Annotated in this window: 42 protein-coding genes and 1 CRISPR repeat array (1 of these 43 running past the window's edge); of the genes, 28 read left to right on the top strand and 14 right to left on the bottom strand. The window is 39.6% G+C overall.

Annotated features, from left to right (window positions below; all coding sequences use genetic code 11):
- Window positions 1-264: 264 nt before the first annotated feature.
- Window positions 265-447, top strand: coding sequence for a GIY-YIG nuclease family protein (locus ACK4HU_RS18530; protein ID WP_409809212.1), 183 nt, complete (start codon window positions 265-267; stop codon window positions 445-447).
- Window positions 448-778: 331 nt separating this feature from the next.
- On the opposite strand, the gene ACK4HU_RS18535 is transcribed toward ACK4HU_RS18530, so the two are convergent.
- The 7 genes from ACK4HU_RS18535 to ACK4HU_RS18565 all read right to left on the bottom strand — a co-directional run bounded on the left by ACK4HU_RS18535 (window position 779) and on the right by ACK4HU_RS18565 (window position 9,215).
- Complete coding sequence (locus ACK4HU_RS18535; protein WP_409809213.1) at window positions 779-1,375, bottom strand: hypothetical protein; 597 nt, start codon at window positions 1,373-1,375, stop codon at window positions 779-781.
- Window positions 1,376-1,410: 35 nt separating this feature from the next.
- On the bottom strand, window positions 1,411-3,771 hold the full coding sequence (locus tag ACK4HU_RS18540) for a TonB-dependent receptor (RefSeq protein WP_409809214.1): 2,361 nt from the start codon (window positions 3,769-3,771) through the stop codon (window positions 1,411-1,413).
- Window positions 3,772-4,335: 564 nt separating this feature from the next.
- Entirely contained in the window at window positions 4,336-4,770 is a 435-nt protein-coding gene (locus ACK4HU_RS18545; RefSeq protein ID WP_409809215.1) for a hypothetical protein, read from the bottom strand.
- 99 nt (window positions 4,771-4,869) lie between these two features.
- A complete protein-coding gene (locus tag ACK4HU_RS18550) occupies window positions 4,870-5,013 on the bottom strand; it encodes a hypothetical protein (protein WP_409809216.1) in 144 nt (47 codons plus the stop codon).
- Between the two features lie 5 nt (window positions 5,014-5,018).
- On the bottom strand, window positions 5,019-6,200 hold the full coding sequence (locus tag ACK4HU_RS18555) for a class I SAM-dependent rRNA methyltransferase (RefSeq protein WP_409809217.1): 1,182 nt from the start codon (window positions 6,198-6,200) through the stop codon (window positions 5,019-5,021).
- Window positions 6,187-7,584, bottom strand: a complete 1,398-nt coding sequence (locus ACK4HU_RS18560) for a sodium:solute symporter family protein (protein WP_409809218.1) — start codon at window positions 7,582-7,584, stop codon at window positions 6,187-6,189. Before ACK4HU_RS18560 ends, ACK4HU_RS18555 begins: the two co-directional genes overlap by 14 nt.
- Before the next feature lie 11 nt (window positions 7,585-7,595).
- Entirely contained in the window at window positions 7,596-9,215 is a 1,620-nt protein-coding gene (locus ACK4HU_RS18565; RefSeq protein ID WP_409809262.1) for an ABC-F family ATP-binding cassette domain-containing protein, read from the bottom strand.
- Between the two features lie 162 nt (window positions 9,216-9,377).
- Here ACK4HU_RS18565 and ACK4HU_RS18570 point away from each other — a divergent pair, with 162 nt between their 5' ends.
- The 6 genes from ACK4HU_RS18570 (at window position 9,378) to ACK4HU_RS18595 (ending at window position 20,111) form a co-directional block, all read left to right on the top strand.
- The gene (locus ACK4HU_RS18570; protein WP_409809219.1) at window positions 9,378-12,524 is read left to right on the top strand and encodes a PKD domain-containing protein; all 3,147 of its coding nucleotides are present in this window, start codon (window positions 9,378-9,380) and stop codon (window positions 12,522-12,524) included.
- Between the two features lie 39 nt (window positions 12,525-12,563).
- Window positions 12,564-15,689: a PKD domain-containing protein gene (locus tag ACK4HU_RS18575; protein ID WP_409809220.1), complete on the top strand. Its 3,126-nt coding sequence runs from the start codon at window positions 12,564-12,566 to the stop codon at window positions 15,687-15,689.
- 60 nt (window positions 15,690-15,749) lie between these two features.
- The gene (gene galE, locus ACK4HU_RS18580; protein ID WP_409809221.1) at window positions 15,750-16,757 is read left to right on the top strand and encodes a UDP-glucose 4-epimerase GalE; all 1,008 of its coding nucleotides are present in this window, start codon (window positions 15,750-15,752) and stop codon (window positions 16,755-16,757) included.
- Between the two features lie 260 nt (window positions 16,758-17,017).
- Window positions 17,018-18,667, top strand: a complete 1,650-nt coding sequence (locus ACK4HU_RS18585; RefSeq protein ID WP_409809222.1) for a Na/Pi cotransporter family protein — start codon at window positions 17,018-17,020, stop codon at window positions 18,665-18,667.
- A 296-nt stretch (window positions 18,668-18,963) separates the two neighbouring features.
- Window positions 18,964-19,587: a hypothetical protein gene (locus ACK4HU_RS18590; protein WP_409809223.1), complete on the top strand. Its 624-nt coding sequence runs from the start codon at window positions 18,964-18,966 to the stop codon at window positions 19,585-19,587.
- A 5-nt stretch (window positions 19,588-19,592) separates the two neighbouring features.
- Complete coding sequence (locus ACK4HU_RS18595; RefSeq protein ID WP_409809224.1) at window positions 19,593-20,111, top strand: PRC-barrel domain-containing protein; 519 nt, start codon at window positions 19,593-19,595, stop codon at window positions 20,109-20,111.
- Window positions 20,112-20,223: 112 nt separating this feature from the next.
- Here ACK4HU_RS18595 and ACK4HU_RS18600 read toward each other — a convergent pair whose 3' ends face one another.
- From ACK4HU_RS18600 to ACK4HU_RS18610, 3 genes are all read right to left on the bottom strand, one after another.
- Window positions 20,224-21,435 (bottom strand): ATP-binding protein, encoded by a 1,212-nt coding sequence (locus tag ACK4HU_RS18600; protein ID WP_409809225.1) that lies wholly within the window; start codon window positions 21,433-21,435, stop codon window positions 20,224-20,226.
- A 205-nt stretch (window positions 21,436-21,640) separates the two neighbouring features.
- Window positions 21,641-22,054: a PPC domain-containing DNA-binding protein gene (locus ACK4HU_RS18605; protein ID WP_409809226.1), complete on the bottom strand. Its 414-nt coding sequence runs from the start codon at window positions 22,052-22,054 to the stop codon at window positions 21,641-21,643.
- A 197-nt stretch (window positions 22,055-22,251) separates the two neighbouring features.
- Window positions 22,252-23,235 carry a YihY/virulence factor BrkB family protein gene (locus ACK4HU_RS18610; protein ID WP_409809227.1) on the bottom strand — a complete coding sequence of 328 codons (984 nt, stop codon included), beginning with the start codon at window positions 23,233-23,235 and terminating at the stop codon, window positions 22,252-22,254.
- Between the two features lie 276 nt (window positions 23,236-23,511).
- Here ACK4HU_RS18610 and ACK4HU_RS18615 point away from each other — a divergent pair, with 276 nt between their 5' ends.
- The 11 genes from ACK4HU_RS18615 (at window position 23,512) to cas2 (ending at window position 35,775) form a co-directional block, all read left to right on the top strand.
- Window positions 23,512-23,991 carry a hypothetical protein gene (locus tag ACK4HU_RS18615; protein WP_409809228.1) on the top strand — a complete coding sequence of 160 codons (480 nt, stop codon included), beginning with the start codon at window positions 23,512-23,514 and terminating at the stop codon, window positions 23,989-23,991.
- Between the two features lie 53 nt (window positions 23,992-24,044).
- Window positions 24,045-24,428 carry a hypothetical protein gene (locus tag ACK4HU_RS18620; RefSeq protein WP_409809229.1) on the top strand — a complete coding sequence of 128 codons (384 nt, stop codon included), beginning with the start codon at window positions 24,045-24,047 and terminating at the stop codon, window positions 24,426-24,428.
- A gap of 57 nt (window positions 24,429-24,485) precedes the next feature.
- Complete coding sequence (locus ACK4HU_RS18625; RefSeq protein WP_409809263.1) at window positions 24,486-25,154, top strand: sensor histidine kinase; 669 nt, start codon at window positions 24,486-24,488, stop codon at window positions 25,152-25,154.
- Entirely contained in the window at window positions 25,151-25,576 is a 426-nt protein-coding gene (locus tag ACK4HU_RS18630; protein ID WP_409809230.1) for a response regulator, read from the top strand. Before ACK4HU_RS18625 ends, ACK4HU_RS18630 begins: the two co-directional genes overlap by 4 nt.
- A 312-nt stretch (window positions 25,577-25,888) precedes the next feature.
- Window positions 25,889-26,392 (top strand): hypothetical protein, encoded by a 504-nt coding sequence (locus ACK4HU_RS18635; RefSeq protein ID WP_409809231.1) that lies wholly within the window; start codon window positions 25,889-25,891, stop codon window positions 26,390-26,392.
- 22 nt (window positions 26,393-26,414) lie between these two features.
- The gene (locus ACK4HU_RS18640) at window positions 26,415-26,963 is read left to right on the top strand and encodes an RNA polymerase sigma factor (protein ID WP_409809232.1); all 549 of its coding nucleotides are present in this window, start codon (window positions 26,415-26,417) and stop codon (window positions 26,961-26,963) included.
- Window positions 26,950-28,308, top strand: a complete 1,359-nt coding sequence (locus tag ACK4HU_RS18645) for a hypothetical protein (RefSeq protein WP_409809233.1) — start codon at window positions 26,950-26,952, stop codon at window positions 28,306-28,308. The genes ACK4HU_RS18640 and ACK4HU_RS18645 overlap by 14 nt, the downstream gene beginning before the upstream one ends.
- A 351-nt stretch (window positions 28,309-28,659) precedes the next feature.
- Window positions 28,660-33,669, top strand: a complete 5,010-nt coding sequence (gene cas9 / locus ACK4HU_RS18650) for a type II CRISPR RNA-guided endonuclease Cas9 (RefSeq protein ID WP_409809234.1) — start codon at window positions 28,660-28,662, stop codon at window positions 33,667-33,669.
- Between the two features lie 190 nt (window positions 33,670-33,859).
- Window positions 33,860-34,468: a transposase gene (locus tag ACK4HU_RS18655; protein ID WP_409809235.1), complete on the top strand. Its 609-nt coding sequence runs from the start codon at window positions 33,860-33,862 to the stop codon at window positions 34,466-34,468.
- Window positions 34,469-34,538: 70 nt separating this feature from the next.
- Entirely contained in the window at window positions 34,539-35,435 is an 897-nt protein-coding gene (cas1, locus tag ACK4HU_RS18660) for a type II CRISPR-associated endonuclease Cas1 (RefSeq protein ID WP_409809236.1), read from the top strand.
- Window positions 35,428-35,775, top strand: a complete 348-nt coding sequence (gene cas2 / locus ACK4HU_RS18665) for a CRISPR-associated endonuclease Cas2 (protein WP_409809237.1) — start codon at window positions 35,428-35,430, stop codon at window positions 35,773-35,775. The genes cas1 and cas2 overlap by 8 nt, the downstream gene beginning before the upstream one ends.
- 122 nt (window positions 35,776-35,897) lie before the next feature.
- A CRISPR array of direct repeats spans window positions 35,898-42,774; the repeat unit is 46 nt; unit sequence GCTGTGATTTCCCTAGGAAAGTAACATTTTGAAAGCAATTCACAAC.
- Window positions 42,775-42,940: 166 nt separating this feature from the next.
- On the opposite strand, the gene ACK4HU_RS18670 is transcribed toward cas2, so the two are convergent.
- Window positions 42,941-43,669 carry a DUF4397 domain-containing protein gene (locus ACK4HU_RS18670; protein WP_409809238.1) on the bottom strand — a complete coding sequence of 243 codons (729 nt, stop codon included), beginning with the start codon at window positions 43,667-43,669 and terminating at the stop codon, window positions 42,941-42,943.
- A gap of 226 nt (window positions 43,670-43,895) precedes the next feature.
- Here ACK4HU_RS18670 and ACK4HU_RS18675 point away from each other — a divergent pair, with 226 nt between their 5' ends.
- Both ACK4HU_RS18675 and ACK4HU_RS18680 read left to right on the top strand, forming a co-directional pair.
- A complete protein-coding gene (locus tag ACK4HU_RS18675) occupies window positions 43,896-44,177 on the top strand; it encodes a hypothetical protein (RefSeq protein ID WP_409809239.1) in 282 nt (93 codons plus the stop codon).
- 1 nt (window position 44,178) lies between these two features.
- Window positions 44,179-45,048 carry an NmrA family NAD(P)-binding protein gene (locus ACK4HU_RS18680; protein ID WP_409809240.1) on the top strand — a complete coding sequence of 290 codons (870 nt, stop codon included), beginning with the start codon at window positions 44,179-44,181 and terminating at the stop codon, window positions 45,046-45,048.
- Window positions 45,049-45,379: 331 nt separating this feature from the next.
- Here the strand turns inward: ACK4HU_RS18680 and ACK4HU_RS18685 are convergent, their stop codons facing one another.
- From ACK4HU_RS18685 to ACK4HU_RS18695, 3 genes are all read right to left on the bottom strand, one after another.
- Entirely contained in the window at window positions 45,380-48,373 is a 2,994-nt protein-coding gene (locus tag ACK4HU_RS18685) for an AsmA-like C-terminal region-containing protein (RefSeq protein ID WP_409809241.1), read from the bottom strand.
- A gap of 377 nt (window positions 48,374-48,750) precedes the next feature.
- On the bottom strand, window positions 48,751-49,161 hold the full coding sequence (locus ACK4HU_RS18690) for a two-component system response regulator (RefSeq protein ID WP_409809242.1): 411 nt from the start codon (window positions 49,159-49,161) through the stop codon (window positions 48,751-48,753).
- Window positions 49,161-51,839, bottom strand: a complete 2,679-nt coding sequence (locus tag ACK4HU_RS18695) for a two-component regulator propeller domain-containing protein (RefSeq protein WP_409809243.1) — start codon at window positions 51,837-51,839, stop codon at window positions 49,161-49,163. The genes ACK4HU_RS18690 and ACK4HU_RS18695 overlap by 1 nt, the downstream gene beginning before the upstream one ends.
- Window positions 51,840-52,346: 507 nt before the next feature.
- Here ACK4HU_RS18695 and ACK4HU_RS18700 point away from each other — a divergent pair.
- The 8 genes from ACK4HU_RS18700 to ACK4HU_RS18735 form a co-directional block, all read left to right on the top strand.
- Complete coding sequence (locus tag ACK4HU_RS18700; protein ID WP_409809244.1) at window positions 52,347-52,688, top strand: winged helix-turn-helix domain-containing protein; 342 nt, start codon at window positions 52,347-52,349, stop codon at window positions 52,686-52,688.
- 143 nt (window positions 52,689-52,831) lie between these two features.
- Window positions 52,832-53,560: a cytochrome-c peroxidase gene (locus ACK4HU_RS18705; protein ID WP_409809245.1), complete on the top strand. Its 729-nt coding sequence runs from the start codon at window positions 52,832-52,834 to the stop codon at window positions 53,558-53,560.
- A 14-nt stretch (window positions 53,561-53,574) separates the two neighbouring features.
- The gene (locus ACK4HU_RS18710) at window positions 53,575-54,078 is read left to right on the top strand and encodes a molybdopterin-dependent oxidoreductase (RefSeq protein ID WP_409809246.1); all 504 of its coding nucleotides are present in this window, start codon (window positions 53,575-53,577) and stop codon (window positions 54,076-54,078) included.
- Window positions 54,079-54,086: 8 nt separating this feature from the next.
- Complete coding sequence (modA, locus tag ACK4HU_RS18715; RefSeq protein WP_409809247.1) at window positions 54,087-54,848, top strand: molybdate ABC transporter substrate-binding protein; 762 nt, start codon at window positions 54,087-54,089, stop codon at window positions 54,846-54,848.
- Window positions 54,849-54,853: 5 nt separating this feature from the next.
- A complete protein-coding gene (gene modB, locus ACK4HU_RS18720) occupies window positions 54,854-55,531 on the top strand; it encodes a molybdate ABC transporter permease subunit (RefSeq protein ID WP_409809248.1) in 678 nt (225 codons plus the stop codon).
- A complete protein-coding gene (locus ACK4HU_RS18725) occupies window positions 55,528-56,247 on the top strand; it encodes an ABC transporter ATP-binding protein (RefSeq protein ID WP_409809249.1) in 720 nt (239 codons plus the stop codon). Before modB ends, ACK4HU_RS18725 begins: the two co-directional genes overlap by 4 nt.
- Before the next feature lie 210 nt (window positions 56,248-56,457).
- Window positions 56,458-56,823 carry a nuclear transport factor 2 family protein gene (locus tag ACK4HU_RS18730; RefSeq protein ID WP_409809250.1) on the top strand — a complete coding sequence of 122 codons (366 nt, stop codon included), beginning with the start codon at window positions 56,458-56,460 and terminating at the stop codon, window positions 56,821-56,823.
- Between the two features lie 132 nt (window positions 56,824-56,955).
- A protein-coding gene (locus ACK4HU_RS18735; RefSeq protein WP_409809251.1) for a hypothetical protein crosses the window boundary here: on the top strand, window positions 56,956-57,671 show its 5' portion. It continues 106 nt past the right edge of the window; 716 of the gene's 822 nt are visible here — the first part of the coding sequence; its start codon is at window positions 56,956-56,958; the stop codon falls past the right edge of the window.

Consider the following 57,671-nt stretch of genomic DNA (forward strand, 5'->3'; position numbering starts at 1 on the left):
CGAGGCCTTTACCGGCACCGCGGAAGAGCCTGACGATCTGGACGAGGATGACGAGCCGCGCAGCGGCGGCTGGCATCCGGCGGACTGAACGGGGCGCGGTTTTGCGTCCCGCGAGCGGGGGGGGGGGGGGGGGGGGCGGGCCCCCCCCCCCCCCCCCCCCCCCCTCCCGGCCAAATATACAAAACCTCGGTGGCCGAGCGGAGTCGAGGCCTAATGTCAATTAGGTTAGGTATTTGAAATCTTCAGAACCTCTATTTTTAAATTATGGAAGCAGTTATGTATATTCTTCAATGTGGCAATGGTTTATACTACGTAGGAAGCACCAAAAATTTGAAAAAAAGACTTGCACAACACCAGTTAGGTGAGGGTGCAAATTTCACCAGAAAACATCTTCCAGTGAAGATAGTGTATTTTGAAAATTTTGATAGAATTGAAGAAGCATTTTAACGAGAAAAACAGGTTCAGAATTGGTCGAGAGTTAAAAAGGAGGCACTTATAAATCGAGACTTTAAAGCTTTAAAAGAATTCAGTAAAGGTAAATCACAGGGCTTATCATAAATTTGAAATCTGATTATCCGCTTCATTGCCATTAGGTTAAAATGACCTCGACTTTTCTCCCCCGCCTATGAAACAAAAACAATCGGTCACCGAGCGAAGTCGAGGTGAAGCAAAATAAAATTTGTCTACTGGCATAATTCCCTATATCCATATTTTTTTTTCTTCGAATCAAAAAAAAGGCAGCCTAATCAAGCTGCCTTTTATTTTTGAGTTGTTTATATTAATTGAGTACAACTGGAAAAGTGATGTCAAGATCTGTCTCTCCACCTGCTTGTACAAAGTTTGCAAAATTAGGGTTTGTGGCGCCTGGGAAGCTTTTATCCAAATCGTGTCTTAGGATTACGCGTAATTGGGCATTGTTTGTTCCTGGGGAAGAAGAAACGACTACCTTGGTTCTTAGTCCGATTCGTTCTCCGCTTGGATCGTCATAGGTTATTGCTAAGATGTTTCCAGTCACGACAGTTCCAAGGAAAAAAAACTGATGCTCATCAGCCTCTTCAAGAATTTCTTTAGTGATATCCTCATTTTCAATACTATTGAAAAGTTCGATAGACATTCTATAGGTTTTTCCTTTAGTCAACGTGACAGTCTGAATAGTAGGTGAAGATCCTACTTCGATTCCTTGCGGATCACTTGCTTTGAATGAAATCACGGAACCTACTGTAACTCCACTTGCATTTAATTCCTGAAATTTAAGTGTGACATCAGTGATTACCTCGCCGTCGTTCTCTTCTTCAGGATCATTACTTTCGCATGAAGCAAATCCCATAGCAAGGGCAACAAAAAGGTAAACAGGCAGTTTTCTTAAATCTTTCATAATTTAAATTGTTTAGTAATAGATTAGTTTGTTTATTAGAATTGGTAATTTAGTTTTAATAAAATATTCCGTCCCATGTCCGCTGTGAAGTAGCGGAATCGGTTCATGTATTCTTTGTATTCGGTATTGAAAAGGTTGTTGATTTGAAATCCAATATTGAATTGATTTTTAGCAAGCTGAATCTTCTTTTGGTATCCAAGATTGATAAGAGCATAAGCAGGGGGAGCAGGAGCCAAATCAAAGTCGGGCTCTCTATTTTGTTGTGCTACCAAAACATTACTAAGTGTAATGCGGTCGGAACTTGGATTTGAATTTTTGCCGAAAGCGAAAGAAAATCCCCAATCCATTCGATCAGATGGAATGAATGGGAAATAATTCCCTTCATCCGTATTTTTAGCACGAATTATAGAGCCCTTCAAGTATCCATTTATTCGATCTGAGAAGGAATAGCTTCCTGAAATATCAAGGCCGTAGAAGAAGGCATCTGCCTGAAGGTATTCATAGACATTAAACGTGCCGCGAAGCGAGACAACAGTTTCTCCGGTCGGACTTAAATAGATGTAGTTCTGGATTTGATTAGCATAAGCCGTGATTTCAACCAATGCTTTTTCTGTTTCATATTCCAGTCCATTGACCCATTTGAGTGAGTTTTCAGAAACCATGTTAGGATCACCGATTTCTACAGCAGCAGCGCCATGGTGAAGACCCTGACTGAATAGCTCATTGATGTTTGGCGGTCTCCAAGCTGTGCCCAGATTACTTGTAAAGGCAAATTTTGGACTCAAATGGTATAATCCACCAATAAATGCGGAGAAGTTTTGGTAGTCAAGTTCTGCCTCCTGCAGTTCTCCACCTACAAATCTCGCTGCACTTACGGTTCTGAAATCGTATCGTAAGCCACCTTCCAATTCAAGTGGGCCTTTCAGGTATTTTTCGATGGCATAAATCCCCCCGTTGAACATGTCATAATTCGGAATTAGTGGAGTAACTCCAGTCCCAGGGACATTGCTGTTCGCTTGCTGGATGACATTTATACCAAAAGATCCACTCCAGTTGGATTTCAGATTATGATCTAGAAAAAGGTCTACAGTATTGGTGAAAAGCTCTAAATCCAAACTTGGTCGAGCATTCAATTCACCCCTGCGACGGTCAAATTCCTGTCGCTCGTTTAGCTGGAAACCATACTGAAAATTAAGTTTCCAATCCGAATTGAGGTGATAGTGTGATTTGATTTTGGCAAGATGGTGGACGACAACCTGCTTTGGGTTGTTGATTTCATAGCTGAAATCAGCATCGGTAAAAGGTCTACCATTTGAAATGATCTCTTGCAGGTCGGAAAGATTTCCGGTATGAGCATCTCTTAAGATTCCCAATTCTGTATTGAAAAAGCTATAATAGGCCTCCACACCCAGTTTTTTGGAGCTATAACCTACCGCTCCCGAGAAATTGAACTCAGACATGCCTGTGTTCGCTTGGTAATAGTCAGGTGATTTGACATTTCCTGCTCTTTTCGTCGAACCTTGAACTCGATAGCCTAGTCCCTTGATTTTCTCTGAACCACCCTGATGAGAAGCTGCAATATTTCCCATTCCACCATTACTTGCACCCAGAAGATGGATTTCTGTCAAATGTTTTTTTGAGGTAGGAAGAGATGGGGGATTAACCAGAATTACTCCACCCATGGCTTCAGGCCCGAATCGAACAGTCTCCGCACCTTTGATTACGGTAATTTCATCTGCGAGAAAGGGATCAATTTCAGGAGCATGTTCGGCACCCCATTGCTGTCCTTCCAGACGGATTCCATTGTTCAATATCATTATCCTGTTGCTGTGCATTCCGTGAATGACAGGTTTCGAAATAGTATTGCCAGTAGAAAAAGTGGTAACACCGGCCACACGTTTTAAACTTTCGCCCAGACTTTCACCCCTCGACTGAAGCAATGCTTCACCATATAAGGAAGTGACAGCGGTGGTAGTTTGTATCGCCTCCTGATGTCCGTGAACTTCCACACCACCCAATTCAAACGATTCCTCTTCCATTCGGAAGGTCTGAGCAGTGGTGTTACTCGTAAGATTGATTGTTTGTCGGATTTCTTTGTGTCCGAGGTATTGGACGTTAATAGTGTAAGTTCCCGGGCAGAGGTCCCGAATCACAAAATTCCCCCTTTGGTCTGAAACAGCTCCAGTTCGAGTTTCCAAGATCCAGATATAAGCTGCTTCAATCGCGTTGTCGTTTTCTTTGTGTAGGATCTTTCCTCTTATGATTAATTCGCATTTCTGGGCATTGGTTTCAATGCCAAAAATCAAAAAGGCGATTAGTGAGAGGATGGGTCGATAGTGTAACACGGTTGCAAAAGTAATTGCTTCAAAAGAATTAAACCAGAGTTTATGAAACAAAGTTGCAGAAAGTGTTGAGTGGTGGAAAAAGGAAGTTGGGTGCTGGGTGTCGGGATTTGATTGAATAGAATTTTTGAAAAAAGTATAATTAGTGTATATAGTTGTTTTTTAGAAATTCATTAATGAAACATATTCATAACTACTGTGAAATTGTTCAACCCCTTTCGGGGTTGGCTCTTTTGATCCCCAAATTTAATTTCCCTAGGTTGCACCTAGGGCTATTCAGAAGTTCGACCACTTCGTGGTCACATATCTATTCTTTCAAAATATAACTCCGAGAGGGGTCAAACTGACCACTTCTTGGTCATAATTTCCAATTGTTGATAGTTTTATTTCCGACCCCAATAGGGGTCTAACTTCTCAATAGCCACGGGTGGAACCCATGGAATAAAAAAATTGATTGTTGGTCCCGACCCCGTAGTGGGTCGAACTATTCGGGAATCATTATTTTTCATCGGATAAGTAGTTTATCAAATTTTCTTTTTCACCCAACTCTAACTCTTAAAATTACCCAGCCACAAAAAAATCCGGCGATTAACCGGATTCCATAAAGTTTAGTGTTGGTTAGTTCAACCAAGAATTCCATGGAATTCGACTCAGGATCAAAACCAATCCAATCGCATACATCATATAGATGCTTCGAAATTTGCCACGTGAAGCAGCGATTTTCTTCGATCTGATGTATCCGACGCTAATCAGGATGATTGCGATGATATTAATCAATGGATGTTCCAAAGCGGTAAGTCTTGCTGTGGAATCTGACATCGCCCCACCACCTGTTAGTAGGGAAAATCCAACAGGACTGACGAAATATAGAATCAAACCCACTAAAAGCTGAACATGGGAAAAGATAAAGGCGATCATGGCGATCTTCCGATCCTTTTCGGTGAATTCTCTACCGGAAAGCGAACCGATCAGTGCATAAATAATAACCACAATCAGCGCAAGCAATGCGAGATAGGCTATTCCAGAGTGTAAATGTTGAAGTCCGGTGTACATGTTAGTATGATTTGTTGGGTGAAATTAATGCAAAAGAAATTAGGGACATGTCTTAATTGTTCAAAAACCTTTATAGAGATGAGAAAATGTATTGATGATTTATTTAAAACCCATGAATTCTTTGAAGCGCACGACACCGATTTCCTTCAGTCTTTTGTCTCCGGTCTCCCGTGCTGAGCGAAGTCGAAGCATCCAGCCAATTTTCCAGAAATAATTTGAATGATAGAAGAATAGTGTCTTCACATATTCTATTCAATATACAACACCAAGCCCTTCAAGTATTCTGTTTCCGGATGGAAAATATTGATCGGATGGTCAGCGGGCTGGGAGAGTTGGTGTAGGACTTTCACTTTTCTCCCGGTTTCCATAGCCGCGGCAGCGATTGTATGGGCAAACAAACTTTTGTCAACCACCTGACTGCAGGAGAAGGTGAAAATGATTCCTCCAGGTTTGATTTTGCGAATCGCTTCCGCATTCAGTCTCTTGTAAGCCTGAACTGCATTGTGTCGGGCTTTGATATTTTTTGCAAAAGCCGGTGGATCTAAGACGATCAAATCAAAATCATCACCTATCTCCCGAATGTACTTAACTACATCAGCCACAATGGATTCATGCTTTCCAGTGAAACCTGGATTTAACCCTAAGTTCTGTTCAGTGAGTGCAATCGCTTTATTGGAAATGTCCACTGAATGAACTTCAGAAGCACCTTCATTCAGAGCCAAAACTGAAAAACCACCGGAATAACAGAAGGTATTCAAGACCTTTTTTCCTTTGGAATAAGTCGAAACCAATTTTCTATTTTCTCGCTGATCGATGAAAAAGCCCGTTTTTTGACCTTTTTCCCAATCAATGCGATAGGTCGCTCCATATTCCTGAACGAGGTCGGTTTCAGCTTTTCCCCAAACCCAATCATTGGATTCGATGCCGAGATTTTTTGGAAGTGTCTCCGCGCTTTTGTCGTAAACGCCTTTCAACTTTTCTCCAAAAACCACCTGAAGAGCAGCCGAAATCCCAGCGATATGTTTGTGCATACCGATATGATGCGCCTGAATTACCGCTGTTCCATTATAATAATCAATGATCAATCCCGGAAGTAAATCCCCTTCTCCATGAACTAATCTGAATACGTTAGTTTGTTGATTATCAACTAATCCAAGATTTTTTCTTAATTCATAAGCTGAAGCAATTTTTTCATTCCAGAAGTCTTGGTCAATTGCTCTTTCCTCAAAGGAAATAATCCGAACCATAATGGATCCCTGTGAGAAATGACCGATGCCAAGGAATTCCTCTTTCGCAGAAAACACCGTCACCAAATCTCCGCTTTCCAATCCTGGGTCTGCTTTGGCAATGGCTCCGGAAAACACCCAATGGTGGCGACGCTGTAATGAAAACTCTTTCCCTCTTTGGAGGATAATTTTAGGATAACTCATAAGATTCTTCGAGCTTGTTTGGGAAAAGGTGACTTCCCACGATCATGGCAAAGATACTTGCTAAAAGGCCAAAAATATGTGAGGCGATTTCTAATTCCAGATTATCACAAATCAAATACACACTCATCCCGATAAACATGGAAAGGATTGCCCCAGCTTTGGAAGCTTTTTTCCAATAAAGTCCAGCAGTCAATGGCGCAAATAAGGATACCAATAGCAGAATCGAAGCTCCGGCTACAAGCTCATAAATATTGGAATCACGTGAAGCCATGTAAGTCGCAATAAGGGCAACAAACACCACGCTAAACCTCAAAATCCAGAGAAAGTGGAACTCCTTGAGTTTCTCTTTGAAAATGGGCCGAATCAGGTTTTCAGAAATCAAAGCTGCAGGCGCTAGCAAACCGGAACTTGCCGTGCTCATGATTGCAGAAATCAAGGCTCCAAAGAAAATAATCTGCACCGGTAATCCTCCATGCGCCAAAACCATCGAAGGCAGGAGCATTTGCTTGTTTTCAAGGTAGAGTTCGGGATAAAGGACTTTCGCGCCAAGCGCAATAAACAAAGGCAAAAGCCCAAATGTCAAATAAAATCCTCCTGCGAGATAGGCGGACTGAACCGCGACTTTTTCGGATTTGGCGGACATCACCCGTTGATAAATGTCCTGACTTGGAATGCTGCCAAGACCAATAATAATCCAAGCGCCGAGATAATTCACCCAAGAAGTAAAACCAGCGTCTGGGAAAAACTGAAAGCTTCCTTCTGGTGATTTTGAGAGAATTTCATTCACTCCTCCAGCTTCTCTACTAATCATGATGGTCACCCAAATGAGCCCAACCACGATCATAGTTGTCTGTATAAAATCTGTGATGGAAATGGCCCACATTCCTCCGAGAAAGGTATAAATCACCACTATTCCGGCAGAAAGGATGATTCCCTGAGTTAAACTCAAATCCGTGACTGTTCCAAAAATCAAACTCAAGGCCACCAACTGTGCAGCAACAAAGCCAAAATACACCGGGACCATAAATACAGTGGCAAAAAACTCTACACGCTTTCCAAATGCTCGCTTGAAAACATCTCCAATGGTCAACACACCCATCCGATACATCGGTCGTAAGTAAAACATGCCGAACAAAATCAGACAGAGCGCTCCTCCAAAAGGATCTTCCATCACGCCCTGAAGGCCTTCTTCCAGAAAAACAGACGAAGCTCCAAAGATAGTCTCCGAACCAAACCAAGTAGCAAAAAGGGCAGAGGCAGAAAGAAAAAGTGGCAGGGATCGCCCTGCCAAAACAAAGTCATTGGAATTCTTGACCAACTTGGAAGCCCAAGCTCCTACAGCAACCGTAATTGCCAAGTAGATGATGATTGCAGTGAGGAGCAATGACTTAAGAGTTAGCTTTTGCCATACATTTTTTCTCGGATTCCTTTGATTTCTTCGCTTGCGAGGTAATCATCATAAGGCATTCTGCGGTCTATGGTTCCATTTGGAGTGAACTCTACTATTCTGTTGGCGGAAGACTGCACGAAAGCGTGGTCATACGAACTCATCAGCACCGTTCCGTTGAATTCGACGATTGCGTTGTTGAAAGCAGTGATTGATTCCAAGTCGAGGTGATTGGTTGGTTCGTCCATCACGAGGAGGTTTGGATTCTGGAGCATCATACGGGAAACCATGCAGCGAACCTTTTCTCCTCCGGAAAGGACTGTACATTTTTTGAAAGATTCTTCTCCTGTGAAAAGCATCCGACCAAGGAAAGTCCGCACATAAGCTTCTTCTTGATTGGTCGAATATTGTCTCAACCAATCAATCAAATTCAAATCAGTTTCGAAGTATTTGGCGTTGTCGTTTGGCAAATACGCTTTGTTGATGGTCACGCCCCATCTCATAGAACCTTTGGTTGATGGGATTTCCTCCATGATCGTTTGGAAGAATTTATTGACCGCCTGCTTGGTTTTGGAGATGAAAGCGATTTTGTCGCCCTTGTCCACCATGAGGTTCACATCTGTGAAGTAAGTAACCCCGTCTGCTTTCAACTCCAGGTTCTCAGTCATAAAGATCTGATCACCCGCTTCTCTTTCAGGCTTGAAGATGATACCGGGATATTTCCTGGAAGAAGGCTCGATATCATCGATATTGAGCTTCTCGATCATTTTCTTTCGGGCAGTTGCCTGCTTGGATTTTGCCACGTTGGCAGAGAATCGATCAATGAAGGACTGCAATTCCTTTCGCTTATCTTCTGCTTTCTTGTTGGAATCAGATCGTTGCTTGAGCGCGAGTTGAGAAGATTCGTACCAGAAGGTATAGTTACCGGAGTAGATTTTGATTTTGCTAAAATCGATATCCACCACGTGAGTAGAGACCGTATCCAGAAAGTGTCTATCGTGAGAAACTACGATTACGATGTTTTTGAAGTCCAAAAGAAAGTTTTCCAACCACTCGATGGTGTCGGAATCCAAGTCGTTGGTAGGTTCATCGAGAATTAGGATATCAGGATTGCCAAAAAGCGCCTGCGCTAATAAAACCCGTACTTTTTGGTTACCGGCCAATTGATTCATCGGCAGATAGTGAAGATCTTCAGAGATTCCCAAACCGGAAAGCAGGGAGGCCGCATCTGATTCTGCATTCCAACCGTCCATCTCAGCAAATTCGGACTCGAGTTCGGAAGCACGCAAGCCATCCGCTTCGGAGAAATCCTCCTTTAGATATAGCGCGTCCTTTTCGGACATGATGGAATAAAGTTTCTTGTGACCCATCAGCACGGTCTTCAGGACTTCGACTTCGTCAAAAGCAAAGTGGTTTTGGCTCAAAACAGCCATTCGCTGGCCTGGAGTTATATTTACCGAACCGGAAGTCGAGTCGATTTCGCCGGAAAGGATTTTCAAAAAGGTGGATTTTCCCGCGCCGTTTGCGCCGATCACCCCATAGCAATTGCCGGTGGTGAATTTAAGGCTGACCTCATCGAAGAGGGTTCGCTTACCAAACTTGAGGGATAAATTATCTACTGAAATCATGAATTTTCTGCTTTTTAGAGGCACAAAGATAGGGAAATTAATTTTTTCAGGCTTAGCAGTTCCCTTGGCATATTGAGTCAATTTTGGCATTTGTCAAATTTTATGATAGAATATTTTTGCTTTGATTATATTCAAAGTTCTTAATGCCCCACTTATAGTTTTATGAGATTAATGTTTGCGCGGTTGGTTTTTGTTTTGTTGCTGTTGAGCACTGGGAATTCAGCGTTTGGTCAGCTTTCTACTGTCGGGAAGGAGTTCTGGGTGGGTTTCATGGAAAACAATCGGATCGGTAGCTCTGGCAATAATGCAGGAGCACCGGATTTTGCAGTAATAGAGATCACAGCCAATGAAAATTCTACAGGGGCTATAGAATATCAGGGAGTTTCTACGCCCTTCATACTTACGGCAGGTCAACAATTTACACTCAGAGTTCCCTCTCAGGATTTGGATTTACTTCATCGAAGTTCGGGTGCGATTGAAAATAAAGGAATCCATATTACCTCCTCCGGAAAAATTGCAGTGCACGCATTTAACGAGCGATTTCGAAGTGCTGATGGGACAGTTGTCTTGCCGATTGGGGCCTTGGGCAGGGATTATTATGTGACTTCTCATTTTGAGACACTCACAGTCAACGTGAATTATGATGCCAATACAAATAACGAGAGCACACTTCTGGTGGTAGCCACCGAAGATAATACAGAGATCGAAATTACCACCAGTGTAAATTCCATAAGTGGAAATCAAGCAGGAACACCCTCAACTATCACACTTAACAGAGGACAAAGTTATCAGATCAAAGCAAGGGCTGATTTGACTGGTTCGAGAGTGCGGGTCATTGGCGACAATGCTGATGAATGCAAGAAAATAGCAGTTTTCGGTGGAAATAAATGGACTTCGGTAGGAAATTGCGGACAAGCAAATGACGTCCTTTTCCAGCAGACTTACCCCGTCAATACATGGGGTTCAAGTTTTGTTCACGTTGCACTTTCCGGGAGGACCTCTGGAGAATTGGTGAAGGTGCTCGCTTCTGAGGATAATACCGAAGTGAGAGTTAACGGAACTCTCCAAGGAACGATAAATCGAGCAGAATTTTTGACTCTGGAATTTGGAATCAACGAATCCGGAAAAATTGATACATCTAAACCTTCTTCGGTTTCTGTTTTTTCCAAAAGTATGGCCTGCAATCAACCCACGGCACCTGGAGCAACGAATGGAGATCCATTTATGATCACTTATAGCCCCAGTGAGCAGTTTCTGAGAGGATTGACATTTAATGCTATAAATCTACCATCCATCACAGCTCATTATGTGAATATTGTAGTCAAAACCGGTACTCAGGATGCTACATTTTTGGATGGGGTGAATATTGGAGGGCAGTTTAATTTGCTTTTGGCCGACCCAAATTTTCATTATGCCAGAGTCAATATTTCAAAAGGGGTTCATCAATTACGTAATGCTCAAGGGTTCGCAGCCTACGTTTATGGTTTTGGTAATTTGGAGTCCTATGGCTACGCTGCAGGTGCGGCATTGGATAATCTCAATTTCGCAGCAGATTCGGGATATGATTTTGAGGTGGAAGGTGAAAAAGTCGCTTGTCTCAATCAGGAGGGACTATGGGAAATTAATTCTGAGAATCCTGACTTTATGTACTTTGTTTGGAATTTTGGTGATGGTACTGACCCCCAAGTCGGGAAGGAAGTTGGACATATTTATACTAAACCCGGTAATTATGAAATTAAAGTATCTGCGGCCTTAAGTCCAAATTCCTGCGATGAACAGGAGGAAGTGACCTTTGAAGTAGAAGTTTTCGAAACCAAGGGAGAGTTGTTGGGAGAAACTTCAGTGTGCCCTGAAGTGGAACAGGTAATGTATCGAATGAAGGATCTATTTAATGTGACAAAAGGAGCGTTTGAAGTAGATGGAGGATTGATTGTGGCAGATTATGGGGATTCTGTTCTTGTTAATTGGGGACCGGCCAATACGGAAGCCAAGCTTAGATTGATACCCTATTCACAGAATGGTTGTCCTGGCCCGCCGATTGAATTGCCCGTGGTAATTAATCAGAGAATAGAGGTAATCTCAGCTGTAGGTGAACTTCAGGTCTGCTTTGATCCTCTGATTCCCCATATTTATTCTGCACCCAATGCAATTACAGGCAGGGGATACGATTGGGTGGTGACAGGTGGTCAAATTATTTCCGGTCAAGGAGAATCGAAGATTGAAGTCAGTTGGGATCAGCCGGGAATCACCGGAATAGTAGAGTACACTGCTTACAGCCTAGTCGATAATCAGTGTGAGGGAAAGGCAGCACCAATTCAAATTCAAGTTGCAGGGGAATTTTTGGCAGACGTAAGTGGAATTGATGCCATAGGATGTGCAGGTTTGAACTCCGGAAGCATTTCTTTAAATATTCAGGGAGGTAATACCCCCTATAAATTCGTGTGGCAACATGATCCTTCACTCAATTCCCCAACGGCGTTGAATTTATCGGCAGGAACTTACAGTGTAAAAGTAACCGATCAATTGGGATGTGAGCGCATCCTTGAAAACATTGAAGTAGTTGAACCGGCACCCCTTGAAGTGTTAGCTGTGTCGCCAATTGGTGTTTCTTGTTTCGGTAAGCCGGATGGAGAATTGACCTTGAATGTCACAGGAGGAGTTGTGCCATATTCTATTCAATACGAGGGTTTAAAAACATTTTCCGGCACGATTTCACTAGCCGGTTTACCGTCGGGGAATTATAATTTGGAGGTTAAAGATTCGAATGGGTGTGTCATACCTGTAAGTTTTGAAATTACCTCTCCGGTTGCTTTGGCAGTGGATGTAAGGATGGAAAAGCCTGCCTGCCCGGGTGGAGCTAACGGAGAACTTTTTGTGCTTCCTTCCGGAAGTGCCGGACCCTATATTTACCGATGGATTGATTCGGATTTGGTAGGGAATGGAAATTTTGTTGCCGGGCTCAGTGCTGGAACTTACGAACTTGAAGTTCAGGATGCGGCAGGTTGTGTGAGTATCGGAAGAGGAATTGTTAAAGAGGCTGCTCCTCAGATTAGAATGCCGACCGGTTTCGACCCAAGACAAGGAACAGGTTTGTACGAGGGAGTTTCAAACTGTGAGACAGATTTTGAGTTGTTGATTTATAATCGTTGGGGACAGTTGATTTACTCCGGAGTGACAGGTTGGGATGGAATGGTAAATGGGGAATTTGCTGGGACCGGGTCTTACAGCTTTTTTGTGAGGTATTCATTCGTTTTGGAGGGAGTGCGAAAAGTAGAAGAAAAGAGAGGCTCTTTTATCCTGATTAGGTAAGGGAAAGCGGCTGGGAGGGTAAGTGATATGAATCAAAATTTGCCAATTACCAAGCTTTTGTTTTTGGTGTTTTTCATTTTGGGAAACAGTTTTTTTACATTGGCGCAGCTCAATACCGTCGGAAGAGAATTTTACATTGGTTTTTTGGAAAATGGCAGGAGCTTGGACACAGTCAATGTCCAGTCAGAAAAGGCGGTCCTGATTATCACAGCAAATGAAAAATCCTCGGGAACGATCGAAACTCCAAAGCAGACGCTTTCTTTCGATTTGGCAAAAGGGCAGCGATTAATTCAAGAATTTGATGCCATTGGTGAAGGATTAATTCATCCTATATCGGGCCAGGTCAGCCCAAGATTCCTTCACGTAATCTCCACAGGAAATATTGCAGTTCATGCCTTAAATGGGAGAGCTTATAGCACAGGGTCCACGGTGGTTTTGCCTGTAGAATCCCTCGGTTTGGAATACATGGTGATGGCCCATCACGAGCGAGCTAATGTGATTAATTCCCCTTTAAACCACACCACAATGGAGAGCTCGATGATCGTAGTAGGAACTGAAAATAATACGGAAGTGGAAATATTGCCATCTGTCCAAACTTCTACAGGAATACCGGCCAATTATTCCCTAAAAATCAAACTCAATGCAGGAGAATCTTATCAAATCAAATCAAATGGTGATTTGTCCGGAACAATCGTGAGAGTACTGAATGACAATAATACCAACTGTAAGAATGTGGCTGTCTATGCAGGAAATCGAATGTCAAGTTCCGGTGTATGCGGTACCACAGGGGACCACTATTTTCAACAAGCGTACCCGACCAAAACTTGGGGCAAATCCTTCATACACGTTCCGCAGAAGGACCGAACCTCAGGAGAATTTGTCAAAGTCTTGGCTTTGGAGAACGGCACGGATGTCTTTGTGAATGGGAAGTTGGAGACGAGGCTAAATGCGGGGAAATTTATTCGATTTGAATTTGGAAAAAATGATGTGGCAAACATCGAAACATCCAAACCAAGTTCGGTCGCTGTTATTTCCAAAAGCGGTTTTTGCAATGAGTTTTTTACCGCCTCCTTGGGTGATCCCAACTTTTTCTCTTATTCACCAAATGAGCAAATGATCGATGAAATCCAGTTTTCAACGGGAATTCTTTTTGGGAGATTTAACCTGACGGTTGATCACTTTTTGAATATCATTGTCACAAAAGGATCGGCGAGAAAGACAATTCTGAATGGGCAGAATATCGGTGCACAGTTTAAAGCTGTTTCTGGAAGTAACTTCGAATATGCACAAATTCAAATTCCGGAAGGTGTAAATAGACTCATAAATCCTGATGGCTTTATCGCCTACGCTTATGGTTCAGGTCAAGTCGAATCCTATGGTTTTGTGGTGGGAACAGGCACGGAGAGTGTACAATATGAAACCGAAACCAAGTATTCCTTTGAAGTGATCGGAGATAAAGTCGCCTGCCTAAATCAGGAAGGGACTTGGAAAATTTTCCCTGAAAATCAGGAATACAAGGAATTCACCTGGTCTTTTGGTGATAATACTCCGGTGGTGGAGGGGCAGGAGGCCAAACATACTTATCAAACTCCGGGGAAATACATTATCAGCGTTTTAGCCTCCACAGGTGAGGGACTTTGTAATAAGGAGGAGACTTTTCGATTTGAAGTGGAGGTAAAAGACTTGAACCCAATTCTTATTGGTCCCGAGTCAGTTTGTCCTTTGATCGATGAGTTTACTTATACTTTGGAAGACACGACAAATATGGAAAGGGTCGTGTGGACGATAAGCGGCGGGACGATCTTGGAAGAGACTCCTATCTCGGTCAAAGTCAAATGGGGTGTACCCAATCCAAAGGCTAAACTAACTGCAATTCCATTCACTGATCAGGGCTGTCCTGGTGAAGAATTGATTTTAAATGTAAACATCACTGAAACCATCGAACCAGCATTCCCTCGCGGGAATTCGGGGCTTTGTGGGCCAAATGAGGTTTTGATTTACGAAGTTCCATTTCAATCAGCCGGAAGAAATTATACTTGGTTTGTTACTGGTGGAAGCTTGGTTTCCGGTCAAAATTCTCCTCAGGTTGAAATTCTTTGGGATTTGAATGCAGGGAAAAAAACTATCTATTTCGAGGAAATCAGTAAAATTAACGGAGCCTGTGCTGGGACTTCCAAGGTTTTAGAAGTGATCATTTATCCGCAATTCAAACTTGGTGAACCAGTCGTTTTAAATCCAGCTTGTCCCGGAGAAAACAATGGTAGCATCCGACTCAATCCAAGCGGAGGCTCAGGAAAATACGAATTTCAATGGACTCATAATCCGAGTTTGAAAACCGGAATTGCCGAAAATCTATCTAGTGGCGAATACGAAGTGACAGTTTCCGATCAGACGGGTTGTGCAGTGGAGAAATTGATTATTTCCTTGACAGAACCTGATCCCTTGAGAGTTGAAGATGCAGTATTTGTTTTTTCAAATTCTTGTTTTGGTAAAACTGACGGGGAATTTTTGATCAAACCTCTAGGTGGAAATCCGCCTTTTAGTGTGGTTGGAATGGAATCTATATGGAACGGAATTGAATTGCAAGTTTTGGGTGTGGGCCCTGGGACTTATAATTTGAGGATTTTGGACAGTCGAGGCTGTTCGGTTAGAGTTGAAGCCAAGATGGAAGGCCCTGAAGATATTTCAGTTTTGGCGAGAGTTGGAAATCCGGGTTGCGAGGGAAGTTTGGATGGAGTTTTGGAATTGGAGATCAGCGGGGGAACCGGACCTTATGAAGTACTTTGGGATTCCGGGAAAACTGGTAGTCGAATCGAAGAATTGCCTTACGGGGAATTCTCATACCTAATTACAGATGCAAATGGCTGTGTTTTGACCGGAACTGCGATTGTCAATCAAGCAAAACCTGAAGTACGTATGCCAACAGGGTTTAATCCTAGGAATGGAGTTTATCAAGCCGTATCCAATTGCACGATCAATTTTCAAATTACTATTTGGGACCGATGGGGAGGCTTGATTTATTTTGGGTCAGAAGGTTGGAATGGCTTGATCAAAGGAATCGAGGCTCCTGCAAATTCCTATTCCTACCTATTCCGTTATACTTATATGTTAGAAGGAAGAGAAACTATCTCTGAGAAAAGGGGAACTTTCACGTTGATTCGATAGGTTTTTCCGTTCATTCGGAGGAATTGAATAGTTTTACGAGAGAACGACTTTAAAACAAAAATGAAGAAAATTTTAATTACCGGTGGTGCCGGATATATTGGTTCCCATACAGCTGTGGAATTATGGAATGCAGGAATGGAACCGATTATTTTGGATGATTTATCCAACTCAGAGGAGCGAGTAATAGACCGTCTAGAGGAGATTACCGGAAAAAGGTTTGCCTTTTACCAAGGGGATTGCAACAAAAAATCACTGCTTAAATCCATTGCAGACAAGCATAAAATTGAAGGTGTGATTCATTTTGCGGCTTTCAAGGCTGTAGGGGAAAGTACTGCGCAACCCCTGAAATATTACAAAAATAATGTAGGCTCCTTGATGGTCTTGCTTCAGTTTATGCAGGAGCGAGGAATTAAAGACCTGGTTTTTTCATCTTCTTGTACTGTTTATGGGCAGCCCGAATTTCTACCAGTGACAGAAGCTACACCAAGGCAAGAGGCAGAAAGTCCCTATGGGAACACAAAAAAAATCTGCGAAGATATTTTGATTGACTTAGTTAAAAGCAGAGCGGGAATACGGGTTATTTCTCTTCGTTATTTCAATCCTGTCGGAGCCCATCCAAGCGCAAAAATCGGTGAACTGCCACTTGGTACTCCAAATAATCTTGTTCCTTACATCACGCAAGTTGCATCTGGAATCCGCGAAAAATTAACTGTTTTCGGAGATGATTACGATACTTCGGACGGAAGCTGTGTGAGGGATTACATCCATGTGGTGGATTTGGCAGATGCACATGTGAAGGCTTTAGCCTTTCTAAATGATCAGGAAAACAATTTCTATGATGTGTTCAATGTGGGCACAGGAAATGGGAATACAGTTTTGGAAGTAATTCATGCTTTCGAAAAAGTAAGTGGAGTAAAGCTCAACTATCACATCGGACCTAGAAGGCCTGGCGATGTAGTGAAAACTTGGGCAGATACCACCAAAATCAACAAAGTACTCGGTTGGGAGGCAAAGTATTCTCTGGAAGATTCGATGCGAGACAGCTGGAATTGGCAGAAGAAGTTGTAGTAAAAATATTGGAACCGGGGTTTTATCCCGGTTTTTTTTGTTAGGAGTTTTAAAGGTTCCCGCCGATCACCGCAGAAAAAAGTTGCTGATATGCGCAGATTTTTTTGATAGGTTTAACCTTGATCATTGTCTAGATTTTGAAATCCATTAATTTCTACTCTCGATTAGGCCATCACCCATGATGTAGTTATTTTCCACTTTTGAGGAAAAACAAGTCTGATTCAATAGTTTTCATTGATTTTGTACTACTTTCATTTAGTATGACAGGAGCAATTAATTTTAATTTTTGGCTATTCATGGCCGGTTTGGGGCTTTTTCTTTTTGGAATGTATCATTTAGAAAAAGGCCTAAATGGGTTGGCCGGAAAGTCGTTTCGAAATTTATTGGAGAAGGTCACCAACAAACCATGGAAAGGAGTACTCACAGGAGCATCGGTTACCGCCGTGGTGCAAAGTAGTTCTTTGGTGACGCTCTTGGTAGTTGCTTTTTTGGGAGCGGGAATGATGCCTCTTACCAGTGCTATCGGAATCGTATTAGGAGCAAATTTGGGTACTACTGTTACCGCTTGGATTGTGGCTACTTTAGGATTCAAGGTAGATATTTCCAATTTGTCATTTCCTTTTTTAGCAATAGGTACATTCACTTATGTGATGTTGGACAGGCGCAAAAACCTGAAAAACATCGGTAGTTTTCTAATTGGTTTTGGATTACTTTTTTTGGGTTTGGATTACCTTAAAGAATCCATTGAAGACCTCTCAACACAAATAAATTTATCAGAATTTGTTGGTTTTGGCCTTTGGGTTTTCTTAGTAATAGGCATCGTTATTACGGCACTTATTCAATCCAGTTCTGCGATGATTGTAATTGTCCTGAGCGTGTTATACTCGGGGATGATAGATATTTATCAGGCTATGTCGATGATAATTGGCGCAAATATCGGAACTACTTCCACCTTGATTCTAGCTTCACTCAAAGGTCCTGCTGACAAAAAGAGGTTAGCCACTGTTAATGTATTCTTTAATGTAGTGAGTGGTACAATTGCTTTTATATTCCTTAAGGAATCGATTGATTTTGTATTGAATAGACTTCATATTACTGAGCCTTTGATGGAATTGGTTTTACTCAACACCCTCTTGAATTTGGGTGGAATTATACTTTTTTTCCCCTTCATTGGCTTTATTGGCCAGTTTATGCAAAAAAGATTTTTGGACACTAGGGATGTACCTCATACTGAATTTATTCAATTCGCCATGGTTGAGGTTCCTGATCTAGCACTTCAAGCTATGAAAAAGGAACTTTCAAGGTTATTTTACCTTACCGAAAGCTTCATCGTTGAGTGTATGAAAATAGATTTTGGGAAGCCAAAAACCGAGCGATTTATTGATTCATTTCTGAGTGTCTCAGCCGGAGAATTGGAGAAATACGCCTTTTTGAAGAAAATTGAAGATGAGATCAGTGAATTTTATTACAGGCTTCAAGAGTATAATCTAACGGAACCTGAATCTAAGTTGCTGAGTTTGTACATGCACAAACTTCGTGAACTTATATATGCAGCCAAAGAGATTAAGGATGTGCACTTAAATATCCTTTCTATCCATAGCAGTGAGGATAAGGTAGCACTTGAGATTTTGAGTGATTTGCAACAACTGGTTGTCGAAAAAATTGAAGAACTCAGGGGATACATTGATTCGGATATTGCTCAAAAACCGATTACAGAACAGCAACTTGACTTGAGTAATTTTTACAAGAAAACGATCAACAAGCTCTATAAGACTAGTTATACTGGTCAAAATGTTCCTATTTCAACGCTTACAAATGTCATTAGGAAAACTATACAGTCAATGGAGAATCTGTCGCGTTCAGTCTGTGATAAGGTGCAAGAAGAGGAGATTTTGTCTGAGATTAATTAAGGTCCTTAGAGATGAAGTATGAGATCATCCCACACAGATCAAGAATTTGAAAATTTAAAATTAAAAATCCTTCCAATCATACATCCAAAACGCACCCAGAAGGGTGTCAATTGAGTAAGACCCTACGCAAATTGGGCTTCGTTCCAAATTTTTATTTTTTTCTTTAATCTTCAAAATAAACAGGTTTGGAATGCCTCTAGGCTGATTATTAGCCGAATCTCATTAGGAAATTTCGAAAAAGATCAAAAGGAGTAGTTTTTGATTCTTTGAGCTGTAACTATCAAAAAACATTTATTATGGCTGAAATAAAAATTGAAAAGAAAAGTACTCCAATATGGCCTTGGATACTTTTGGGCGTCGCCCTTCTTGCACTTTTGATTTACCTCTTTTCCTCCAGGGATGAAGGAAATGGGCGAGATGAAATAACAGAGGTAAGAACTGAAGAATCCTCTTATGCTTCCAGTAGCCGAGAGGTTACCGGTAATAATTCCGCGGTCCTTGCATTTGTAAGTTTTATAAGGGAGGATCCAGATCAAATGGGCCTTGACCATAGGTTTACAAATGAAGCGCTTTCGAGACTAACCAGTGCAACTAATGCTATGGCTGATAAAGTTGGGTATAATGTCCAACAGGATATGTCACAGGTGAGAACTCATACGGATAAAATCACCAAGGACCCTTTTGAGACTACTCATGCCAATTCTATTAGAGAAGCAACTGGAAGTTTGGCTACTGCTTTAAAGAATATTCAGCAAAAAGCTTTTCCAGGTTTGGCAAGCGATGCTGATAAAGTTAAGAATGCTTCTACAGCTATTAAGGCTAACGTGCTTACGTTGGATCAGAAAAAAGAAGTCAAAAATTTCTTTAAGGAGTCAGCACAATTGCTTGAAAAAATGAATAGTAACTCTCCAAAACAGTAGAAAAAATGTCAGAACATAAGAAAAATCTATATTACCTAAGTGATCTTTCCGATTATAAGGTAGCTTCAGATAATAGTGATGTCAGAGGTTGGGAAGTAGAAGACACCGATCATCGCATCATAGGAAAAGTAGATCGTCTGCTAGTAAACAAGAATACAGAACGGGTGGTATATCTCGATATCGAAGTTGATAATTCGCTAATTGAAGACGGGCACGAGGTCTACAATACTTCATCAAGCGAAGGTGTTCATGAGTTTCTAAATAAGGACGGAGAAAATCATTTGATCATACCGATTGGGCTGGTGAACTTGGATAAAGAAAATAAAAAAGTAGTTTCCAATGAAATTACGCACAGCACTTTTGCAAAAACCAAAAGACTTGGAAAAGGAACGGACGTGGACAGGGACTATGAAGTATCAGTCTTTAAAAATTATTTTCCTGAAAAGCAATTTGATGAAAATGACTTGATGGATGAGAATTTTTACAACCGTCGGGAGTTTCAAAATTCCAAAGAGCGAGAGTAAGGTTTTTTCCTTGTTAAGTTTAAAAAAGGATTGGGTGCGGCGATTAGCCACACCCTTTTTTTTGTATGATAGGGAGAACTTTTAGAATCAATACAAAAGTCAAGGTGAGTGGTCAAGCAGTCGCAAGCATATGAAAAGGCAGCACCTTTATCCTAAATCCATCTTGCTCAAATTCATCTTCCTGCCCAAATGTAACTAACACAGCTTCCTTCTTTTCAAAGAACCTCATAGCTTCCCAAAGACCTTCGAGTTCTCTCTTGAGATTCTCGGGATTTAACTCATGGCATACTTGGACTAACTCCACAAGTCCTTGTCTGTCATAGACTACTAAATCACATTCATGTTTTTCTGCGAAATAATAGATTTCCTGATGCTTCCTGCGAAAATGTAAAAAGACCATATTTTCAAACCTTCTACCATGATCCTCTGAAAACGATCTGGAATTCATAGTAACCAATCCAGTATCTATAGAATATACTTTTTTAGCGTTGATCAATTGCTTCCGCTGTGAATAGCTAAACTTAGGCACAAAAAAGAATAACCAACTTTCTTCCAAATAGGAAAAATACTCCATCACCGTACTGGTAGCCTTGATTTCTAAAACTTTTCGAAGGTTATTACCAGACACTAGTTTCGCCACATTGGATATCAAGTAGATGGCTAGATTCTGCAAAGATTTCACATCCCTTACGCCATATCGGACTGCGATATCCCGAAGTAATAGATCATCCAGTAATTGATGAAGTAATTCCGATCTCCCAGTTTTCAAATACTCTGGAAATCCTCCAGATGTTAAATACCCTGCTGAACTTTCCTTTGATTTCTCCAAGTCCTGAAATTCACAGTATTGATCAAAGGAAAACGGGAAAAGCTCTCGGGTGACGTGTCTACCGGTGAGTTTGGTGCCTAATTCTCTGCTGAGCAAAGACGCATTAGAACCTGTGATTACGATGTTGAAATTTTCCTGATCGAGTTTCTGACGAACGTATCTTTCCCAACCCGATACGACTTGCACTTCATCCAAAAACAAGGAGGTTTGTCCTTGTTCGGTAAGGATTTTATCGATTTTCTGAAAATCCTCTACAGAAAAACCATAAAGTCTTGGATCTTCAAAATTAAGATAGAAAGCTTCAGGGTATTGATTTTCCAGTAATTGGACTAAAAGTGTACTTTTTCCACATCGCCGAATTCCTGATATGATCAATGCATGGCTTTTGATCAATGAAAAATCATCTAATTCATTGCGAAGCAATCCGAGCGGTCTGTTTTGAAGATTATCTTTTTGACCTAAGGCCACCTCATAAAGTAAGTCCTTGGATATCATTGCAGGTTATTTCCTAGAAGATACAATAATGTTGTTTAACAAACAACATTAATAAAGTTTAGTAAACAATATTTTCTAATTGTTCCAAGCTATCGGAGAGGCAAGAGCGAGGGAGAAGTCCTTAATCAAGAATTTTCAATAACGAAAATCTTGTAGTGCTTGCTACAATGTTCAGGTTTCTTTAAAAGACTTTTCACCTTAATCTCTAATTTTCTTTCTTCTTAACCACCAACTCCTTATACCCAAAAGTAGGGTCAATTTCACGGGAATAAATATGACCCAAATCTTCGCCTATCACCAGCTCTAAGGTAGTGTAGACAAGGTTGCCATCGAGCAGATGTCCGCCAATCGTGCGTCCGGTACTATCACTCACTGAAAGGTGAATATGATTTCCCTCAGTACTTAGCAAGCCGGTAAGTGATACTATTTCAAAATGTCCTACCGATTGACTGCCCACAGGTTGATTGGCAAAACGTAGATTATATTGGGTGAGACTGCCTACAGCCGACATAATAAAGCCCGCCTCAATTTGATTGTCTGCAATAAATTTCTTGAGTTCAGGCATCACATCATCACCGGGATGGAGGCGCAGGGTATGTACTCGAAGAGAGGAATTCATAGAAGCAGGATTTTGACACTGAAGAAATAACGAACAAAACAATAAGGCCAAGGTGATTTTAGAAAATCTCACGTTTTTTGATTTTTGACAATTTTAAATCAATTCATTTCGCTCCTCGATATTTGCAACCTCGAGAACTTATCTCGGGATTTAATATCCCAAGACAGAACCCTCAAATTGCAAATTTGCAGTATCGATTATTTTGCTTTTTCGTCGATTTCCGAAGAGTTATTGCAGTTTTCATCTGAGGGGTTATCGCATCCTTTTTCAACAATGACCTCTTCTGTCTCTATCTTCATAGCAAAATCCTCTGGGTGAGTTTCTTCTTCATACTTTTCAGCGTAAATCCTGGTAAATGCTGCTCCAAAAAACAAGATTAAGCAAGAGTAAGACACCCAAAGTAAAATCAATACTACGGATCCGGCTGCTCCATAGGCTGAGTTTGGATTTGCAGCTCCGAAATAAAAACTCAGCAATATTTTCCCCAAGTTGAATAGAAAAGAGGTCATAAATCCTCCCAGCCAGACAGATCTCCATTGGATTTTCATATCGGGCATAAACCTGAATATCAGTACAAACAAAAAGCCCAAAACGATGGTGGAGAGTCCGAACTCAAAGATTTGAGCTACAAACACAACACCGGGTTCCCATAGTTTGGACAAATAACCGCTTAAAACGGTCAAGGCGGTAGATGCCACAAAACTTATGATTAATAAAAACGAGATGACCATTACAAAGCCCAAACTGAGCGCCCGGTCTTTAATCAACTTCCATATTCCTGCCTTGGGATCCACCTTAACACTCCAAATTTCATTCATTGATATTTGGAGCTGATAAAAAACTCCAGTTGCTCCAAAAATCAGGATTGCAACGCCCATAATGGTAGCAAAAAAGTTTTTGTCACTGTTTTGTGAATTTTCTATAATCTCAACCACAGATTTAGCTGCATCAGGGCCAATGGCATCCGAAATCTGCTCCGTGATCTCGCCCTGGACTATTTCTCTACCCCAAAATGCTCCAACCAAATTGATCACTACTATCAAAAAGCCCGGTAGGGACAAAACAGCATAATATGCAACTACAGCTCCCAATCTCCAAGGATTATTGAGATTCCAAAGCTTAAATGTGTCCTTCAACATTCCCGGAAGGTGCTTTATCTTGAATCCTTGTTTTTTTCCCATTTTATTAGTTTTTCAGAGGCTTCATAGGCAAAAAAGGAGCCAATAAGGGGTTAATTAAGAATTCAGTATTTATTAATCGATTTTTAAGAAAGAATTTCAAGGTTACGTTCCACTTGATTTAGAAGTTCGATTATATTTTGTTCACTCGACCAATTCGACCAATATAATTAATTGATTTTTAGTGGATAGATGTTTCATGAGCATGAAAATTTTAAAATCTTTCAGTTCTGCTTCCTATCACTTAGATTTAGTTAATCAAACATCTAATTCCCCATTATGGAGCAGGTTTATGAATTCATTTCCAAACTGTTTGAGACAGGTGATTGGCCCGCAAGATGGGTATGTGGCAAATGGTCCTCTTTTCATGGGTGGCTGTACATTACCAGCGACATAGCCATTTGGTTGGCTTATTTTGTAATTCCGGCTATCATCATCTTTTTCATCCAAAAACGCCAGAATATTCCTTTTCTACCTGTATTCTGGTTGTTTGGAGCCTTTATTATTCTTTGTGGAAGTACTCACTTGATTGATGCAATCATGTTTTGGTGGCCAGGCTACCGAGTCAGCGCACTCCTGAGAGTATTGACAGCCTTGGTCAGTTTGGCAACAGCTTTCGTTCTCATTCGAGACTTGCCCAAGTTGATCGATATGAAGCCGGAAGATGAGCTAAAGACCTACGAGCTGGAAAGGCAATTAAAGGCATATGAAAATGAAATTATAGAATTAAAAAAACAGCTGAATAATAAAATAGACTGATGGCCTCCCCACGTCGACCATTTCTTTTAATTCAAAATGCCATTTTAATCTTTATGGCAACATTGATTGCTAGTGTTATTTTTTTGGTTGATCTGAATACTGATAGGACAGTTGCTGTTTCGGCGATGTACTCAGTAGTGATTTTATATAGTTGGTTATTACCGGGAAAATATGCCAGTATTTATACAGCTCTGATTTGCACGCTTTTGACACTTATTGCAGTGATACACACTGTGGAGATTTCCGACAATTTGAGTAATCTTTCCGGATTGAATATGGTGATTTCTTTTGTTGTCATCTGGACCTGTGTCTCATTAGTTTTCATTGCTAAAAGTAGTTTTTCTAGTTTAGAAGGGATCAACAAACAGCTCTCTGACAGTTCGGCAACATTGTTTGAAAAGGTAAAGGAATTGGATGAAAAACAAGATGAACTTTAAGCTCATAAAATCCAGCTGGAGAAGCTAAACTCGGGCTTACTAGTCAAAAATCGAGAGCTGGAACGCTTTACCAGTATAGCCAGCCATGATTTACAAGAGCCTATGAGAACCATTGGAAATATGGTTCATTTGATCGGAAAAAAGTATTCCGAAAATTTTGATGATCAAGGAAAAAAGATGCTTGATTATGTATCCACCGCCACTAAAAGGATGAATATCCTTATTAAAGGTTTGTTGGACTTTAGCAGAATTGGAAATAAGCGGGTTATTCAAAAAGTAGATTGTAACGAACTGGTTGAGACAATTGTGCTGGATTTTGAGGCGGCCTTGAAAGCTTCTAATGGAAAAGTGAAAATCGATAACCTGCCCGTCGTTGAGGGTAATCCAGTGGAGTTGCGGATGTTGTTTCAGAATCTGATCAGCAATGGATTAAAATTCAGGAAATCAGATAGTTCACCTGTATTAGAAGTGTTAGCAATCGAAAGTGAAACACATGTAGAGTTTTGTGTTAAGGATAATGGCATTGGAATTGACTCCAAAGACTATGAGAAAATTTTCTACATTTTCCAACGATTGCATCATACTGAGCAATACGAAGGAACTGGCCTTGGATTGGCCTACTGTCGAAAAATTGTAGAGCTACATGGAGGGAAGATATGGATCGATTCCATAAATGGTGTTGGTAGTTCATTTTATTTCACCTTATCGAAATCGAAAAGATCATGACAGATAAAATCAAGAAACTAGATTGCGTTCTGCTCATTGATGATGATGAAGCCACAAACTTCTATCATACCATAATTCTGGAAGAAGAATTCACGGGAGTTCATATCCAATCCGTGAGATCAGCAAAAGAAGGGTTGGATTTTTTGCTTTGTAATGGAAAATATGCAGAGTATCCGCAACCAGGTATCATTTTTCTGGACATTAATATGCCTGGGATGAATGGATGGGAATTTTTGGAGAAATACAATGAACTGACCAAAGATATTCATGAGAGATCAGTGGTGGTGATGCTGACGACCAGTTTAAACCCGGATGATCAGGAAAGAGCTGCCACAATCCCTGTCGTTAAAGAGTTTGTCATTAAACCGCTGACACCGGATACTTTTTGGAAAGTAGTGCACGAAAATTTTTTCATTGAGTAGGTAATTTTAAACGATTCATTTTCCAGTTCCTCGACATCCCAGTTCCTTGACATTTGCAATGTCGAGGTCCAGTTATAGGATTTGCAATCCGACAATTAATTCTCCGCCGAGCTTTGTATCCTTGCGAACAGCAATTCCTCACTACCCCGCTCTTTGAGTCCTGAAATCCCCGCTCCTCAACAGTTGCAAATTAGAGTTCCAGCCATAGGATTTCTAATTCGAAAAAGATTCAACTTCCCTGACAACATTTTTTTTCACTTACTTGTAGCGAATGGTTGGGCCCGTAACGTCATAGAATAAAAAAAATCACGCATGACCTCGGTTTTCCGATTTCTTCTTTTGGTATTTCTATGCAGCTGTTCGGTAGGTGACTCAGATCCAACGTTAGGATTTGCGGATTTCTATCAAGTACAGGGTTCGGGTTATCGGTTTACCGTAGATTCGGGTAGATATCAACGGATGGATTTCAACAGGAAGGATTCATCACTTTGTCAGGTTAATTTTGAGATCAAAAGCATCAAACGAAGCGGAAATGAACTCACCCTGGAAATTGAACGTCCAAAAGGGTGCTCCGGGACCTATGACTTGGTTTGGGATGGGAGATGGCAGGAATCTTCGCCACGGAGAATGCAGGTATATTTGACAGGATTATTCAACACTTGTTCGGTAAGTTCTGAAACTGAACGCGACTTGATCAAGGTAGATTTAGCCAAGGCTTTACGACAGACTCCTGAGGATCTGTTTACGATTTATCTCAGAGAGCATTGTAGCTTTCGGGATTTCAATTGTGTTGGAAATTGTGATTTGAAAATTTAGAAGAAACGTAGCGGAATTTGATTTGAACTGGTCTGACCAAGAGTTGATCGAAGGTTGCAAACTTCGGTCAAAAAAACATGAGGAGTACTTTTTTAAAAAATACTATGGCTACGTCATGGGGATCAGTCTGTCCTATTCCAAAAGCAGAGATTTGGCGCAGGAGATTGCTAATGACTCCTTTATGAAATGCTTTGATTCATTCAAAAAAATGGATCAAGCACCGGCACTCAAGTCTTGGCTGAGAAGAATCACCGTCAATACAGCGATAGATTATTACCGGAAAGACAAACGCTTCCAAAATCATCAGGAAGCAAATGGCGAAACTCCGGTTTTCGATGAAATATACGCCCCGGATCAGTTGGCTTTTGAGGATATCCTCAAACTCCTGCACAAACTGCCTGAGGATCTGCAATTGGTATTCAACCTCTATGAGGTCGAAGGATATAGTCATAGGGAAGTAGCCGATCGGTTGGAAATCACCGAAAGCTCCTCCCGGGTTTACCTGACGCGGGCAAAGACCAAGCTTCGTCAGTTGATTCAACAACACATGAAAGAATATGCAGGAAGATAAAACATCCAAATGGTTTGCATCCTTGCTGCGAAAGCAACAGGAAGAAAACCCACTTCCGTACGAATTGGGGGCATGGGAAGCTTTTGAGAAAAAGCGAATCGCCCTTGCCCGGAAGAAAACCGCCTATTGGATCTCCGGCATTGCTGCATCGCTAGCTTTACTGTTAGTTGTGGGAGGGCTTTGGCTTTCCAATGATTTTGATCCGAACAGTACGATGCCTTCCGAGCAACTTGCCTTGGAAGAAAAAATAGCTCTATCTCCTTCTGAAAGCGCAGAACCGATAAATCCTGAAAAATCAGAAGAAAAATTACTCGCTTTGGATGAGGAAAATCAAGCGAAAGAAGCTAAAGCTGCGCGCACAGTTTCTACTGAAATAAGAGTATCAACTTCAGTAAAGGAAAAACCAGTTTCTCCCAAAGAAAAAGTTCCTGTAGTTATGCAGGAATTCATTCCGGAACCGCTACAAAAAACCGAAATATCGAATCAAGCTACGGTAATCGAGCCATCTAATCCAAACATAAATCCTACAAAACCGGGATTGATGCAGTCCCTGATAGCAGGTGAAGAAAAAAATTCAGTTGAAAAAATCCTTAAAACTGAAGGACTAAAGGACAATGCGCTTACAGACAAAGCCTTGCCAAAGGACCCCGAACTCACCCAAGAAGAGATCGCAAAGATCCTGGAGACCCCATCTTCTGCAAGATTGGCACTGGGCTTATCTCCGGGTTATGGAGCATCTCAAACTAGCGCACAGGCAACAAGTGGTTCAAGTCTAGGTTTGGGAGTGATGGTGGATATGGATATTGTGGGCAAACTCAGTATAGGTTCTGGTCTGGCTGTCAATTACTTGAATCAGGCGAGTGAAAGCCAAAACTACTTGCAAGTGGCAGGTTTTTCCTCCCCGGTTACGGAGAAGAATGAGATTGCACAGGTTCAGGTGGATATTCCATTGTACTTCAAATACCCGATTACCCGATCTCAATCTATTTCAGTTCAGGCGGGATTTTCCAATCTGGTAACATTTAATCAAACTGCTGAAACAGAATCATCATACACTCGACAGGTGGCAGTATTTGATGCCAATGCTGCTGGCCTTTCAAATTCTTTTACGCTAAAGTCTGAATCAGCCAGTTTTTCATCAGCGTTGGATGTGCCTCAAAACCGATTTTTCCCTTTAGCCACAGCTAATTTGGGAGTAAACTTCCGCTTGCTCGAATCCAAAAAAACCAGTTATGAGTTGATGCCATTTTACAATCATCCCTTGCAGGATTTTTCAGGCTATGGCCAAAAGCTCGGGATGTTTGGAGCATCATTCAAGGTAAATTTTGGAACTATCCAACGATAAAAAATAGAATTCGAAACCAACTTAAAGCCAACTCGGAGCGATTCGGGGTGGTTTTTTTTTAGACCTGGCAGGTTTTCAAAACCTGCCAGGTCTTTTTGTGAAAATGACAATAATTGTCCGAAAAAGATCTCCAAAATCGCTTTTTTGTCAAAAAATACCCAGTACAGGGTATAGGTTTTTTAGTTGAGATAAATATCTTGCAGAAGATAAGGAGGTTAGAAAAAAGCAATCCCGGCTGATTGCTCAACCGGGACTCCCTTAAATGTTTTCACAACGGAATAATCCTTATTGTGAATTGCTTCAAAATGTTAAAGTGAAGATAGATTTTAAACTTTAAAATTTTTACAAAAGATGAAAAAAATTTTGGGATTGGATTTGGGGACTAACTCGATCGGCTGGGCGCTGATTGAAATTGACCACGAAAAGAGAATTGTTAAAATTTTAGGTTTAGGCTCACGTATTTTAACTATGGATGCCGCAGAAATCACCAAATTTGAAAGTGGTGCCAAAACTGAAAGCGGAGCATCAAAAAGAACAACACTTCGTTCTCAAAGAAAACTTAATGAAAGGTATTTAATGAGAAGAGATCGACTTCATTGTGTTTTAAATTTATTGAAGGCTCTTCCAGAACATTATAAATTATCCATTGAATTTGAAAATGAAAAAGGGAAACGTAGTGGCAAATTTAAAAAGGGAGCCGAAGAAAAGTTAGCCTATTACCAAGATGACAATGGAAAATTTCATTTCCTTTTTATAGACGCTTATAATCAGATGGAAAATGATTTTAGGAAAAAATATCCTGAAATGTTTTATCATAAAAGAAATGGCAACGAAACTAAGATCCCTCATGATTGGACTTTATACTATTTAAGACATAAAGCAGTTACCGATAAAGATTTTGAACTTACCAAAGAACAATTGGCGTGGATTACTTTAAGTTTTAATCAAAAAAGGGGGTATGAAAAGGTAATTGGTCAAGATGAAAAAGTGCAGAAAGAAGGAGAATTAACTGATGGTTTTGTGGGGAAAGTACAAAGCGTTACCAAGATCGAAAATGAAGATACTTACGAAATTGTTTTGGTTGATAACAATAATGAAGCCATTGAATTATTTAAATATAAAGAAGAAACAAAAATTCCAATTACAGAAATTGGAGATTTAAAGGAAGTCGAAATTGTTTCAAAGTATGATGATGAAGGTACAATTGATACTAAGAAGATAGAATATATCATTAATGAAGTTCGTGAATTTTCAATCATTGATGTTAGAAATTCTGGAAAAAAAATAAAGGAAAATTTTGTCTTTGAAATTGAATTGGAAACTGGTTGGATAAAGGAACAACAGAGTAAGTTCACACCAAAATGGAAAGATACCAAGCGAGATTTTATCATAAAAACTAAATATGATGAAAATGGAAATAGAATATTAAAAGGGGCTGATAAAGGCAGAAGTATCAACATTCCAAAGGAAGAAGATTGGACTTTGATGAAACTAAAGACTGAAACTTCACTTACATCCTTCAATACAAAAAACAATACCAAAGGCGTTGCTTCTTTTGTTTACTACAATTTTCTGAAAAATCCAAAACAGAAAATTAAAGCAGATTTAATCACGGTTATTGAAAGAGATTATTACCGAGAAGAGTTGGATGTTATCTATAAAAATCAGGAACAATTTCATCCTGAATTAAAAAATAGAAATTTGTACGAACAAGCTGTTCAACTTCTCTATCCAAATAATACTAATCATCAAAAATCAATTAAAGAATTAGATTTTAACCATTTAATTAAAGAAGATATTTTACTCTATCAAAGGGATTTAAAGTCAAAGAAATCTTTGATTACTGATTGTGCTTACGAGAAAGAGAACTACGAACGTACAGATGAGAAAACTGGAAAGAAGTATAGAAAACCGATAAAAGCAATACACAAAGCAAATCCTCTTTATCAAGAATTTAGGCTTTGGCAATTCATCAAAAGGCTTAAAATTATTAAAAAAGAAGATGTTGTCAATGAACAAATTATATTCAATCTTGATGTTACTGGTCATTTGCTAACTCATGAACTAAAAGAGGAAATATATGCCTTTTTGAATGACAAAGAAAGCGTTACAGAAAAAGATGTTCTTGGGTTTCTAAATAAAAAGCACAAAGATATAGAGATTAAATCAGAAAGTTACAAATGGAATCTTGCCTCTGAAAAAGAACCTTGTAATCCAACGCGGTATAAATTTATCCTGCTTTCAAAAAGAGTTTTGGGCTCAAAATATAAAGAATTTCTTACTGCAGAAAATGAGTACAGCCTTTGGCATTTCTTTTATTCTGTAAAGAAGAAAGATGAATTTAATAAAGGCTTAAAAAATATCATTAGCAGATTACTTGAAAAATCAGATTTATCTCAAGATTTTTTAAATGAGTTAATTAAAAGTTTCAGTTCTTTTGGAGGTTACACCAATGATTATGGCACCTATTCTGAAAAAGCAATCAAAAAAATGTTGCCTTTTTTAAGGCTCGGAAAGTATTGGAATGAAAAAAATGTTGAAGATATTTTATCCAAAGCAGATCAAGAGGTAAAACTAAAGGTTTTAGATAAAGAAGAAATAAATGGCGAGTTAAAAGACTTCCAAGGTCTTTGGGTTTCGAGTGCTTCTTATTTGGTTTATGGACGCTATTCTGAAGTAGGCGAAGTGCAGTTTTGGCAATCGCCTTATGATATTGAGAATTACTTGAAAAATGAATTTAAGCAACATTCTTTAAATAATCCTACGGTAGAAAAGATTTTGGTTGAAACCCTTCACGTTGTAAAAGATATTTGGAAATACTACGGAGAAGAAATTGGTACAGATGAAGAAGGAAGAATTATTTACAATAAATTATTCAGCAGAATTCACATCGAATTAGGTCGGGAAATGCAAAAGAATAATAAGCAAAAGGAAAAAGACGATAAGAACAACAAAGAAAACAGAAAAGCCAACGAGAGAATTATTGAACTTCTTAGAGAATTAAAAAGAAATAATTCTTCACTTCATGAAAAATCGCCTTTCCAACAAGAAAAATTAAGAATACTAGAAGAGAGCCTTTTGTCATCAATCGAATATGATAAAGATAGCACTGAATATGAATTATCTAATGGCAAAATTACTAAGAAAGAAATCAAAGAAATAACGACAAAAGAGTTTTCTAAAATTAGCAGAAGTGATTTTGAACGATATAAACTTTGGCTTGACCAAAGATACCAATCTCCTTACACAGGCAAGTTCATCAAATTATCTGATTTGTTCGATAGAAAAAAATATGAGATTGAACACATCTTTCCACAAGAACGTATCACGCTAAATTCACTTTATAATAAAGTGATTTGTGAAACGGAGATTAATAAAGAGAAAAAATCTGCGACAGGTTACGGATTTATTTTTAAGGCAAAATCAAAAAAAGTGTATTGTTCTGCTCACGATACACAAACTGCGATAATTAGTATTCACGAATATGAAGAATTAGTAAAAAATAATTTTTCTGGAAAGAAAAGAGAAATTTTGTTGAGCAAAGAAATACCAGAAGAGTTTACCAATAGTCAATTGAACAACAGTCAATATATTTCCAAAATGGCGATGAAGTTGCTAAGCAACATTGTAAGAGAAAAAGACGAAGATACTTTCCGCTCCAAAAATGTTTTAGCAACAAATGGCAAAATTACCTCAACATTAAAAAGGCATTGGCAATTAAATGATGCTTGGAATGAAATTATTTCTCCAAGATTTAAACGATTAAATGAATTAACCAATTCTAATTTATTTGGAGGCTATAGGGAAATAAATGGGCATCAAGTTTTTATCAATACAGTTCCCGAAGAGGCAAACAAAAATTTTGACCCGAAGAGAATTGACCATCGCCATCATGCTTTGGATGCTTTGGTAATTGCATTAACAACTGAAAATCACGTTCAATATCTCAATAATATTTCATCACAAGAAGAGAATGATGATGAAAAATTAAAAACAAGAAAAGGGATTAAGTACCAATTGACAAACTCTAGAAAAGGATTTAATGATGAAAAAGAATGGTATTTTCTTCCACCAGCTCAAATAAAAACAAAAGATGGCATTGATGAGGTTGAATATCAATTTGGAGAAACAAAAAGCAAAGTGTTTAAAGAAATTGCCCAAAACGCACTCGAAAATACCATTGCAAGTTTCAAACAAAAAAATCGTGTTATTCGTCAGAGATGGAATAAATATTTAAAACTTGAAGACGGAAAAATAAATGTTATAAAACAAGAAGGTTTAAAAGAAGTTGAAAATTATAACGTTAGAAAACGACTCCACGAAGATACTTTTTACGGAAAAGTGAAATTGCAGAATAAAACTATTACTGTCAGTTTAGAAAAATATTTAAATGAAAAATTTGATTTGGTTGATATTGAATTATTGAAAGAGATAAACAATTTAAAAAAGATTGATAGTAAATCATTTAAACAAATAATTGAAGAATTAGGAAGTAAATATCCAACGGTAAATGTTTATGAAAAATTTGTAGCAACCCGTTTTGGAAATGAGTTGACAAATTTTGCTCAGATACCATCAGAAAAAATAATAAAAGCAATTCAATCCATTACCGATACAGGAATTCAACGTATAATAGAAAATCATCTTGATAATTATAAAGAAATTATTGATGACAAAACGAGATTTGATACAGAAAATGCTTTTTCTTCTGATGGTGTAAAAGAATTAAATAACAAGATTATGGAACTAAACAACGGGAAATTTCATCATCCAATTTATAAAGTAAGAACAAGCGATGCTATGGGAACTAAATTTTCAGTATCGGAAGAAGGACAAAAAAGCACAAAATATGTTGTTACAGCGGCAGGAAGTAATGCATTCTGTGGTTTTTATCAAAAAGGAACCGATAGAAAATTTTACATACCAACTTTAAGAGAGTCGGTTGAAAGCTTAAAACAAGGTTTCAAGCCATGTCCAGCTACACATCCTGAAGACCCGGATTTCAAATTAAGTTTTGTATTAAACCCAAGCGATTTAGTATATGTTCCAGCACCGGAAGAAATGGAGAATCCGAACTGGGTTGATTTTACAGTGATGAAAAAAGAACAAATGAATAGGATATATAAATTTACAGATGGAAGTGGTAGCACAATGAATTTTGTGCCTGCAAATATTGCAAGTTTACTTTTCAACATGCCAAATAAGGAGCAAGAAAAGGTAGAGATTAAACTACCTATTCAAAATGAATTAGGGTTAGGAAGTCCACAATCTAAAAACCAAAATTCTCTTGATGGTATTCAAATTAAATCTATTTGTTGGAAGCTTAAAGTTGACAGGTTAGGAAATATTTCAAAATTGTAAAAAATGGATTATTCTCAATCTTTCCATTTCTACAATCACGGCAACGGAAATGAGAATATTTCCCGGAGGAGGAGAATTATATGTTTTTTCTTCAGCAATACGCGAAATACCAATCGGATGTAATTGAGACTTATTTAACTTTTCCAAAGTTCGAAACTTTGGAAAAGTTGGAGTTTCGAACTATAAATAGATGCAAATGGAACTAGGGCAAACCTATCACATCTACAACCACGCCAACGGAACCGAAAACATTTTTCCGGAAGAGGAGAATTATAGATTTTTTCTTCAGCAATACGAAAAGTACCTAGTCGATGTCGTGGATACTTATGCTTACTGCTTGATGCCTAATCATTTTCACCTGTTAGTGGGAGTGAAGGGGGATTCAGACCTGGCAGGTTTTCAAAACCTGCCAGGTCTTTCGAGTACCAACCTCGGCCATTCCTCCAGAAATCCTGCAATAAAAGCATTTAGCGATTTCTTCAATTCTTACACAAAGGCTTTCAATAAGAGATTTGAAAGAAGGGGAAGCCTATTTGTCAAGCATTTCAAACGAACTCCTATCCTCGATGAAAAACAATGGCAGGAAGCATTCCTTTATATCCATTTAAATCCGATCAAACATGGTTTTGTGAAAGAAATTCAAGATTGGAAATGGTCGAGTTGGCATGCGTATCAACAGCCAGAGAAGCCATCTAATCTTAATAGAAATTACTATCTGAATTTCTTTGATGGGCCATCGCATATTCAAGAAATGATGGAAACAAAGAAAGAATGGCTTTCGAATAAAGAATATGAGTAGTTAGGCAAGTTCAGACCTGCCAGGTTTTTAAAACCTGGCAGGTCTTTTAGTTTTCTAAAACAAATTTAAAATGATCAAACGAACCTTATTCTTCGGAAATCCCGCGTACCTCAGTACTAAAAATGAGCAAGTGCTTATTTCTTTTCCTGAAGTAGATAAGCCAAGTAGGAGCGTTCCAATTGAGGACTTGGGTATGATCGTTTTGGAAAATCAGCAGATCACCGTTACCAATGGACTTCTGGCAAAACTCACCGAAAAAAAAATTGCCGTAGTAACCTGTAACAGTCAGCATCTACCAGATGGTTTGCTTCTCCCGATGCATGGTCATTCCGAACAGGCGGAACGGATTCGCCACCAACTCAATGCTTCGCTACCCTTGAAAAAAAACCTTTGGCAACAAACCATCACTGCCAAAATCCAAAATCAAGCGGCACTACTGAAAGAAAAGGGAAAGGATTCTGCCAGAATGCATTACTTGGCAAAAAATGTAAATTCCGGTGACAGTGGTAATCATGAGGCGCAGGCTGCAGCAATTTATTGGCAAAGTATTTTTGATTTGGAAGACTTCAATCGAGGACAGTCGGGCATTCCTCCGAATAATCTATTGAACTACGGATATGCGATTCTCAGGGCAGTGATCGCAAGAGCTTTGGTGTCTTCGGGTATGTTTCCAGGAGTAGGAATCTGGCACCGGAACAAATACAACGCTTATTGCCTTGCGGATGATATTATGGAGCCCTATCGTCCATTTGTTGACCTTGTAGTTTGTCATTTGGTCGAAACATTGGACGACTATTCCGAATTGACCACTGAGATTAAGAAGGAACTGCTGAGTATTCCTGCATTGGATGTGAGAATTGATGGGCAAAAAAGTCCGCTGATGGTCGCTGCGAGCCGAACCACCAGTTCGCTATATGATTGTTTTGCCGGAGTAAGCCGAAAAATCATTTATCCGGACTATGAATGAAAACTATTATTCAAGACTTAATGCCTATCGAAGTTTGTGGGTCCTAGTTTTCTTCGATCTACCGACTGAAACTCGGAAAGACAGAAAGATCGCAACCAAATTCCGGAAAAATCTATTGGATAATGGATTCGCAATGTTTCAGTTTTCGATCTATATGAGATTTTGCGCCAGCAGAGAAAATGCCGATGTGCATACCAAGCGGGTTCGGAGTAATCTTCCTCCAAAAGGAAAAGTTGGAATAATGCAGATTACCGATAAGCAATTTGGTATGATGGAAGTTTTTTATGGGACTAAACCAATGGAAACTGAACCGCCTGCGCAACAGTTGGAGTTGTTTTAACAAGACCTGGCAGGTTTTCAAAACCTGCCAGGTCTCAGCAAGCCACTCCTCTAATAAACCTCATTTTTCAATTCTAATTTGGGTCCTAAAAAACAGCATACCAGCCACTTAGCGTGGGGTATGCTGTGATTTCCCTAGGAAAGTAACATTTTGAAAGCAATTCACAACGTACTCACTTCAATTACGACTTCAGAAACTGCTGTGATTTCCCTAGGAAAGTAACATTTTGAAAGCAATTCACAACAGGAGATGGCGGTGATCCATTTCAGGGTCAGCTGTGATTTCCCTAGGAAAGTAACATTTTGAAAGCAATTCACAACAGTATGTGAAATCAAAAGACCCTGTAAATTGCTGTGATTTCCCTAGGAAAGTAACATTTTGAAAGCAATTCACAACGTTCTCCCTCGGTAGTAATGCACTTTCTTTGCTGTGATTTCCCTAGGAAAGTAACATTTTGAAAGCAATTCACAACCTGATGACCCATGCGAGGTTGTCCGGTCTTGCTGTGATTTCCCTAGGAAAGTAACATTTTGAAAGCAATTCACAACCAATCAGGCAAAATTTTACAGAGATGGGTCGCTGTGATTTCCCTAGGAAAGTAACATTTTGAAAGCAATTCACAACTTGGTTGCCTTTGTAAATCGGTGCTGCCCAGCTGTGATTTCCCTAGGAAAGTAACATTTTGAAAGCAATTCACAACAGCAAGCTCAATGGTATGTAAAGGAAGGGAGCTGTGATTTCCCTAGGAAAGTAACATTTTGAAAGCAATTCACAACAAATCTTTCGAAAGGACGTTCAAAAGGTCGGCTGTGATTTCCCTAGGAAAGTAACATTTTGAAAGCAATTCACAACAATGGGATCTAAGCAGAATTTAACCAAGGCGCTGTGATTTCCCTAGGAAAGTAACATTTTGAAAGCAATTCACAACACGATCAAAGGTTTACATTTATAAGAGGAAGCTGTGATTTCCCTAGGAAAGTAACATTTTGAAAGCAATTCACAACGAACAGGCTGGCCTGGAAGATCCCCGACCTGCTGTGATTTCCCTAGGAAAGTAACATTTTGAAAGCAATTCACAACTTTTCGACCCGACAGCTTTACATGGGTAATGCTGTGATTTCCCTAGGAAAGTAACATTTTGAAAGCAATTCACAACGTTAAATCCGCTGCCAACAAATGGTCAGAGGCTGTGATTTCCCTAGGAAAGTAACATTTTGAAAGCAATTCACAACGGGTATCAACCAAGGGTTTCAAAGCCATTTGCTGTGATTTCCCTAGGAAAGTAACATTTTGAAAGCAATTCACAACCTAGCTATTACGGGGGAAATGTGGTTGAAGGCTGTGATTTCCCTAGGAAAGTAACATTTTGAAAGCAATTCACAACCGGTTCTAGTCACATCAATATCAAGTTAACGCTGTGATTTCCCTAGGAAAGTAACATTTTGAAAGCAATTCACAACGAGATGAAGAAATGGGTGGACTAATGATGAGCTGTGATTTCCCTAGGAAAGTAACATTTTGAAAGCAATTCACAACAAGAAATTGCAGTGATTGACGGATTGATAAGCTGTGATTTCCCTAGGAAAGTAACATTTTGAAAGCAATTCACAACGATCCTTTCGATTGTTCCTTTTAGCTGCCGCTGTGATTTCCCTAGGAAAGTAACATTTTGAAAGCAATTCACAACTCAAACTCAGCAACGGCCCCTAAATTTCCAGCTGTGATTTCCCTAGGAAAGTAACATTTTGAAAGCAATTCACAACAGGTATTTAGGCTGCTTAATGGCATGGTCTGCTGTGATTTCCCTAGGAAAGTAACATTTTGAAAGCAATTCACAACGGCTATTGCACGATTCAGTCGGGCTTGACTGCTGTGATTTCCCTAGGAAAGTAACATTTTGAAAGCAATTCACAACTGGTTTTGGCTCAGGTAAGTGCCAAATTCCGCTGTGATTTCCCTAGGAAAGTAACATTTTGAAAGCAATTCACAACAGCGATTAGACGTTTTTGGAGATTTGGACAGCTGTGATTTCCCTAGGAAAGTAACATTTTGAAAGCAATTCACAACCGGCAGTGTAGATGCCCTAGGCAATAGCTTGCTGTGATTTCCCTAGGAAAGTAACATTTTGAAAGCAATTCACAACACTGCACATTGTCCCGCACGGCCACTGCCTGCTGTGATTTCCCTAGGAAAGTAACATTTTGAAAGCAATTCACAACCGAATGATAAACCCACTCGCATACATTCCAGCTGTGATTTCCCTAGGAAAGTAACATTTTGAAAGCAATTCACAACTAAGGGTAGGCATTGGAATAGTCTGCATCAGCTGTGATTTCCCTAGGAAAGTAACATTTTGAAAGCAATTCACAACATGATGTGCTGCAGAACTACACGACCTATGGCTGTGATTTCCCTAGGAAAGTAACATTTTGAAAGCAATTCACAACTTAAACCTGCTTCGATTGCTTCGTCTAATGGCTGTGATTTCCCTAGGAAAGTAACATTTTGAAAGCAATTCACAACGTGCTACGTATCCGAATCCCACTGTCCAAGGCTGTGATTTCCCTAGGAAAGTAACATTTTGAAAGCAATTCACAACGATAACTGCCATGTAATGAAAGTAATACATGCTGTGATTTCCCTAGGAAAGTAACATTTTGAAAGCAATTCACAACAAGGAAAATCCCACAGTGTGGGTTCAATTTGCTGTGATTTCCCTAGGAAAGTAACATTTTGAAAGCAATTCACAACCTAGCCAGTTGTCTTCAGGTACTGGATCTGCTGTGATTTCCCTAGGAAAGTAACATTTTGAAAGCAATTCACAACGCTTCTCTGGTTTAATTCCTTCTGCTTTGGGCTGTGATTTCCCTAGGAAAGTAACATTTTGAAAGCAATTCACAACATCCAGCCATTCGGCATGCATTCAGCAACTGCTGTGATTTCCCTAGGAAAGTAACATTTTGAAAGCAATTCACAACCTGTTTTCCTTCGATTCAAACTTTGTGCTGGCTGTGATTTCCCTAGGAAAGTAACATTTTGAAAGCAATTCACAACAAGTACTTAAGAGTTGGGTGGATTCAAAAAGCTGTGATTTCCCTAGGAAAGTAACATTTTGAAAGCAATTCACAACCAAAGAACTCCAGCAATCAAAGGGTCTGTTGCTGTGATTTCCCTAGGAAAGTAACATTTTGAAAGCAATTCACAACTTACTCGTGAATCTATCTAACCGCAAAGGCGCTGTGATTTCCCTAGGAAAGTAACATTTTGAAAGCAATTCACAACAGCATCAAGGCTCCTAATACTGCTTCTTCTGCTGTGATTTCCCTAGGAAAGTAACATTTTGAAAGCAATTCACAACAGTAGTGAGAAGTAAGTGGTCAGTGGTCAGCTGTGATTTCCCTAGGAAAGTAACATTTTGAAAGCAATTCACAACTAGGTGTCGAGTGTCTTGGCTACTTCCTTGGCTGTGATTTCCCTAGGAAAGTAACATTTTGAAAGCAATTCACAACTGTACTGCTGACGATGTTCCACATCCTGAAGCTGTGATTTCCCTAGGAAAGTAACATTTTGAAAGCAATTCACAACTGAAGACTACAAATCAAAAATATACCACAAGCTAAGATTTCCCTAGGAAAGTAACATTTTGAAAGCAATTCACAACAAAGGAGAAGCGACTCATATCAACGACAATGCTGTGATTTCCCTAGGAAAGTAACATTTTGAAAGCAATTCACAACATGAAGAGGATTACACCACTTCAGAAAAAGGCTGTGATTTCCCTAGGAAAGTAACATTTTGAAAGCAATTCACAACAGGATCAGAGTGGTCTCGTATTCCTTGCCGGCTGTGATTTCCCTAGGAAAGTAACATTTTGAAAGCAATTCACAACTTGGGCGACTCGGTGGAGATGACAAAAGTTGCTGTGATTTCCCTAGGAAAGTAACATTTTGAAAGCAATTCACAACCTCACAGGAGCGCAAGACTCAGGAGTCAAAGCTGTGATTTCCCTAGGAAAGTAACATTTTGAAAGCAATTCACAACGCATCTCCTGCCGTCATCTCAAGCCAGTGGGCTGTGATTTCCCTAGGAAAGTAACATTTTGAAAGCAATTCACAACAAGCTATTGTCAAGTGCCTGAATTAAGTTGGCTGTGATTTCCCTAGGAAAGTAACATTTTGAAAGCAATTCACAACAGGTATGGACTAATGCGCTCACTGTAGAAAGCTGTGATTTCCCTAGGAAAGTAACATTTTGAAAGCAATTCACAACGAATCTTAGCAAAAGGCTGACCTGTGGCAAGCTGTGATTTCCCTAGGAAAGTAACATTTTGAAAGCAATTCACAACGCCGTGCCTCCTGCTGCATCTCCATCGAAAGCTGTGATTTCCCTAGGAAAGTAACATTTTGAAAGCAATTCACAACCTGTCAACTCAGTCACCTGCTCAGAGGCTGTGCTGTGATTTCCCTAGGAAAGTAACATTTTGAAAGCAATTCACAACGCCAAGTGAAGTAATCCACAAAAGCGCATTGCTGTGATTTCCCTAGGAAAGTAACATTTTGAAAGCAATTCACAACAAAGACTTGTTGCAGGTTTCGTTCCGAAGCGCTGTGATTTCCCTAGGAAAGTAACATTTTGAAAGCAATTCACAACTGATTGATTTCGATTTGTTTCTGAAGCTTGCTGTGATTTCCCTAGGAAAGTAACATTTTGAAAGCAATTCACAACAAGTGGCGCAATACTGCTCCAATATGAAGCGCTGTGATTTCCCTAGGAAAGTAACATTTTGAAAGCAATTCACAACGGCAGCTGTGAGCGCATCTTCCAGCGTTCCGCTGTGATTTCCCTAGGAAAGTAACATTTTGAAAGCAATTCACAACAGCATAATGCTCTTCCTTTCTATCAAGAAGCTGTGATTTCCCTAGGAAAGTAACATTTTGAAAGCAATTCACAACTGAATTAAAAGCATCCACAAACTCACGTAAGCTGTGATTTCCCTAGGAAAGTAACATTTTGAAAGCAATTCACAACAATGAGGGTATAGAAGATGCTCCAAACAGCGCTGTGATTTCCCTAGGAAAGTAACATTTTGAAAGCAATTCACAACGGCCTACTGCTTAAAGCGGGGGTAAATCTTGCTGTGATTTCCCTAGGAAAGTAACATTTTGAAAGCAATTCACAACAGGTAAGCAGAGTACATCCAAACGAGTTTGCTGTGATTTCCCTAGGAAAGTAACATTTTGAAAGCAATTCACAACGAAACGCCAAACCAATAGAACGATACCTCAGCTGTGATTTCCCTAGGAAAGTAACATTTTGAAAGCAATTCACAACCACAGCCTGATCCTCAGGAGCCGATTGTTGGCTGTGATTTCCCTAGGAAAGTAACATTTTGAAAGCAATTCACAACCAGAAAGAACGGTAACGTTTACCACCACAAGCTGTGATTTCCCTAGGAAAGTAACATTTTGAAAGCAATTCACAACGGATCTGCTCCTGCTGGCTGAGTTGGCTTCGCTGTGATTTCCCTAGGAAAGTAACATTTTGAAAGCAATTCACAACGCAACCTGTGGGTTGAATTTTCTATATTTGGCTGTGATTTCCCTAGGAAAGTAACATTTTGAAAGCAATTCACAACAAGTGCTGGACGCAAAACACACACGGGGCTGCTGTGATTTCCCTAGGAAAGTAACATTTTGAAAGCAATTCACAACGTGGGCTGTCTGGAGACATCGTGGACTCGGCTGTGATTTCCCTAGGAAAGTAACATTTTGAAAGCAATTCACAACTTTGCGCTCTTATGGGTATTTGCCAACCTCGCTGTGATTTCCCTAGGAAAGTAACATTTTGAAAGCAATTCACAACGAAAGCAGGGTGGAAGGTCGATTGTGGAGAGCTGTGATTTCCCTAGGAAAGTAACATTTTGAAAGCAATTCACAACAGAAAGGAAACACAAATCGAATCTTCGGATGCTGTGATTTCCCTAGGAAAGTAACATTTTGAAAGCAATTCACAACAGGTATTGGATGTTTGATGTCGGATGACCGGCTGTGATTTCCCTAGGAAAGTAACATTTTGAAAGCAATTCACAACTCTAAGTCTAACTTAGAATTATCTGAATTAGCTGTGATTTCCCTAGGAAAGTAACATTTTGAAAGCAATTCACAACGTATTTACAGCCCTTTAGCTGGCAGAACTAGCTGTGATTTCCCTAGGAAAGTAACATTTTGAAAGCAATTCACAACTTCTGGAGAAAAAGGTTTGTAGTCCCGCTTGCTGTGATTTCCCTAGGAAAGTAACATTTTGAAAGCAATTCACAACCCCAAGTATTGGTGGCTATCAGTGTGGTAAGCTGTGATTTCCCTAGGAAAGTAACATTTTGAAAGCAATTCACAACCAACAGTTCAAAACCCTTTTAAAGAATTAGGCTGTGATTTCCCTAGGAAAGTAACATTTTGAAAGCAATTCACAACCCGGTCAGCCGTCCATGTTGCAGGTAAGCGCTGTGATTTCCCTAGGAAAGTAACATTTTGAAAGCAATTCACAACAATCATTACTAAGCTAGCAGAGAAGCGGAAGCTGTGATTTCCCTAGGAAAGTAACATTTTGAAAGCAATTCACAACGGGGGTTAGCCGCTGCAATAGGGCCTTTGCGCTGTGATTTCCCTAGGAAAGTAACATTTTGAAAGCAATTCACAACACTCTTTTAACCGTAATAAACGGTGTTAATGCTGTGATTTCCCTAGGAAAGTAACATTTTGAAAGCAATTCACAACTTCATTAACTCTTTAGGTAACAGATCACAAGCTGTGATTTCCCTAGGAAAGTAACATTTTGAAAGCAATTCACAACGGAGTTTTCATTAAAGCTCCTCCAATAGTGCTGTGATTTCCCTAGGAAAGTAACATTTTGAAAGCAATTCACAACCAAAAATATGAAAGCTAAAAAACACGCTTGCTGTGATTTCCCTAGGAAAGTAACATTTTGAAAGCAATTCACAACGGGCGATGAGCGCATCGGTGTTGCGCCAAAGCTGTGAAAACCTGGCGGGTTTTTGAAACCTGCCAGGTTTGAGATTGATCAATCCTGTTTCCCAAACCAAAAAAAAATCCCGAAGCCCCCCAGCTCCGAGAAAAAAACCAAAAAAATAAGGCGTCTTTTGAAAAGTTTAATAATTGATATAGTTGGTTACCAGCTGAAGATCAAGCTTTTTGTCTCCGGTGCTTTCAGCGCTTAGGCCTCTTAGAATCAGGGAATAGACTCGGTTACCTTGGATTTCTAAAGTCCCAGTTTGAATCAGGATTGCGTTTGTTTCCTTCGATTTCACTCGGAGTGTGTAGTTGCCTTTGTTTACTTCTTTAAAGTCAGAAATTGCCTTAAAGCTTGATTCAGGTATCAGTGGATTGGTCGAGCCTGAGATTTCCAAATAAACTGGTTCGGTATCTGAGGAAAGGTGGACAAATCTCAGTTGGGACTTTTCTGCCACCGGATCTTTCCAGATGTCTTTTATCAAAATCGCATCGATGCCGGCAGCTTTGTCTGCCACAAAGATGGAATACACAGAATCTGCTTTCAGTACAAAGTTCTTTTCCAGAAGTGCTGTGGCAGAATTGAAAGCCGAAAATCTGAAATCTCGGGTGCCCGTGAAGAATGCACTATAAGGAATTATTTGGCTGTAAGTCAAAGGAGATTGATTCACACGATTTTGATTCGCAAAAACGTCCATGGCAGGAGCGGCTGTAGAGCCTTGGAAAATCGAAACATAAGCGGCAGGAGGTAATTGCGGAGATTCGAGGTTGACTAAGCACCCGGTCAATGCAAGGGAACCTACAATGAGGCTAGCAGCGAATTTTAATCTTTTTCGAATTGGCATTTTAATTTTTGAGGTGAAGTACATAAAGCGTTGGGTTAAGTTTCAAATACATCACCATGACGAAGAGCCACTGTTTTTCGCTTCAATCAGGGCCTAAAAAAAATTCAAAAAAATTCAAGGGGAATAAGTAATTACTTAGAATTGAGACGGATTAACGTTGGATTTTTATTTAAAAATAAAAGGTGAACCTAAGATTTGATCTACTCTTTGATCCAAAGAATTCGGAAATTGCAGGAAACCTAAAAACATTATGGTGGATGCTCTCAATGAAATGAAAAGTCAACTGATGGAACTTAATCAAGCCATGTCAGGGGTAGAGGAGGAGTTTGCAGGACTTCTCAACGGGATTCATTCTCAAAACCGGGAGTCAGCCGTCAACTTTCTGAAATATTTGATTCTTCGGAGAACGGATTTTCGTCATTTGCAGCTTTTTCTCCACGAAAATGGTCTTTCCTCCTTGGCAAGTTGTGAAAGCCATACCCATCGTCAGATTCAGGTGACACTAACACTAATAAACAGTTCACATAGATAGTATGGCAAAAGTTTTAATTACCGGGGCGACAGGAAATGTTGGGACGGAAGTGATAAAGTCATTGCAAAACATTGACCATAAACTTGACATTTATGCCGGAGTAAGGAACTCAAACGAAGACAGAATTAAATTATCGGCCTACAAATTAAATTTTTCCATATTTGATTTTACAGATGTTAAGACTTACAAAACCGCTTTGACCGATTGTGAAGTCCTTTTTTTATTACGACCGCCACAAATTTCAGAAGTAGAAAAATATTTTAAACCTATCATTGACACCTGTAAAGAAAACGGAGTTAAACACGTTGTATTCTTATCAGTTCAGGGCGTTGAGAAAAGTAAAATAATACCGCATTACAAAATTGAGAAACTTATTATTGACAGTAAAATACCCTATACATTTTTACGACCTGCTTATTTTATGCAAAACTTTACTACAACCTTGCATAATGACTTAGTGAATAGAAAAAGAATTTATCTACCTGCCGGCAACGCAAAATTTACGCTAGTTGACGTTCGTGACATTGGTGTAGTTTCTGCAACTATCTTGACAAACATATCGGAGCATATTAATAAATCGTATGATTTAACCTGTAAAGAGAAGTTGACCTTTGGGGAAATGGCGAAAATATTGAGCAGCAATTTGGGAACAGACATTCAATATATTTCACCTAACCTAATTAGTTTCTTCCTGACAAAAAGAAGAGAAACAACACCTACAATGTTTATTCTTGTAATGATTTTGCTTCACTATTTCCCAAGATTTCAGAAAGAACCGGTGACAACTAACTGGGTGGAGAAAATTACCAATCGACAACCGACAACTTTTGAACAATTTATAATTGAAAATAAAAAAACACTTACCGAATGACAAGAAGCACAGGTTCTACAACTAGGTTTGGAAACAGTAGCCGTTCAGAGCACCGCAGATACATTTCCCGTTCATCAAAGTTTGGGACACTATTCCGATACCTATCGGAATGGTGAAAATCGCCACCTTCCCTAAGCCCGAAACCGTGATAGGCTTCGCAAAGCATATTTCCATCATATCAAAGCTTCAACCATTTTTTTTCTATCTCGCACAGCATATCTAAACAATATGCCGAGAAGCATATTTCCACCATATTTCGCGAAGCGTATTTCAACTGTATCTAGCGCAGCTTATCTCCACTTTATTTCGCGAAGCGTATTTCAATGACCCCTCAATTATCCACCTTCGTGGTATCAGGCTTAGCCTTTGGTTTCGTAATCAGGCCTCTCAGTAAAGTTTTAGCCTCGTCCACCGCTTTTCCAGTAGTCTCATTGGTTTTTTTCTCTACTTCTTTTTTGAGGCTGTCTTGGAAGACTTCAGCTTTAAGTTTGATTTCTTGCTTGATGCTGTCTTGGGCTGCTTGGAATTCTGCTGTTGCTTTTTCCTGCAAGTCTTCTTTTTCCGAACTGAATCTGGATTTCAATGCATTGGTCAGCAAATTCTCGATGCTATTGCCTCCGGCGAGGCTGATTTTAGGTTGGTTATAAGTACCTCCAAGATTGATAGCCACCGGGATCATCGTGGATTCTGAAGATTCTGTTCCAGAGATTGTTGCCAAAATCGAATTGGCTTGAGCTCCGAATTTTCCGGCAGGAACTTGCATGTTCAACAGGTAGTTGATCGATCCGTCAAACCCTGCACTCCCCTGAATATTGGTCTGATAGTCCCAAAGACGCAAATCGAAAGGTTTAACTTCCATCCTACCATCTTGGATTACAATCGGGATATTCAGATTTCTCAGGGTGAGTGTATTTCCATCCTTAAGGCGGGTTAGACTTGTGACTGTCTCAAGGATTTTACTGTCTTTCAGGGCTGCTTCGGCGATTTTTAGAATTCCCTGAACGTCAAGAGAAGAAAGCACAGGCATCATATCCTGACCCAAAAGTCCGGAGAAACTGATATTGGTATTGACTTTTCCGGTTATATCACTAGCGATTGGAGCAAATGCCTTGATTGTCTCGAAGCTTTGGAAAGCTTTGGCAATGCTTAACTCTGAAATGTCCAAATTGAAATTAAACAGGGGTGCGGCAAGATTTCTAGGATCGTAATTTCCATTTAATCTGATCCGTCCATCCAGTGTTTTCATCCCTGTTTCTGAAAATGTTAGAACGCCATTTCTCAGGGTCATATTTCCACTGACTTCCTTTAGATTCAAGTTGTCATAGATCACTTCATCCGCAACCATATTCATGGTGAAATCCACGTTGACCGGTAATGGAACGACTTCCATCTCAGAGCTTTCAGCATCGGTGGTGCTGCTGCTCATCCATTCATTTACGTCAAATTTAGTGCTGTTCAAGCTCAGCTGACCTTTTAAAACTCCTTTTTCAGAGAGTAAATAGTCCATGTAATTGGACAGAAATCCACTGGCTGTTAGAGGGCTTTTTCCAAGTTTTGAGTCGAATTTTGTTAGGTTAACCCGCTGAGGATTGAAATCTGCATGGGCTTCCAGGATTCTGACACCTTGAGGATAGTCTGTCGATTTATAATATAATTCTTTGACATCCATCGTACCTGAGGCTTGCAAGCGATCGTAGCGCTCTTTTTCTACATCAGCATACGAACCTGAAGTTTGCAGATCGGTTTTGATTAAGCCTTCCAATTTGGTGTCGGCAATCGGAAAAATTGCCGTTAATTTTTTCAGATCCAGACTACCGTTGATTACTCCGTTCCAATTGAGTGCTTCGAAATCATTGATTTTGAGGTTACCCCTGATTTTTTCTCCTTCCAAGTCAAATCCAAAAGAGCTCACATCTACCCTAAAATCCTGCATGGTTCCTTTTTGATTTAAGATCACCGCTTTAGCATGAAGCTGCTCCAATGGCACAGGATAGTCGGTATTTTGTACAAAACCATTTTCCAAATTCAATCTAATATCCATGCTAGGAAGGACTTTCAGCGTTGAATCGTAGCGGCCTTTTGCGCTGGCGTTGAAATCCAGAATGCCACCCAATTGTGTCTTGTCAATTGGGAATACAGAAGTCAATTCCTTCAGATTAAGCTTTCCGATTAACTTCCCCTCCAAGTCATAATCCTTCAGGTTCAAAAGTTTAAAATCGCCAGATATAGGATTAGAACCGAGGTTCATCGAAAAAACCGGAATGGAAATACTGGTATTTTCAAGGATGCTGGTTTCATTTTTAGCCTGAAAATTCAAATTGATATCCTTGACAGGCATGGGAAGATCAGGGTATTGAAACATCCCATCTTTCACATCAAGCCGGAAGTCAAAGGCTGGGAAAATATCTTCGGCATAAAGCCCTTTCACAAAACCATTGAAGGCAAGTGTCCCGGTGGTTTTTATTGACGAAAAGCTTTCCGTGTAGATACCCGGCACAAGTGAGAGGATATTTTTGAAATCAGTCTCTTCACTGCCAAAAGTGAGATCCAACGCGATTCCTTCTTCGGGTAGACCGATCACCCCGCTCAGGTCAAAAAGAAAATCATTGAGTCCAAATCGTCCATCCGCCACTGTAAATTTCATTTGCTCCAAATCCACCTGAAGCAAAGTCTCTCCTGTAAATTTTTTGTTGCTCAGGTAGTGGACACCTTCATAGTTTACATCAGCTATGGTTGCCTTGAGTTTGAGGGGCAAATCATAGACATCCTGGGTGAACTTCCCACTACCTTTAGCCTCGATACCAGCTAAAGCCATGACAAACTTCAAGGACCTATCGTCGTAGATCAAGTTTACATTATTGATCTCGATCAAGTCAACTCCCAGTTTGAAGTTACTTTCTGCCTCAGGCTCAGTTGAGGTGGATTCTTTGGTGATATCATAATTGGCTCGTCCATCTTCCAGAACTTTGATGTAAAGGTCTCCTCCGTTCAGGTGAAGCCCGGTCAATGTTGGATAATCGTCAAAGAGGATGGATCTGAGATTGAAATCCATTGTCAATTCCTCAGCATGAACCAATGTGTCATTTTGAAAAGGCTCCAAACCAACAATTCCAAAATTCCCCAGTCCAGCACTGACAGATGGGAAGTTTCGGAATAGACTCAGTGAAACCTGATCCACATCGTAGTATATCTTGGCGTTAAGAGCCTGATCAAGTTCCTGATTTACTCGGGCTATGATTTTGTCTTTAAATAAGAATGGAATAGCTACCGCTGCACCAATCAGAAAAACCAGAATTCCCAGAAATATTAGTATGAACTTCTTCATGAGTTTTTTTTGATTGTCGACTTGATTAACGGGTGAAGGTTAGAAATAATTCAGTGGAAGCATAGGGAGCACTGTGCTTTTTGCCTAGGAATGGGGCATTTTAAGAAAAATTTGGATTTGAGATAGTTATAAACTCCACATTTTCTTAGAATGGAGTGATTCCTGTTGCAGACGGGTCGAATCTTACTTTATAAATTAAAACAGTCTTCTGGACTGTCGAGTTGAGCGTCTATCGAGTAAAGCAAGTAAAATAAAGCTATTTAATGCTTTGATAGATTCGAAGAATCAGCAGAAGATGTGGTTATTCAAATTTTGGGCCTTATAACCAGAATGGCTAAAAAAACATATTGATTTCCATTTTGAGAATGCCAGAAATTCTATTCAACAACCAACCAATCTCCCAAATTTCCAATCAAGGCCGATACTTGAATTTCATCCATAGGTTTTTCCCAAAAATCAATCACGACATTGTATTCTTTTGATTTTTCCCGTTCAGCGATACTTAATGAGGAAGTGACCATAATCACTTTGATATCTGCATGTTGTATTTTTTCGCCTAAGAGTTCCAAAAATTCCCAGCCGTTGATTCGTGGCATATTGATATCCAGAAAAATCAAAATTTTGGTACCAGATGAATCCAAGGGTAAAATAAATTCCAAAGCTTGGGCTGCATCCAAAAAAGTAGCTGGGCTTTTGCTCAAGTTGCCTTCCTTGACTATGATTTTGTGGAGAAACAATACTCCGGGATCATCATCGATAATAAGGACAAGGGGTGTATTTGACATCATTAATTTTTCAAATTTTCGGATTTGGCGTGTGTTTCTTTTACTATTTGATCAAGTTGTTTTAATGTGGACAGTAGCTCGATTTCAAGGTCTTCTTTACTTTTCCCCACATCAGAATAGGCTGGATACTTGATTAATAATTGATTGATGCCCATCGCTTTGGTGAGAGGAGCTCTGACTAAATGGGACTGATTCCATGTAATCTCCTTTAATATCAAGTTTTGATCCTCAATCTCCCGAACGGCATCTTTCAGTTTTTTATTTGTTGTACTTAGCTCCAGAGTTCTTTGGTTCACCATGGCTTCCAAGTTATTCTTCATTTTACTATTTAAATAGTATTTCACCATAAAGTAAACCAAAAGTACTCCCACGATGCCTAAAAATATCTTAAAGGCTGTGGTCTCAAACAAGGATGCTGATACTACAATCGGTAACCTTTGGATCGAATCCAGTTTCCCATATCGGAGAACCTTTATTTCAAAATTGTAACTACCCGGTTTCAATCCATTAAACATGAGTTGTCTCTGGTCTTTGATAGGGAGCCAACTGTCTGTTTTGCTGTCTATTCTGTAAAAGAGCGAATATTGAGTGGGATTTTCAAAATCTATAAGACTAAATGAAACATGAAACATACTCACTCCTTGGGGGATTTTGATTTTATCCACAATGGGTGATTTTTTATACCCAATTTGAACTTCATCCCAAGTGAAATTGACTGACTCTGATACTTCTGAAGCTATAGAAGTGGGATCAATGATGCCAACTCCTTCCACTGTAGGAATCCATATTTTCCCGGAAAAATCTCTCAGGGCTGCTGGAAAGATCAAACCATTAGCCTCCGAATTTGGCATGCCCATACTTTGGTTATATAGGGTAGTACCAACAAAGAAATCTTTTTCATTGGATTCCTTGAATCTTTCGAGTTCTGAATTAGATAAATATTGAACTCCAAAATTATTACTGACCCAAACTCCATCTAACCCGTCACTGGTAATGCTGTAAACGCTTTGAGATTTTAGGCCACTTGATTTTTTCAAGGGTTTGAATTTTCCATCCTTCAAGAGCACCAAGCCTCCATGAGTACCAAACCAAAGGTCTCCAATTTCATCTTCGTATATAGCATAGACTATATCCTCCCCGGGGCTAAGTGGCAAAGTTTGATTTTGGATAAATTTACCATTCTCTAATCTGAATATTCCTTGATTGGAACTTCCGATGACAATTTGTTTGTCTTTCAATTCAGCGATACTAATAAAGTTGGTATTTGAAAAATATTCAGGCAGATCGACGGTGTAAAGAATTCCGTTTTCATCGAAATAATGCATTCCACCATATCTGGTCAAAATCCATAACCAATCTTTCGAGTCTTTGAATAGGGCATAGACATGGTTGCTTTTGAGTCCATCTTGTTGGGTTATCTTATCCACGACTTTTCCGGATTGGGTATCAATTACAGATATTCCTGATGACGACCCGGAGTAGATTTTGCCTTTTAAAGATGCTATGGTAGTCACTCCATTTTGGATGAGGCCGTCATTTGCGGTCAAGGAACTGATTTTTCCATTTTTGATTCGATGCAAACCATCTGATCTAGTTCCAATCCAAATGCTGCTATCTTTATCCTGAAAGACTGCTTTGATATTTTTTTCTTTTAATTTTTCAAAGTTTAGCTGATTGACTTTGGCCGGCTTAATTAAGGCTAATCCTTTCCCCAAAGTCCCCAGATATAGATTGTCATTTTCCTTGATTATTTTCCGAATCGCATAGTTTTTTAATTCGGGATAGGTATATCGAGTGATGTTTCCATTTTCTATTAAAATCAAGCCTCTTTCGAGAGATCCGGCCCAAATGTTATTTTTAGAATCGATCGTCAGGCTGCTTGGGTTAATGTCTTTAGCCTGATCGTAGGAAAGGATGTTTTCCAATTCATAGTTTTCATTTAAGCGAAAAACTCCAGAGTCCGGTGATGAAATGAAAATTGACCCGATAGAACCAAAAACTTTTTGGACTGAAAAATCTTCTGATGAAACCAGATTTGATTGTTTCGATTTTAAGTCAAGTTCATAAAGTCCGTGATTGGTGCCGACCAATAATTTTGAATTTCCCAGAGAAAAAAAGCTAAGGATTTCGAGTTGAATTTCGGGTTTCCAAAAATCTAAAACACTAAATTTCCCGTTTTCCCAGATGTAGATCTTCCCAATCTGAGTTCCGATTAATAAACCTCCGTTTTCATATTCGACAATAGCCCTTATCCAAGTGTTTTCTGTAATTGTAGTACAGTCAATCACTTTTTTGATGTATTTTTCCAGAAGGGCGATGCTTCTATCAGATGATGCCCAAATCCCACTTGGGCTTTTATAAAAAGTGTAATAGGTCTGTTCAAGCATTTTAGGGTAGGTTTCTTTGTCAAAAACCTTTGTAGAAACGCCATCGAGTCTTGCAAGTCCTTCTTCTGTGGCAATCCACAGATACCCATGATTATCTTTTTCCAGAGCAAAAACAGCATTTTGAGGCAAACCATTGGAGTTGTCCCAAATTTCCATCACATAATTATGAGGGGCTCCAGTTGAATCAAGAAAATAATCTCCAGATTGAGCTATGGCTTTTTCAGGTCCAAAAAGAAGGGACGATATTTGGATTAAGATAAAAAATGAAAACTTGAGCAAAATCTTTTGATTCACAAATTCTATTATTTTTGACCTACTGTAACTGTATATTACCAGATATAATAAATATGATGCTTTTTAGTTTTGAAAAGATGGCAAATAGGTTATGTCGTGAAAACAGGATGGAAATATAAGGTAATTTTTATCCTTTTAGTATCTTCAAATTGAAAAAAAATACACCTGTGGTATTGAAGCAAAATTTATGAATTATGCCTAAAAATGGCTTGTTTAAGGCATTTCTATGCTAAATCGTAATTAATAACAAACTGAAATTTCAATTGTCTTATACTATCTTGGATATAGATAATGGTCCATTAGAATTGTACAAGAAAGGAATATATAAGTATTCAAAAAACATTTATTGTAGGATTCAAATAGTTTTTTATCATAAATCCTTCATGTAACTACCGGAAAAAAAATGTTGAGGGATAGAACCAATCCTTTTGCCTTACCTATCTATTCATTATCAAAGTTGGATCAAGCGAGTTTTCATTCCACCGAACTTGCTCTATTTTTATTCTTATGGAAGGAAAAGAAATCCGCTTTCGTTGCTGGATCGATATCGACGGGAAAAAGTTTTTTGGACCAGGTCCGGCTCAATTAATAGAACTCATCGATCAGGAAGGTTCGATTGCCAAAGCCGCCAAGAAAATGGGGATGTCTTATAAAAAGGCTTGGGACCTCATTTCCGATATGAATGCCAGAGGGGCACATCCGTATGTGATTTCTCACAAAGGAGGCGAAAAGGGAGGTGGGGCTGAACTGACAGATCAGGGTCGCAAGGTGATTTTCGAATATAAAAGACTAGTTGAGACCCTTGAGTCTATGATCGAAAAGGAAACTGAATTCCTTCGATTTCTATAATTTCGATATCAAAAACCTGTTTATTTTATTTTGGTGGTGGAAATCCAAAAATTGCTTGAATTCTATCAGCGTTACTTGGAAAAGCGATATATATTTGGGTATATATCGATGTTTGTTTTCTGATTACGATTAATTCCTTAACGATGATGATCAATAAGCTTTTCCAAGGTTTGGAGACTCAGGCAGTTTTTCCTCTGACAGATCACCATGAAATGGGACAGTCTTTGGAAGTGTCAGTACAAAAATTGAAAGAATCAGAACGCTATCCCGAGTTTTTTGAAAAGGCATTTGGAAGTCCAACGCTTACTGAAGACAGAATCTTAAAGGCCATCGCCCAGTTTGAACGGGTGCTGATTTCTGCGGATTCTCCTTTTGATCGATATTTAGCAGGAAATTATAACCTGACTGAACAAGAGCTACGAGGAATGGAGCTTTTCAAAACCGGCCCTCAAGTAGCGATGGGAGGTAGCAATTGCGAACACTGCCACGGCACTCCCAAAATGTTTAAAGAACTGTTTCATAACAATGGTTTGGATCAGATTCCGGCAGATCCCGGAAGGATTGAATTCACAGGAGAGGCGACTGACTTGGGTCGGTTTCGAGTTCCTACCTTACGCAATATTGCTTTGACGGGACCGTACATGCATGATGGTCGATTTGCTACTTTGGAAGAAGTATTGGACCACTACAGTGATCATATTCAGGAAAGTGAAACTTTGAGCGCTTTTGTCGTGGGAAAAAAGAATCAAAATGGAGGCAGGGGAATGGGACTTTCTATTCAGCAAAAAGAAGATCTCATCGCTTTTCTAACTATGCTTACTGATTCCAGCTTTATCACCAATCCCGCTTTTTCCAATCCTCATAAACCCTAAAATTCAAAAGACTCATGAATACAATTGTGAAAAAAATCTCTTTTTTGTGCTTGATCCTACTTGCTGTTGTTCGGTTTGGACATGCCCAGGAGAGCAGGTCCATACAGGTGATAGGAGAAGTAATGAAGCCGCTTAGACTTTCCTTGGAGGATTTGGGAAAAATGAATGTTCAGGAAGTGACCGTAAAAGACAGAGATGACCAGTCTCGAATCTATAAAGGTGTTGTTTTAGTGGATTTGCTTCAAGAAGCTGGAGTGACTTTAGGTAAAGATTTACGAGGTGAAAACCTGACCAAATACCTGATCATGCGAGCTGCTGATGGGTATGAGGTGATCTATTCTCTGGCAGAAGTCGATCCTGAATTTACAGATAACATAGTGCTTTTAGCCTTCGAAATGGACGGAAAACCACTTCCGACTGGTGAAGGACCTTTTCGCATCGTAGCTTCGGGAGACAAGCGACCCGCTCGATGGATCAGGGAACTGCGAGTGATTAAAGTGGCTTTTGCACAAGATTGAACTTAAGCATGAGGATAAAAGTGTTCATACTAGGATTGGGATTGGTGTTGATGGCATTTTCTTCCCCCGCCCAATCTTCCGAAAAAATTTTAATAGCTGCAGCGGCTGATTTGAAGTTTGCTTTGGATTCGGTCATAGCTGTTTTCAATCAAACTGACAAGCGACTGGTTCAAGTGACCTATGGTTCTTCGGGAAAACTTTTTGAGCAAATCTCCAACAGTGCACCCTTCGATCTTTTCTTTTCAGCAGATATCAATTACCCGAATTTGCTCAAAGAACGTGGATTTGCGGCTTCTGAGGTCTATCCTTATGGGATTGGACGAATCGTTCTTTGGAGTAGAAAGATTGATCCAACCAAGGACAAAATGGAATCTCTAAAGTCCACTTTAGTTAGAAAAATAGCCATTGCGAATCCCGACCACGCTCCTTATGGCAAAAGAGCTGTAGAGGCGATGAAGCATTATAAGGTATTGGATTCAGTGAAAGGTAATCTAGTATTCGGTGAAAACATTTCCCAAACTGCTCAATTTGTCACAACTGGAGCGGCAGATATCGGGATCATAGCACTATCTCTTGCGCTGTCTCCGACGATGAAAAGGCTCGGAGGAGTATACTATCTCATTCCGGATACTAGTCATCAGCCACTTCTACAGGGAGCTGTAATTACTAAAAGAGCAAACCAAAATCACTTAGCAGTAGACTTTCTTGATTTTGTAAAAGGGAGCACCGCAACCGAGATTCTTTCTTATTTTGGATTCACCAAACCATAATTTCAATGCTGGATTTTGGACCCTTTTATTTGACTTTCAAATTGGCGTTGATTACTACAATGATGTTGTTCCTTATCGGGGTTCCTTTAGCGTATTGGTTGGCTTTTAGCAAGATTAGAGCAAAAATTTTAATTGAAGCTGTGGTGGGTTTGCCTTTGGTTTTACCTCCATCGGTCTTAGGTTTTTACTTGTTGATCGCATTTAGTCCAGCAAATGCCTTTGGGGGATTTATTGAAAAGTACTTTGACTTAAGACTCGTTTTTTCTTTTCCTGGATTGGTCATTGCATCTATGATTTACAGTTTGCCATTTATGATTCAACCCATTCAGGCAGGATTTCGGATGCTACCCCGTAATCTGATGGATGCTTCCTATCTCTTGGGGAAAAGTAAATTGACTACCTTATTTAAAGTTTTGCTTCCTAACATTAAAACCTCACTATTGACCGCATGCATATTGTCTTTCGCTCATACCATAGGAGAGTTTGGCGTTGTCCTCATGGTGGGCGGGAATATTCCTGGAGAAACCCGTGTCATCTCTGTGGCGATTTATGATCAAGTAGAAGCGATGAATTACGGCTTGGCAAATCTCTATTCCGGGATCTTGCTTGCTTTTTCCTTTCTTGTTTTGGCAACAGTTTATTTTCTGAATCACCGCATGGTGCAATCCCATTACTCTATATGATCAGTATTTCACTTCATAAAAAGCTGGATGGTGCGGAAGGGATTTTAGATCTTCTATTTGAAACCAAAATCAAAGAAGGAGAGTTGGTCACGCTCTATGGAGCATCCGGAGCTGGCAAAACAAGTGTGTTTAGGATGCTTTCGGGATTGCTTCAGCCAGTATCGGGAAGGGTTGAAATCGATGGCCGAGTTTGGTTTGACAGCGAGAAAAAAATCAACCTCAGACCTCAAGAGAGAAATGTGGGGATGGTTTTCCAGGACTATTCACTTTTCCCCAATATGACTGTTCAGGAAAACCTGGAATTTGCATTGGAAAAGAGAGAGCCTAATTCCATCATCAACGAATTATTGGAGTTGACTGAATTGGGTCAATTAGCTAAGAAAAAACCAGCCCAACTTTCCGGTGGACAAAAGCAACGAGTGGCCTTGGCTCGAGCTTTGGTGAGAAAGCCAAAATTATTGCTTCTCGATGAGCCGCTCTCTGCATTGGATATCGAGATGCAAACCAAGATTCAGGATTACATAGTGCTTCTTCACAGAGAGTTTAAATTGACGACACTGTTAATAAGCCATGATTTGATGGAGATTATTAAGATGTCTGACCGAGTTCTTTTTCTAAAAGAAGGGAAAATTAAAAAAGATGGTAGTCCAAAAGATGTCTTGCCATTGACCACTTTGAAGGATTTTTTTAAGAGTAATTACTTGACCGTGAAATAAGATTTAGAAATTATTTTTTTCTTCAGTGAATGGGTATGAAAACTGGTTTAAATCTTAAGCTTTATCAGTAATTCTTAGATCAGCTCTGCTGATTATGATTTTCCCGATTTCAGTTTATTTACAATTTGGAGCCAACGAGCTGATAGTTTTATGTTTAGCACGACCTTTGTTATTGGTTATTTACCCTGCTTAACACCCCACATAAATACAATGTCTGAATCACAACTGATTGGCCTTTCTCATGAGAAATTCCAACAATGGGAGCAATCCAACCTTGATAGTATTGCCGGAATGTTTGATGAACGAGCAATTGTATTCTGGGCAAATGGAAAGTCTCAAACCAAAATTGAAATGTTTAAACTCTACAGAGAGGGTAAAATGTCAATTAAAAACTTACGACTTGAACATACTTTTGCACGTGTCTATGGCAATACTGGCGTGGTTCACGGAGAAGGAGAAGCTCTTATCACTTTGGAAGGTGAAGAACTTTCCGGCGATCTTCGATTTTTGGACGTTTGGGTTGAGCGAGAAAATGGCTGGAAAATAGTGTCTTCCCATTTCAATCAGGTAGTTTAACTGTTTCAATTTGCCCTTTGAATAATTTATCTTGAGGAAAATTGTTTGATTTTTAGAGCTTTTGATTTGTTCTGTGCTTGAGGTTATTACATTGTTTTCTACAATTTTGTATCAGAAATCACAAGAAACCTCATGAAATCAAGAGTACGCTTCCTTTTATTTCCAAAGAAATCAGCTTACCCACTGAGGACAGTTTGTTTTCTCTGTTTGACAGGCGTGCTTTTTTTTCAAAATCCAACATTTTCCGCTCAAACGGCGACCGAACCTAAGCCATTTCAATTCAGTGGAATCATCACCGCCACCAACAATGGAATTTCAATTATTCCATCATTTACCTTGGGTCGACCTGCTGTGTTTTTTGATCTGAGTATTGGAGGAGAGCGGCTATCATTTGATCCCATGTTACGTTTTGGGATGGACGGCAAGCCTTGGTCTTTTGTATTCTGGGGTAGGTATAAAGTGATCAAAGACAGCCGATTTACACTTAATGTGGGAGCACATCCTACTTTCATTTTTCAGGAAAGAACTTTCATGGTTGATGGCCAAGAGGAAACGATGATGGCTGCTCAGCGGATTTTCGCAGGAGAAATTGCACCCATGTATAAAGTTTCGGAGCGTTTCAGTGTCGGCTTTTATTACCTTCAGGGACGAGGATTTAATCCAATTCCACCCAAAAACACTATTTTCTTGGCACTAAATACAGTTTTTTCGAATCTACCAATCTACAGGGATGTGAAGCTCCGAATGAATCCACAGGTGTATTTTCTCCAAGTGGATGAAAACACGGGTTCTTATGTGGTTTCAAGTTTTACGTTGACCAAGAAGGATTTTCCAATTGGAATACAAAC

The sequence above is a fragment of the Algoriphagus sp. genome, assembly GCF_046296635.1.
Lineage (GTDB): Bacteria > Bacteroidota > Bacteroidia > Cytophagales > Cyclobacteriaceae > Algoriphagus.

Coding starts and splice junctions, on each gene's coding strand:
- ACK4HU_RS18670 (WP_409809238.1), bottom strand. CDS start 43,669: ATGTACTTCACCTCAAAAATTAAAATGCCAATTCGAAAAAGATTAAAA.
- cas2 (WP_409809237.1), top strand. CDS start 35,428: ATGAATGAAAACTATTATTCAAGACTTAATGCCTATCGAAGTTTGTGG.
- ACK4HU_RS18530 (WP_409809212.1), top strand. CDS start 265: ATGGAAGCAGTTATGTATATTCTTCAATGTGGCAATGGTTTATACTAC.
- ACK4HU_RS18690 (WP_409809242.1), bottom strand. CDS start 49,161: ATGATGTCAAATACACCCCTTGTCCTTATTATCGATGATGATCCCGGA.
- ACK4HU_RS18600 (WP_409809225.1), bottom strand. CDS start 21,435: ATGATATCCAAGGACTTACTTTATGAGGTGGCCTTAGGTCAAAAAGAT.
- ACK4HU_RS18565 (WP_409809262.1), bottom strand. CDS start 9,215: ATGATTTCAGTAGATAATTTATCCCTCAAGTTTGGTAAGCGAACCCTC.
- ACK4HU_RS18630 (WP_409809230.1), top strand. CDS start 25,151: ATGACAGATAAAATCAAGAAACTAGATTGCGTTCTGCTCATTGATGAT.
- ACK4HU_RS18570 (WP_409809219.1), top strand. CDS start 9,378: ATGAGATTAATGTTTGCGCGGTTGGTTTTTGTTTTGTTGCTGTTGAGC.
- modB (WP_409809248.1), top strand. CDS start 54,854: ATGCTGGATTTTGGACCCTTTTATTTGACTTTCAAATTGGCGTTGATT.
- modA (WP_409809247.1), top strand. CDS start 54,087: ATGAGGATAAAAGTGTTCATACTAGGATTGGGATTGGTGTTGATGGCA.
- ACK4HU_RS18645 (WP_409809233.1), top strand. CDS start 26,950: ATGCAGGAAGATAAAACATCCAAATGGTTTGCATCCTTGCTGCGAAAG.
- ACK4HU_RS18705 (WP_409809245.1), top strand. CDS start 52,832: ATGATGATCAATAAGCTTTTCCAAGGTTTGGAGACTCAGGCAGTTTTT.
- ACK4HU_RS18710 (WP_409809246.1), top strand. CDS start 53,575: ATGAATACAATTGTGAAAAAAATCTCTTTTTTGTGCTTGATCCTACTT.
- ACK4HU_RS18700 (WP_409809244.1), top strand. CDS start 52,347: ATGGAAGGAAAAGAAATCCGCTTTCGTTGCTGGATCGATATCGACGGG.
- ACK4HU_RS18585 (WP_409809222.1), top strand. CDS start 17,018: ATGACAGGAGCAATTAATTTTAATTTTTGGCTATTCATGGCCGGTTTG.
- ACK4HU_RS18620 (WP_409809229.1), top strand. CDS start 24,045: ATGGCAACATTGATTGCTAGTGTTATTTTTTTGGTTGATCTGAATACT.
- ACK4HU_RS18610 (WP_409809227.1), bottom strand. CDS start 23,235: ATGGGAAAAAAACAAGGATTCAAGATAAAGCACCTTCCGGGAATGTTG.
- ACK4HU_RS18590 (WP_409809223.1), top strand. CDS start 18,964: ATGGCTGAAATAAAAATTGAAAAGAAAAGTACTCCAATATGGCCTTGG.
- cas1 (WP_409809236.1), top strand. CDS start 34,539: ATGATCAAACGAACCTTATTCTTCGGAAATCCCGCGTACCTCAGTACT.
- ACK4HU_RS18615 (WP_409809228.1), top strand. CDS start 23,512: ATGGAGCAGGTTTATGAATTCATTTCCAAACTGTTTGAGACAGGTGAT.
- ACK4HU_RS18655 (WP_409809235.1), top strand. CDS start 33,860: ATGCAAATGGAACTAGGGCAAACCTATCACATCTACAACCACGCCAAC.
- ACK4HU_RS18595 (WP_409809224.1), top strand. CDS start 19,593: ATGTCAGAACATAAGAAAAATCTATATTACCTAAGTGATCTTTCCGAT.
- ACK4HU_RS18635 (WP_409809231.1), top strand. CDS start 25,889: ATGACCTCGGTTTTCCGATTTCTTCTTTTGGTATTTCTATGCAGCTGT.
- ACK4HU_RS18730 (WP_409809250.1), top strand. CDS start 56,458: ATGTCTGAATCACAACTGATTGGCCTTTCTCATGAGAAATTCCAACAA.
- ACK4HU_RS18685 (WP_409809241.1), bottom strand. CDS start 48,373: ATGAAGAAGTTCATACTAATATTTCTGGGAATTCTGGTTTTTCTGATT.
- galE (WP_409809221.1), top strand. CDS start 15,750: ATGAAGAAAATTTTAATTACCGGTGGTGCCGGATATATTGGTTCCCAT.
- ACK4HU_RS18675 (WP_409809239.1), top strand. CDS start 43,896: ATGGTGGATGCTCTCAATGAAATGAAAAGTCAACTGATGGAACTTAAT.
- ACK4HU_RS18725 (WP_409809249.1), top strand. CDS start 55,528: ATGATCAGTATTTCACTTCATAAAAAGCTGGATGGTGCGGAAGGGATT.
- ACK4HU_RS18535 (WP_409809213.1), bottom strand. CDS start 1,375: ATGAAAGATTTAAGAAAACTGCCTGTTTACCTTTTTGTTGCCCTTGCT.
- ACK4HU_RS18545 (WP_409809215.1), bottom strand. CDS start 4,770: ATGTACACCGGACTTCAACATTTACACTCTGGAATAGCCTATCTCGCA.
- ACK4HU_RS18680 (WP_409809240.1), top strand. CDS start 44,179: ATGGCAAAAGTTTTAATTACCGGGGCGACAGGAAATGTTGGGACGGAA.
- ACK4HU_RS18555 (WP_409809217.1), bottom strand. CDS start 6,200: ATGAGTTATCCTAAAATTATCCTCCAAAGAGGGAAAGAGTTTTCATTA.
- cas9 (WP_409809234.1), top strand. CDS start 28,660: ATGAAAAAAATTTTGGGATTGGATTTGGGGACTAACTCGATCGGCTGG.
- ACK4HU_RS18605 (WP_409809226.1), bottom strand. CDS start 22,054: ATGAATTCCTCTCTTCGAGTACATACCCTGCGCCTCCATCCCGGTGAT.